Origin of the sequence: Hymenobacter sp. BT559, from assembly GCF_017571525.1 — a bacterium.
In the GTDB taxonomy this organism is placed as follows: domain Bacteria; phylum Bacteroidota; class Bacteroidia; order Cytophagales; family Hymenobacteraceae; genus Hymenobacter; species Hymenobacter ginsengisoli.
The window spans coordinates 57,672-115,342 of sequence record NZ_JAGETY010000007.1 but is presented as its reverse complement, the minus strand read 5'-3'; the positions used below and the strand labels follow the sequence as shown (position 1 = coordinate 115,342).

At 61.7% G+C, this 57,671-nt stretch carries 44 protein-coding genes and 3 tRNA genes (2 of these 47 cut by a window edge); 23 read left to right on the top strand and 24 right to left on the bottom strand.

From position 1 onward, the window contains the following. Positions 1–727: the final stretch of a glycoside hydrolase family 32 protein gene (locus J4D99_RS11490; RefSeq protein WP_208131854.1), read on the top strand. It extends 815 nt beyond the left edge of the window; the window shows 727 of its 1,542 coding nt (coding positions 816–1,542); its start codon lies beyond the left edge, outside the window; the stop codon is at positions 725–727. 48 nt (positions 728–775) lie between these two features. Here the strand turns inward: J4D99_RS11490 and J4D99_RS11485 are convergent. Then, positions 776–859, bottom strand: a tRNA-Leu gene (locus J4D99_RS11485). Positions 860–943: 84 nt separating this feature from the next. Further along, positions 944–1,019: transfer RNA gene (locus J4D99_RS11480), tRNA-Gly, on the bottom strand. A 247-nt stretch (positions 1,020–1,266) separates the two neighbouring features. Between J4D99_RS11480 and J4D99_RS11475 the strand changes: the two genes are divergently transcribed. The 5 genes from J4D99_RS11475 to J4D99_RS11455 all read left to right on the top strand — a co-directional run bounded on the left by J4D99_RS11475 (position 1,267) and on the right by J4D99_RS11455 (position 4,446). After that, on the top strand, positions 1,267–1,827 hold the full coding sequence (locus J4D99_RS11475) for a fasciclin domain-containing protein (protein WP_208131853.1): 561 nt from the start codon (positions 1,267–1,269) through the stop codon (positions 1,825–1,827). A gap of 145 nt (positions 1,828–1,972) precedes the next feature. Then, positions 1,973–2,569 carry an energy transducer TonB gene (locus tag J4D99_RS11470; RefSeq protein ID WP_208131852.1) on the top strand — a complete coding sequence of 199 codons (597 nt, stop codon included), beginning with the start codon at positions 1,973–1,975 and terminating at the stop codon, positions 2,567–2,569. A 25-nt stretch (positions 2,570–2,594) separates the two neighbouring features. Further along, a complete protein-coding gene (locus J4D99_RS11465; RefSeq protein ID WP_208131851.1) occupies positions 2,595–3,134 on the top strand; it encodes a hypothetical protein in 540 nt (179 codons plus the stop codon). A 91-nt stretch (positions 3,135–3,225) separates the two neighbouring features. Further along, complete coding sequence (locus tag J4D99_RS11460) at positions 3,226–3,678, top strand: putative signal transducing protein (protein WP_208131850.1); 453 nt, start codon at positions 3,226–3,228, stop codon at positions 3,676–3,678. Positions 3,679–3,729: 51 nt separating this feature from the next. Then, complete coding sequence (locus tag J4D99_RS11455) at positions 3,730–4,446, top strand: SDR family oxidoreductase (protein WP_208131849.1); 717 nt, start codon at positions 3,730–3,732, stop codon at positions 4,444–4,446. A 7-nt stretch (positions 4,447–4,453) separates the two neighbouring features. Here J4D99_RS11455 and J4D99_RS11450 read toward each other — a convergent pair whose 3' ends face one another. Then, positions 4,454–5,905, bottom strand: a complete 1,452-nt coding sequence (locus J4D99_RS11450) for an alpha/beta hydrolase family protein (protein WP_208131848.1) — start codon at positions 5,903–5,905, stop codon at positions 4,454–4,456. 313 nt (positions 5,906–6,218) lie between these two features. Between J4D99_RS11450 and J4D99_RS11445 the strand changes: the two genes are divergently transcribed. The 5 genes from J4D99_RS11445 to J4D99_RS11425 all read left to right on the top strand — a co-directional run bounded on the left by J4D99_RS11445 (position 6,219) and on the right by J4D99_RS11425 (position 13,824). Continuing rightward, entirely contained in the window at positions 6,219–7,121 is a 903-nt protein-coding gene (locus J4D99_RS11445; protein ID WP_208131847.1) for an SDR family oxidoreductase, read from the top strand. A gap of 105 nt (positions 7,122–7,226) precedes the next feature. Beyond that, entirely contained in the window at positions 7,227–7,796 is a 570-nt protein-coding gene (locus tag J4D99_RS11440; RefSeq protein ID WP_208131846.1) for a gluconate 2-dehydrogenase subunit 3 family protein, read from the top strand. Positions 7,797–7,882: 86 nt separating this feature from the next. Further along, positions 7,883–9,574 (top strand): GMC family oxidoreductase, encoded by a 1,692-nt coding sequence (locus tag J4D99_RS11435; protein ID WP_208131845.1) that lies wholly within the window; start codon positions 7,883–7,885, stop codon positions 9,572–9,574. Positions 9,575–9,663: 89 nt separating this feature from the next. Next, positions 9,664–10,998 (top strand): family 1 glycosylhydrolase, encoded by a 1,335-nt coding sequence (locus J4D99_RS11430; protein WP_208131844.1) that lies wholly within the window; start codon positions 9,664–9,666, stop codon positions 10,996–10,998. A gap of 237 nt (positions 10,999–11,235) precedes the next feature. Then, a complete protein-coding gene (locus J4D99_RS11425; protein WP_208131843.1) occupies positions 11,236–13,824 on the top strand; it encodes a DUF5686 and carboxypeptidase-like regulatory domain-containing protein in 2,589 nt (862 codons plus the stop codon). Positions 13,825–13,901: 77 nt separating this feature from the next. Here the strand turns inward: J4D99_RS11425 and J4D99_RS11420 are convergent, their stop codons facing one another. From J4D99_RS11420 to J4D99_RS11410, 3 genes are all read right to left on the bottom strand, one after another. After that, positions 13,902–15,347 (bottom strand): hydrolase, encoded by a 1,446-nt coding sequence (locus J4D99_RS11420; RefSeq protein WP_208131842.1) that lies wholly within the window; start codon positions 15,345–15,347, stop codon positions 13,902–13,904. 189 nt (positions 15,348–15,536) lie between these two features. After that, positions 15,537–15,608 (bottom strand) — tRNA-Arg (locus tag J4D99_RS11415). A 32-nt stretch (positions 15,609–15,640) separates the two neighbouring features. Next, positions 15,641–16,951, bottom strand: coding sequence for a Pycsar system effector family protein (locus J4D99_RS11410; RefSeq protein ID WP_208131841.1), 1,311 nt, complete (start codon positions 16,949–16,951; stop codon positions 15,641–15,643). A gap of 289 nt (positions 16,952–17,240) precedes the next feature. Between J4D99_RS11410 and J4D99_RS21825 the strand changes: the two genes are divergently transcribed. Next, on the top strand, positions 17,241–21,338 hold the full coding sequence (locus tag J4D99_RS21825) for a metallophosphoesterase (RefSeq protein WP_236018628.1): 4,098 nt from the start codon (positions 17,241–17,243) through the stop codon (positions 21,336–21,338). A 107-nt stretch (positions 21,339–21,445) separates the two neighbouring features. Here the strand turns inward: J4D99_RS21825 and ppk1 are convergent, their stop codons facing one another. Both ppk1 and J4D99_RS11395 read right to left on the bottom strand, forming a co-directional pair. Continuing rightward, positions 21,446–23,563, bottom strand: a complete 2,118-nt coding sequence (ppk1, locus tag J4D99_RS11400) for a polyphosphate kinase 1 (RefSeq protein WP_208131840.1) — start codon at positions 23,561–23,563, stop codon at positions 21,446–21,448. A gap of 97 nt (positions 23,564–23,660) precedes the next feature. Next, positions 23,661–24,158 carry a SixA phosphatase family protein gene (locus J4D99_RS11395; RefSeq protein ID WP_208131839.1) on the bottom strand — a complete coding sequence of 166 codons (498 nt, stop codon included), beginning with the start codon at positions 24,156–24,158 and terminating at the stop codon, positions 23,661–23,663. Between the two features lie 70 nt (positions 24,159–24,228). On the opposite strand from J4D99_RS11395, the gene J4D99_RS22090 reads away from it, so the two are divergent. Beyond that, entirely contained in the window at positions 24,229–25,449 is a 1,221-nt protein-coding gene (locus tag J4D99_RS22090) for a redoxin domain-containing protein (RefSeq protein WP_208131838.1), read from the top strand. A 96-nt stretch (positions 25,450–25,545) separates the two neighbouring features. On the opposite strand, the gene hflX is transcribed toward J4D99_RS22090, so the two are convergent. From hflX to J4D99_RS11375, 3 genes are all read right to left on the bottom strand, one after another. Further along, complete coding sequence (gene hflX, locus J4D99_RS11385) at positions 25,546–26,892, bottom strand: GTPase HflX (RefSeq protein ID WP_208131837.1); 1,347 nt, start codon at positions 26,890–26,892, stop codon at positions 25,546–25,548. 72 nt (positions 26,893–26,964) lie between these two features. Further along, entirely contained in the window at positions 26,965–28,071 is a 1,107-nt protein-coding gene (locus tag J4D99_RS11380; RefSeq protein ID WP_208131836.1) for a glycoside hydrolase family 18 protein, read from the bottom strand. A 124-nt stretch (positions 28,072–28,195) separates the two neighbouring features. Beyond that, a complete protein-coding gene (locus J4D99_RS11375; RefSeq protein WP_208131835.1) occupies positions 28,196–28,495 on the bottom strand; it encodes a c-type cytochrome in 300 nt (99 codons plus the stop codon). 127 nt (positions 28,496–28,622) lie between these two features. Here J4D99_RS11375 and J4D99_RS22190 point away from each other — a divergent pair, with 127 nt between their 5' ends. Beyond that, on the top strand, positions 28,623–29,774 hold the full coding sequence (locus J4D99_RS22190; protein WP_208131834.1) for a glycosyltransferase: 1,152 nt from the start codon (positions 28,623–28,625) through the stop codon (positions 29,772–29,774). A gap of 14 nt (positions 29,775–29,788) precedes the next feature. Next, complete coding sequence (gene rfbC, locus J4D99_RS11365) at positions 29,789–30,337, top strand: dTDP-4-dehydrorhamnose 3,5-epimerase (RefSeq protein WP_208131833.1); 549 nt, start codon at positions 29,789–29,791, stop codon at positions 30,335–30,337. Positions 30,338–30,438: 101 nt separating this feature from the next. Here rfbC and J4D99_RS11360 read toward each other — a convergent pair whose 3' ends face one another. Next, positions 30,439–31,752 (bottom strand): UDP-N-acetylmuramoyl-tripeptide--D-alanyl-D-alanine ligase, encoded by a 1,314-nt coding sequence (locus J4D99_RS11360; RefSeq protein WP_345229226.1) that lies wholly within the window; start codon positions 31,750–31,752, stop codon positions 30,439–30,441. 84 nt (positions 31,753–31,836) lie between these two features. Here J4D99_RS11360 and J4D99_RS11355 point away from each other — a divergent pair, with 84 nt between their 5' ends. After that, entirely contained in the window at positions 31,837–34,176 is a 2,340-nt protein-coding gene (locus J4D99_RS11355; RefSeq protein ID WP_208131832.1) for a T9SS type A sorting domain-containing protein, read from the top strand. Between the two features lie 108 nt (positions 34,177–34,284). Here the strand turns inward: J4D99_RS11355 and J4D99_RS11350 are convergent, their stop codons facing one another. Then, positions 34,285–35,079, bottom strand: coding sequence for an amidohydrolase (locus tag J4D99_RS11350; RefSeq protein ID WP_208131831.1), 795 nt, complete (start codon positions 35,077–35,079; stop codon positions 34,285–34,287). A gap of 83 nt (positions 35,080–35,162) precedes the next feature. Continuing rightward, on the bottom strand, positions 35,163–36,338 hold the full coding sequence (locus tag J4D99_RS11345; RefSeq protein WP_208131830.1) for a methionine aminotransferase: 1,176 nt from the start codon (positions 36,336–36,338) through the stop codon (positions 35,163–35,165). Positions 36,339–36,482: 144 nt separating this feature from the next. Between J4D99_RS11345 and J4D99_RS11340 the strand changes: the two genes are divergently transcribed. Further along, complete coding sequence (locus J4D99_RS11340) at positions 36,483–36,908, top strand: hypothetical protein (protein WP_208131829.1); 426 nt, start codon at positions 36,483–36,485, stop codon at positions 36,906–36,908. An 81-nt stretch (positions 36,909–36,989) separates the two neighbouring features. Here the strand turns inward: J4D99_RS11340 and msrA are convergent, their stop codons facing one another. The 3 genes from msrA to mutS all read right to left on the bottom strand — a co-directional run bounded on the left by msrA (position 36,990) and on the right by mutS (position 40,781). Then, positions 36,990–37,685: a peptide-methionine (S)-S-oxide reductase MsrA gene (msrA, locus tag J4D99_RS11335; RefSeq protein ID WP_208131828.1), complete on the bottom strand. Its 696-nt coding sequence runs from the start codon at positions 37,683–37,685 to the stop codon at positions 36,990–36,992. 96 nt (positions 37,686–37,781) lie between these two features. Further along, positions 37,782–38,096, bottom strand: coding sequence for a hypothetical protein (locus J4D99_RS11330; protein ID WP_208131827.1), 315 nt, complete (start codon positions 38,094–38,096; stop codon positions 37,782–37,784). A gap of 18 nt (positions 38,097–38,114) precedes the next feature. Next, entirely contained in the window at positions 38,115–40,781 is a 2,667-nt protein-coding gene (mutS, locus tag J4D99_RS11325) for a DNA mismatch repair protein MutS (protein ID WP_208131988.1), read from the bottom strand. A 214-nt stretch (positions 40,782–40,995) separates the two neighbouring features. Here mutS and J4D99_RS11320 point away from each other — a divergent pair, with 214 nt between their 5' ends. From J4D99_RS11320 to J4D99_RS11310, 3 genes are all read left to right on the top strand, one after another. Beyond that, on the top strand, positions 40,996–41,535 hold the full coding sequence (locus J4D99_RS11320) for an RNA methyltransferase (RefSeq protein WP_208131826.1): 540 nt from the start codon (positions 40,996–40,998) through the stop codon (positions 41,533–41,535). 137 nt (positions 41,536–41,672) lie between these two features. After that, complete coding sequence (locus J4D99_RS11315; RefSeq protein WP_208131825.1) at positions 41,673–44,474, top strand: M36 family metallopeptidase; 2,802 nt, start codon at positions 41,673–41,675, stop codon at positions 44,472–44,474. Positions 44,475–44,567: 93 nt separating this feature from the next. Next, positions 44,568–44,993 (top strand): hypothetical protein, encoded by a 426-nt coding sequence (locus tag J4D99_RS11310; RefSeq protein ID WP_208131824.1) that lies wholly within the window; start codon positions 44,568–44,570, stop codon positions 44,991–44,993. 59 nt (positions 44,994–45,052) lie between these two features. Here the strand turns inward: J4D99_RS11310 and J4D99_RS11305 are convergent, their stop codons facing one another. Beyond that, entirely contained in the window at positions 45,053–45,850 is a 798-nt protein-coding gene (locus J4D99_RS11305; protein ID WP_255555080.1) for a TerC family protein, read from the bottom strand. 100 nt (positions 45,851–45,950) lie between these two features. Next, a complete protein-coding gene (locus J4D99_RS11300; RefSeq protein WP_208131823.1) occupies positions 45,951–46,442 on the bottom strand; it encodes a YajQ family cyclic di-GMP-binding protein in 492 nt (163 codons plus the stop codon). A 151-nt stretch (positions 46,443–46,593) separates the two neighbouring features. Between J4D99_RS11300 and J4D99_RS11295 the strand changes: the two genes are divergently transcribed. After that, positions 46,594–47,046, top strand: a complete 453-nt coding sequence (locus tag J4D99_RS11295; RefSeq protein WP_208131822.1) for a PaaI family thioesterase — start codon at positions 46,594–46,596, stop codon at positions 47,044–47,046. Between the two features lie 67 nt (positions 47,047–47,113). Here J4D99_RS11295 and J4D99_RS11290 read toward each other — a convergent pair whose 3' ends face one another. From J4D99_RS11290 to J4D99_RS11280, 3 genes are all read right to left on the bottom strand, one after another. Then, on the bottom strand, positions 47,114–48,202 hold the full coding sequence (locus J4D99_RS11290) for an NYN domain-containing protein (RefSeq protein WP_208131821.1): 1,089 nt from the start codon (positions 48,200–48,202) through the stop codon (positions 47,114–47,116). 233 nt (positions 48,203–48,435) lie between these two features. Further along, positions 48,436–49,176, bottom strand: coding sequence for a metal-dependent hydrolase (locus tag J4D99_RS11285; RefSeq protein ID WP_208131820.1), 741 nt, complete (start codon positions 49,174–49,176; stop codon positions 48,436–48,438). Then, positions 49,177–49,485, bottom strand: coding sequence for a hypothetical protein (locus J4D99_RS11280; protein WP_208131819.1), 309 nt, complete (start codon positions 49,483–49,485; stop codon positions 49,177–49,179). A 139-nt stretch (positions 49,486–49,624) separates the two neighbouring features. Here J4D99_RS11280 and mfd point away from each other — a divergent pair, with 139 nt between their 5' ends. After that, positions 49,625–53,101, top strand: coding sequence for a transcription-repair coupling factor (mfd, locus tag J4D99_RS11275; RefSeq protein ID WP_208131818.1), 3,477 nt, complete (start codon positions 49,625–49,627; stop codon positions 53,099–53,101). 76 nt (positions 53,102–53,177) lie between these two features. Here the strand turns inward: mfd and J4D99_RS11270 are convergent, their stop codons facing one another. Further along, the gene (locus tag J4D99_RS11270; RefSeq protein WP_208131817.1) at positions 53,178–55,733 is read right to left on the bottom strand and encodes a TonB-dependent receptor; all 2,556 of its coding nucleotides are present in this window, start codon (positions 55,731–55,733) and stop codon (positions 53,178–53,180) included. 159 nt (positions 55,734–55,892) lie between these two features. Then, entirely contained in the window at positions 55,893–56,594 is a 702-nt protein-coding gene (locus tag J4D99_RS11265) for a DsbA family oxidoreductase (protein WP_208131816.1), read from the bottom strand. A 188-nt stretch (positions 56,595–56,782) separates the two neighbouring features. On the opposite strand from J4D99_RS11265, the gene J4D99_RS11260 reads away from it, so the two are divergent. Continuing rightward, positions 56,783–57,671 carry the 5' portion of an aldo/keto reductase gene (locus J4D99_RS11260; RefSeq protein ID WP_208131815.1) on the top strand. 104 nt of this gene lie beyond the right edge of the window, so the window shows 889 of its 993 coding nt (coding positions 1–889); it begins with the start codon at positions 56,783–56,785; its stop codon lies off the right edge, out of view.

The window sequence follows — 57,671 nt, the reverse complement described above, 5'->3', positions numbered from 1 at the left end:
ACCTATGAACGATAAGACGAAGTGGGCCGACTTCGGGCCCGATGAGTACGCCGGCGTCACGTTTGCCAATACCGGGCCGCGCCGCCTGTTTCTGGGCTGGATGAGCAACTGGGAATACGCCAACCAGGTGCCCACCTCGCCCTGGCGCAGCGCCATGACCCTGCCGCGCGAGCTGGGCCTGCGCCAGGAAGGCAGCGAAATCTACCTCACCTCAACCCCCGCCCGCGAGCTGAACAAGCTGGCCGCTGCGCCTACCACGCTCCAGAAGGTGGCCGTGAAAGCGCCGGTAGACCTGGCCCGTCTGCGCGTGCCCAGCGGCAAGTACCGCCTGAATCTGAGCACCAGCCAGCTCGCCAGCTTCGAGCTGGTACTGAGCAACACGGCCGGCGAAGAGCTGGTGCTGGGCTACGACAAGGCCAGGAACGAGTACTTTATCGACCGCACCAAGGCGGGCAACACCAGCTTCAGCCCCAAGTTTGCGGGCCGCCACGTGGCCCCGCGCCTGACTACGGCGGCCGGCGCCGACCTCACGCTGTTTTTCGACGCGGCCTCGGTCGAGCTCTTTGCTGACCACGGCCTGACGGCCATGACGGAGATATTTTTCCCTTTCAAGCCGCTGACTAGCATGCGCCTGCGTTCGGCCACGGGTATCACGTTTCAGCAGGTCAGCAGTGCCGCGCTAGCCCCTAGGCCGACCGGTAAGACGTCGGTAATAGGGCGGCGGTAGCTTTAGTAAAAAGCCCCGTTTCTATCTAAGAAACGGGGCTTTTCAATGTACCAGAGACGGGAATCGAACCCGTACGCTCGCAAAAGCAAGGGATTTTAAGTCCCTCGTGTCTACCTATTCCACCACTCCGGCATTAGCTGGCAGCAAACAAAGTACGCTACTGACAGCGGAATCTACTAAAACAAAAAAGACGGTGCATGCACCGTCTTTTTTGTTTGGAGCGGGAGACGAGGTTCGAACTCGCGACCTCGACCTTGGCAAGGTCGCGCTCTACCAACTGAGCTACTCTCGCTTGAGGTTTGTTCGCCGTGGTGGCGAATGGTGGTACAAAGGTAGGCAAAAGCTGATAGCACGCAAGTAGCGGGCACTATTTTTTTGGCTAGCGGGGGCTTGTAGCTTCATTTTCAAGCGGAAAATTTTTCAAAGCCAGCTGCAAGCGCTTCCGGAATATTTTTTCAGGCTGGCAAAATCCAGTGTGCGTTGCGCCGCCGTAGGTGAGGCAAGTTTAAACCTCAACCATTTCCCTATTCCTTTTACCCATGAAATTCTCTTTTGCAACCCTCGCTATTGTAGCGCTACTCGGCACAGCCGGTGTTCAATCGGCTTCGGCTCAGAAAGCCAAAACAGTGATGGTAGGCGGTGCCCCGATGTATCCTACCAAGAACATTGTAGAAAACGCCGTTAACTCGAAAGACCACACCACGCTGGTAGCTGCCGTGAAGGCTGCTGGCCTGGTAGAAACCCTCTCGGGTCCGGGTCCCTTTACCGTGTTTGCGCCTACCAATGAGGCTTTTAACGCGCTGCCCGCCGGCACTGTCGAGACGCTGGTGAAGCCGGAGAACAAGGCTACGCTGACTAAAATCCTGACCTACCACGTGGTAGCGAGCAAAATGACTTCGGCTGACCTGGCCAAAGCTATTAAAGCAGGCGGTGGCATGGCCAAGCTCACCACAGTCCAGGGCGAAACCCTGACGGCCATGATGAAAGGCAAAAACATCGAGCTGAAGGACGAGAAAGGTGGCGTGGCCACCGTAACCATTGCCGACGTGATGCAGAGCAATGGCGTGATTCACGTAATCAACAAAGTGCTGATGCCCTAGTGCTACCGGTGCTTAAGCACGAAAAAAGCCGACTGCCCTATCCGGGCAGTCGGCTTTTTTGTGGCCAATACCGAGTTGTGAATACGGGCGCAGATACCTAATTTGGTCACCCCAAATTTACACTCTCTCTTTTCCCATCCATTCCATGTTTATTTCTACTCGCCATTGTTTTTGTACTCTTTTCTTACTGATAGTCTGTCTTTTATTCATCAACGAAGTGCAGGCTCAGAAGCTGCGTGATACAAAATACGAAAAAGGCTTTCTTGCTAAAGGCCAAAAAACCGGTGTCTGGGAATATTATGGCTATACCCCTTCGGGCGAAAAAGTAGTGTTGCAGCGCTACGACTACGACCAGCACCGGCTGCTCTATTTCCGGCCCGGGCCCGACATCACATGCCACACAGAAGTAAGCCCCGGCAAGTGGAGCTACGTGCGCCCCGACCAGCCGCCACTCTTTATCGGAAGTGAGGTGGCCCTAGCCGAGTACACCAGCCGCATGGTGTACCCGCCGGCGGCGCAGGCGCAGAATATTCAGGGCAAAGTAGTTGTGTCATTTATGATTGATACGCTAGGCCACCTCAGCAACTACCGGCTGGTGCAGCGCATCGGGGGCGGCTGCGATGAGGAGGCCTTGCGCGTGGCGCGCACCCTGCCCGAGCAGTGGGTGCCCGCCCGCATGGGGCGCCGCGCGGTGGCCGTGGAGTATGAGCTGCCCCTCAATTTCCGGCTGGCGCAGCCCTAGGCGCTCAAGGGCCGTATGAGGCCGCATGAAAGCAATTGTTCTCTCTTCAGTAGCTAGCCTAGGCCTGGGGCTGGCTTTGAGCGCCTGCGACTCGACCCCGCGCGAGCGCCAGGAAATAGTGCGCCAGGAAATGACTAAGCTCGATACGGCGGCCCGCAATACCGGCCGCACGCTGAGCCGGCTAGGCCGCCAAACCGTCCGCTTCGACTCGGCCAACCACGCCCGCCGGGCCGAGCCGCTAGCCCCTGCCAAACAGCTGCGCATGGACCACGAGCTCCTCGGCAGCTATGCCGAGCAGATAGGCAGCCTCACGCCGGCCACTATTGCGGGGGCTTATGGGGAGCTGCTGCGCGCTACCCGTGTGCGCCAGACCAGCTGGCAGGCCCGCGACTGGGATTACGCCCAGGACACTTACCGCCGCCTCAATGCCCAGCTGGCCCGCATTCGCCTCGACCTGCCGGCGCACGACGAGCTGCGCATCCGGGCGTGGCAGGCCGAGTTTACGGCCCTGCGCGCCAAGCGCACCGCCAAAGACCTGCACGCCGCCACTGCCACCAAAAGGTAGCCCGGTTTGTTTAGCTACTGTCTGCTTCCTCTTCGTGGCTAATACCTTCGTAGCAAGCGGCCTTTTAGTAAATTTGAACGCCGCGCTAGCCATGACTACTGATTTTACGCCGCCGAAATCGGAGAATATTGTTGTCTTCGACTCGTACTACGAGCCGCTGGCGGCGCACCTAGCGCGCACGCAGCTGGAGGCGGCGGGTATTCCGTGCTTTCTGACCAACGAAAACTTGGTGTCGCTCAACCGCATGTATAGCCCCGTGGCAGGCGGGGTGCGGCTGCACATCTACCAGCGCGATGCGGCGCGGGCGGCCGAAGTGCTGCGCCCCCCGGCCGTGATGCAGGCCGTGCGCGGGGGGCTAGCCGAGCCCGAAGCAGCCGAAGCCAGTGCCTATACCTGCCCGCGCTGCGGCTCGCACGATGTGGTGTTTGATGCGGCAGCCAAGCCAGGAGCGGCCCATTGGTTTGTGGCGCTGCTGTCGCGGCTGCGGCGCTACCCGCTGCAGGGCCGGGCACATCACTGCTTTCACTGTGGGCTGAATTTCTGAGGCTAGCGGGCCAGGTCCAACATTTTGCGGGCCAGCGGGCTTTAAACGAGCATGGAAAAACACCCGCAGCAAGTAGCCCTCATCACGGGGGCCAACAAAGGCCTCGGCCTTGAAATAGCGCGCCAGCTCGGCCAGCAGGGCCTTACGGTGGTGCTAGGGGCCCGCCAGGGCAAAGCGGCCGCGCCCGCCGCCGCACTGCGTGCCGAGGGCCTCGATGCCCACGATGTAGAGCTCGATGTCACGAGCGCCCAGGACATTGCCACGCTACCTACCTTTTTCGAAACCCAGTTTGGCCGGCTTGATGTGCTGGTAAACAATGCCGGCGTGCAGCTCGACAACGGCCCCGACGTGAGCCCCGACACCCTGCGCCAGACGTACGAGGCCAATGTCATTGGGCCCTACGCCATTACGCAGGCGCTGCTGCCCCTGCTGCGGCAGGCCCCAGCAGGGCGCATCGTCAACCAAAGCAGTATCCTGGGCTCGCTCACGGCCATCAGCCAGGGGCAGGGCGGCAGCTGGGCCACGCCGGGCTATACCTCCTCCAAGGCGGCGCTGAATATGCTGACCGTAGTGCTGGCCCAGCACTTGGCCGACACGCCTATCAAGGTAAATGCCGCCCACCCCGGCTGGGTTAAAACCGACCTGGGCGGCGACAACGCGCCGCTAGACGTGGCGGAGGGTGCCCAGACCGCCGTGCGGCTAGCCCTGCTCCCAGCCGACGGCCCCACGGGCGGCTACTTTCACGACACCGAGCGCCTGCCGTGGTAGCCTGGGGCTAGCGGGCGGCTGTGGCCCGGCGCACCCGCGGCCGCATGGGCGTAATAGCCCTGGGGCGCGGGGCGGGGCGGCGCACCGTCACGGGCACGGGGGTTTTGGCTAGGCGGGCGCGCTCCAGCAGCCAGGCTTGCAGGTAGGTGAGGCCTTCGGTGGAGAAGGCCGCCTGCCGCTCGCCGGCCACGATGGGCCACTTGGCGGGGTCATCCTGAAACAAGTGGTTGACGCCCCCTAGCCGGTGGGCCTGCACCGGCTGGTCCGACTGCCGCAAGCCCTTCTGCAGCAAAGACATATTACGGCCGGCAGCCACTTGCAAATCGGCGGTACCGTTGAGCAGCAGCACCGGGCAGCGCACCAGGGCCAGGCGGTTGGCCGGGTCGAAGTCGAAGAAATACCGCGACCAGGGCGAAGTCAATTGCACGGCGCGGGCACGGGCCATCGGTTCGTCGAGGGCCGAGTTGCTGCTGCGCAAAAGGGTAATGATTTTGGCGCGGGCCACGGTTGTATTGGGCGTTTGGCGCACGGTTTCGACCAGTCGGTCAAACAAGCCCTGGGCGGCTTTCACCTGCGCGCCATCGGCCCCGATGAGGCGCATAATCTCGCCCTGCTGGCGGCGCAGCACATCGCGCCCCGGCTGCCCATAGGCGGCCAGCGAGGCCACAAAGTTGGGCGCTTCCAAGGGCTCGGCGGCGGCTAGCAGCGCCACATTGCCGCCCTCGCCAAGCCCGAGCAGGCCTACCTGCTGCGGCGCAATGAGCGGCCGGTCGCGCAAGAAGGCGAGTGCCGCGCGGGCATCGGTCACAAAATCGGCAGTAGTGGCGCGGCTGAAGTCGCCGCCCGACTTGCCCACGCCGCGGTCGTCGTAGCGCAGCACGGCCACGCCGTGCCGGGTGAGGTAGTCAGCCAGCATCCCGAAGGGGCGGTAGCCCGGCACATCGGCGTCGCGCTCCTGCGGCCCCGAATCGGACACCAGCGCCACGGCCGCGAAAGGCCCCTCGCCGCTCGGAATGGTGAGCGTACCACTGAGCTTAATCTTGGCAACGGGGTTATAGACCGTAACTTCTGACTCGCGGTAGGGCGGCGTAAGGCGCAGCTTTTTAGCGGCTTGCGCGGCGGCTGGCGCAGTGCCTCGGGCTAGCACGAGCTCCGTTTTGAGGCCCGGCTGCTGCCAGGAGCCCACCAGCCTGTCGCCCCCGGCCTGCACATTGCCTTCAAAGCGACTACCTGCCTGCTCGATGCTCAGCTTGATGTTATCGTCCTTCAGCTCTACCTCTACCGGCATGCGGCTGATGCGCTGCTGCGGCACATCGAGGGCCGCGTAGTAAGTGCCATTGCTGAGGGGCACAATCGTGATGATGAGCGTCAGCGTGCCGCCGGGCACTTTTAGCGGCCCCTGCCATTGGCCATTCAGGCGGGGCGGCTCGCCCGTGGCAGGCCGGGAGCGGGCTGCCAAGCTACTGAAGCTACTACCAGCAAACAGGACAAGGAAAAGTAATAATTTTTGCATAAAGTTTAATTCTTCCAGGAGTCGAAGCTCCTGCCTACAAATACTATTGCAAACTACCCATAAAGCGGCATTTTACTGAGCCGGGGCACTAATTTTCACGGTAGTCACTAGCCGGTATTGTACAATATCATCCGGGCTGCGGGTACTGCTATCCATCCTAGCTAGGCCTCTTAGGCAGACTGGAATTGCCCCCGGCTCAGGCCAGCCGCTCCTTTGGGTTTTACGTAAGACCAGGCACCGTTACCTACCTTTTCCAGTTATGCCGACCCGTAAAGCTGCCACCCCTGCCCCCCCCAAGCGCCCCACTGCCAAGGACATGAAGGAGCACGCGCAGAAGCTCCCCTACCCCGCCAAGCAGGCCGATATGAAGTTTCAGCCGCAAAGCAGCCTGGCTGCCTACCGCGCGGCTGGCAAGCTCGAAGGCAAGCTGGCGCTCATTACTGGGGCCGACTCGGGTATTGGCCGGGCCGTGGCCGTGGCCTTTGCCAAAGAGGGGGCTGATGTAGCCATCTTGTTCAATGAAAACCAAGTAGACGCGCAGGAAACCAAGCGCCTGGTAGAGCTGGAAAACCGCAAGTGCCAGGTGCTGCAGCTCGATGTGCGCGACCGTGAGCAGGCATTTCAAGCGGTGCGCCTGGTGCGCCAGGAGCTGGGCGGCCTCAACATTCTGGTCAACAATGCGGCCTTCCAGATGGCGCAGGAAAAGTTTGAGGATATTCCGGAAGCCCAGATTCGGCGCACGTTTGACACCAATATTCTGGGGTATATGTGGATGGCGCAGGCTGCCATTCCGCACCTGCAGGCCGGCGACTGCATCATCAATACGGGTAGCATTGTGGGCTTGGTGGGCATCCCGCTGCTCGTAGACTACGCCTGCACCAAGGCCGGCATTCACGCCCTCACCAAGTCGCTGGCTCTCTACCTGGGCGAGCGCAACATCCGGGTGAACTGCGTGGTACCCGGCCCGGTCTGGACGCCCAATATCCCCGGTACCATGCCCATGAATGAAATTGAGAAATTTGGCCATGAGGTGGCGCTCAAGCGCCCCGGCCAGCCCGAAGAGCTAGCCCCCGCCTACGTGCTGCTGGCCTCGCAAGATGGCTCGTTTATGACCGGCGCGCTGGTGCACGTCACGGGGGGCAAGCTGAGTAGCGACGAATAGCGAAAGTTGCTGAAACGGCTAACCATACAGCCGCATTTACCGTTCAGGTTGAAGAGAAACTGTCGTGCTTGGTGCCACGGTTTTTCTTCAACCTGTTTTTTTGGCATGACCTCTCAGGAGTTGCTTTCGTCGGCCCACGTGTCGGCGGCTACGCGCGCGGCCCTTACGCAGCGCCTCGCCGATACCGGCGCGGCTTACACCCCGCAGTTTTTGGCCCCCGAAGCCTATGGGCTGCTGGAGGCCGTGGCGGCGCGGCTGTTTCCGCAGCCCGAGCGGCCGGTGCCGATTCCGCTAGCCCCTGCCATTGACCAGCGCCTGGCCGAAGGCCGCGCCGATGGCTGGCGCTATGATGCCCTACCCCCCGACCGCGAGGCCTACCGCCTGGGCCTGGGCGGCGTGCAGGAAATTGCGCGGGCACTGTTCAACGCTGACTTCGAGCGGCTTACTACAAGCCAGCAAGACGAGGTGGTGCAGGCCCTGGCTGGCCCCAACCCACCCGGCACCACTTGGCAAACGCTAAACGCAGGCCGTTTTTTCGAAGAGCTGCTGGCCGAACTCACCGAAACCTACTATGCCCATCCCTGGGCCCAGGACGAAATCGGCTATACCGGCTACGCCGACCTGCCCGCCTGGACCCGCATCGGGCTCAATGAAAAAGAGCCGCGCGAAGCGTAGCGGCGCAACGGCTTAGCAACAACATACTTTATACCAAGCATATAGCGCCTTCGCCCTAAGCAAGGTGTTTCTATCTTACCTAGTTTATGCCCGACGAAGAAATCGCCGAGGAAGGCATTATCAGCCCTACCGAGCCCATTATCCAAGACCCCTTGCTGCGCGAGCTACTGGCCGAAAACGAGCCCCTAGCCGCCCCTGCCGATACGCCGCAGGAAAAGATGCAGCCTCTACCGGCCCCCACCGAAACCGTCGATTGCCTCGTGATTGGGCTGGGGGCGGGCGGCGCACCGCTACTGGCGCGGCTGGCCCAGGCCGGCCTGAACGTGGTAGCCCTGGAAGCTGGCCCCTGGCACAACCCCGAGAAAGCTTTTGCTACGGATGAAAAGGCGCAGGACTTCCTGTTTTGGAACGACGAGCGCCTCGCCGCCGGCCAGGACCCCTTAGCCATGGGAAAGAACAACTCGGGCACCGGCGTAGGCGGCTCTACGCTCCATTACACTGCTTACACGCCGCGCCCCCTGCCCGACGACCTGCACCTGAAGCGCGACTTTGGCCAGGGCGAAGACTGGCCGCTGACTTACGACGACCTCGCGCCTTATTACGAAGAGATTGAGCAGTTTCTGGGTATCTCGGGGCCCACGCCCTACCCCTGGGGGCCTAGCCGGCCCAAGGGCTACCCGCTAGCCCCGCTGCCGCTCAATAGCGCCGCCCAGCTCATGGTGCGCGGCGCCGAAAAACTGGGCATCAACACCTCGCCGGCGGCCAACGCAGCCCTCTCGGGGCGCTACTACCAGGAGGGCGTGGGCTGGCGCGAGGCCTGCACCAACCGGGGCTTTTGCCAGGCCGGGTGCTCCAATGGTGCCAAGGCCAGCATGGATGTCACGTTTATTCCGCTAGCGGTGAAATACGGGGCGGATATTCGGCCCAATAGCTTCGTAACGGAGATTGAGCGTGATGCCCGCGGCCACGTGGCCGCCGTGGTATACACCCAAAACGGGCAGAACCACCGGCTAGCCTGCCGCCACCTTTTCTTGTGCGGCGGCTCGGTCGAAACGCCGCGCCTGCTGCTGCTCAATGAGCTAGCCCTCACTAGTGGCCAGGTGGGCCGCAACCTCATGGCGCACCCCGGCCTGCAGGTGTGGGGCACCTTTCCAGACGAAGTGCGACCAACCAAGGGTATTCCGGGTGGCCTTATCTCGCAGGATACGCACAGGCCCAAAGACGCCGACTTTGCGGGCGGCTACCTGCTGCAAAGCATTGGCGTAATGCCCGTTACGTTTTCGGGCCAGGTGGCGCGTGGGCGCAAGCTGTGGGGCCAGCCGCTGCGCGACTATATGCGGCAGTTTAACCACATTGCGGGCATCAATATTCTGGGCGACTGCCTGCCGCACGCCGATAACTTCCTGGAATTGAGCGATGAAAAGGACGCGCGCCAGCTTCCTAAGCCGCGCCTGCACTTCACGGCCCAGGAAAACGAGCTGCGCATGAACGCGCACGCCGAGCGCGTTATGCGCGGCATTTGGGAAGCGGCGGGGGCTAGCGACATCTGGGCCTTTCAGCGCTATGCGCACGTCATTGGCACGGCGCGCATGGGCCTGAGCGGCGATGATGCCGTGGTAGACCGCGACGGCCGCGCCTTCGATGTGCCCAACCTCTACATCTGCGACAACTCGGTGTTTCCGAGCGCGCTCAGCGTCAATCCGGCCCTCACCATTATGGCGCTCAGCCTGCGCACAGCCGATAAGTTTCTGGAAAGAGCGCAACGGCGCGACCAGTAGCCCACTTAGCAATGAGTAGTGCATGGCGCAGTTGTCGCGCTTTGCTCCTCGCTGCTCACTGTTCCCTGCTCATTGTTAACTGCTTATTTATGAAATCCTTTCTCACCGAAATCAAGGAGCATTTCGGTAGCGGCAACTACGACGGCGACGAGTTTGGCGGGGCGCGCGGGCACAACGGCAGCGGGCTGCCCACGGGGCTGCCCAACAACTTTATGTTTGCTACCGGCATCGAGTGCAGCTACCCCACCATCGACCACGGCAAAACCCGCCGCGACCTGCTGGCTGAGTGCGACCACTACAACCGCTACAAAGAAGACCTGGGCCTGGTGAAGGAGCTGGGTTTGAAAGTGCTGCGCTACGGCCTGCCCTACTATAGCATTCAGCAGAGCCCCGATAAATACGACTGGGAGTTTGCCGACCTGGCTATGGCCGAGATGCAGCGGCTCGGCATCACGCCCATCCTCGATTTGATGCATTTTGGGGTACCCGACTGGCTGGGCAATTTTCAGAACCCCGAGCTGCCCGTGCACTTCGCCGCCTATTGCGAAGAGGTAGCCAAGCGCTACCCCTGGGTGCGCTACTACACCCCCGTCAACGAGATTTACGTCACCGCCAAGTCGAGCGCCAAAGACGGCATCTGGAACGAGCAGCTGAAGTCCGACAAAGGCTTTGTCACGGCCCTCAAGCACACGGTGGCGGCGAGCATCATGGGCACGCAAAAGATTGCCAAGCACCGCCCCGACTGCGTGATTGTGCAAAGCGAGTCGGCCGAGTTTACGCACGAGCTGCGGGCCGAGCACACCCCCACCGTGCAGCTCGAAAACAAGCTGCGCTTTACCTCGCTCGACCTGCTATACGCGCACCAGCCCGAGGGCGAAGTCCTCAACTACTTGTACGACAATGGCATGACCCGGCAGGAGTACGATTGGTTTATGGCCGGCGAGCCGCCCGGCTACCAGGTAATGGGCAACGACTACTACGGCCGCAACGAGAAGATTATGTTGCCCAACGGCGAAATCTGCACCAGCATGGACGTGCTGGGCTGGTACACTATCACCCACGACTACTACCAGCGCTATAAGAAGCCGGTGATGCACACCGAAACCAACGTGTTTGATGCCCAGGAGGCGCCCACCTGGCTCTGGAAGCAGTGGGTCAACGTCTTGCGCATCCGCAAGGAAGGCGTGCCGGTGCTGGGCTTTACGTGGTATTCGCTTATCGACCAGGTAGACTGGGAAACGGGGCTAGCCCAGAAAAAAGGCACCGTGAATGCCTGCGGCCTCTACGACCTCGACCGCAAGCCCCGGCCCGTGGCCGAGGCGTATAAGATGCTGCTGCAGGAGTATGGCCAGATTACTATCGTGCCCCACGGCGAGCTGTTTGAGGTGACCGAGCGGCCCGCGACGCTGAAAGTCGAAGTGTAAAACCAGCCATTGGCATAGAAAAATGATGTTTTCAGGAAGCGGCTCAAACCAGATTTTGAGCCGCTTTTTTTGTAGTTAATCAAGGTAAAATATTCATTATTAGCGCCAACTTCGACCTAAATACGCTCTGTAGCGTATGCCTAGGTGGTCATCTGGAACTAGTTGGCACCTGCGGCACCTTGCGTAACTTGCAAGCGTGTCTCTCTAACCCAAGGCCTTGCGTATCGCTCTACTTATATGAAATTTACCGTTTCGCTACTGCTGCTAGGCCTGCTGTTGACCGGCCGGCTTGCAGTGGCCCAACGCATTACCCTTAGCGGGCAGGTGGTGGAAGCGGCTACGGGCGAGCCGGTGCCGTTTGCGTCGATTTTTGTGCCGCGCACCAGCACTGGCGTCACGGCCGACCAGGAGGGTAAGTTCCGCCTAAGCGTGGAGGGTGCGCCCGACTCGCTGGCGGCTTCGTCGCTCGGCTTTATTACGCTGCGCAAAAAGCTCACGGCCGAGCCCGCGCAAACCTTGCTGTTTCGCCTCAAAAAAGGCGGAGGTGTGGCCCTGGGCGAAGTATTTGTGAGCTCGCGCAAGCCCGAGAACCCGGCATTTCGCATTTTGCGCGAAGTGCAGAAGCACAAGCCCGAAAACGAGCGCACTGCCCTCACCTCGGCCGAGTTCGACTCGTATAACCGCATTGAGGTGAGCCTGGCCGACATTCCGAAGGCCCTGGCCAACCGCAAGGTGGTGAAAGACATGCGGGCCCTGGCTGCCCGCCACGGGGCCACTGCCGCCGCCGACCCCGACGCTCCGCTGCCGCTGTTTGCCTCGGAGGTCGGCTCAAAGGTGTACGTGAAATATGGCCCGCCGCTGCACCGCCGCGAAGATATCCTGCACAAGCAGATGCGCGGCGCCGGCCCGCGCGAGGGCTCGGTGCTGAGCCAGATGCTAGGGTCGAATTTTCAGAATTTCGACTTCTACCCAAATTGGCAAAATATTCTGGGTAAGGACTTTATCTCGCCCATTTCGGCGGGCGGGCGCCTCACCTACGACTACACTCTGCAAGATTCGCTGCTGGTGGGCCAGGATATGTGCTACAAGATAGCGGTGGCGCCTAAGCGCGACCACGACCTGGCTTTTACGGGCACTATCTGGATTACGAAGGACAAGTACGCGCTGCGCCGCATCGACGTAGTAGCCAGCGAGCACGCCAACCTCAACTTCGTGAGCGACTTGCGCATTATGCAAGAGCTGACGCCGCCCGACCAGGGACCGGGGCTAGCAGCCCGCACCCGCCTGGTGGTGGCCGTGCAGCCCGGCGACAAGCAGGCTGCCATGCGCGTGCGCTTTACAACAGTTAATTCTGGCTTTCAACGCAATACGGAGCATCCCGGCAACTTCTACGACCAGCCTATCGTGTCGACGGTGATGGAGCCCGGCACCGACAGCGAAACCAGCGGCCTCGTGAGCGGCCTGCTGCCACGCGGCGCTACCGAGGGCTACTTCGACAAAAACCGCCCCGATACGCTGAGCCTGAACGAGCGCCAGACCTTTGCGGTGCTTGACTCGGCGCGCGAGCTGCCTGCCGTGCGCAGCACCCTCGACTGGATAGATTTGTTTATCAACGGCTACCGCCGGTTGGGCCAGCATGGCCTGGTTGAGCTAGGGCCAATAATCAACACCTTCGCCTACAACAACTTCGAGGGTGCTCGCTTCCGCCTGGGCTTCCGCACCACACCGGCCTTTAGCCGCAATTGGGTGTTGCAGCCCTACGTGGCCTACGGCACCATGGACAACCGCTTTAAGTACGGCCTGCGGGCTAGCTACATTGCCGAGCGGCGGCACTGGACCGTACTAGGCGGCGAGTACCGGCACGATGTGGAGCAGTACGCGCTGCTCGACAACGACTTTCTGCCCGATAATAACCTCTTTGTAGCGGCCTCACGCTGGGGGCGCTTCAAGGAAGGACTACCCATTATGCGCGACTTGTCGCTGCTGAGCGTGCAGCGCGACCTGTTTCACGGCTTCACGCAGACTGTCATTCTGCGCTATCAAAACAGCGTGCCGCAGTTTATGGTGCGCACCCAGCCGCGGCCGGGAAGCGTGGACCCTACCGAACTGACGCCCGATAAGCTGCACCAAACGGAGCTGGTGCTGGAGTCGCGCTACGCCCCCGATGAAAACCTGGTGCAAGCCGAAAACCGCCGCCGGGCCATCGGGCTCAAGCACTGGCCGGTGTTCACGTTCCGCTACACCTTCGGCACCATTGACTGGTTTCGGGGCAATAACACGTACCACAAGTACAACCTGCTGGTCACGCATAGCCTGTCGGCCGGCCACTTTGGGCGCCTCAACTACCGCGTGGAGGGTAGCTACATTCCCTCAGAGGTATCGTACCTGCTGCTGAAGGCGCCACTCGGCAACCAGACGCCGTTCTACAACATCAACTCGTTTAACCTGCTCAATTACTTTGAGTTCGTAACCGACCGCTCGGTATCGCTGCGCCTCGACCACCACTTCGAGGGCATCATTCTAAACGCCATTCCGGGCATCCGGCGCTTGAACTGGCGCCTGGTAGCCACCGCCAATTTCCTCTACGGCGGCCTCACCGCTGCTAATAAGCTCTCGCCGGTAGATGGGCGTGGCAACCAGTTTTTGCTGCCCTCGCTCGGCCAGGCTCCTTATATCGAGGCCGGCTACGGCGTCGAGAATATCTTCAAATTTCTGCGGGTCGATTTCATTCACCGCGTCACCTACCGCAACGAGTCGCCCACTACGCGCGGCGGCAATGCCCCGCCCAACTTTGGGGTGAAAGTGGGCGCACAGTTTCGGCTCTAGCTCTACCGGGCGGTTACCTGAAAAAAAGACCCTGGCCGCGCGGCCAGGGTCTTTTTTTCAGGTAACCGCCCGGTAGCTTACTGCTGATTGGCCAGCCAGAGCGAAGCGTTCAGGTGCAGCGGCGCGTGGCTCGAAATCTCGGTCCAGCCAGGATACACGGTGTTGCCGGGGCTGCCAGTGCCGTCATCAGCCGGCGACGAATCGGTGATGCAGAAGACGCGGCCCGTGCCGAAGGTGCTGGTGGCGCACATAATGTTGCTGAGGCCCTGCGCCGAGCTGCCCTGCCAGATAAGCGGCTGGGCCTGCGAGCCGCTGGTCTTGGTGATGGTAGCGCCATTCGAGAACTTGAGTTGCGTCACATTGCCCTGCGAGCCGTGCAGGATAACGTTGGTACTGCTAGCCAGCACGTTGGAAGTCGTTTCGGAGATATTGGTGAGCGCGATGCTGTAGCCGAAGGGGTTGGCCTGCACCGAGTTGTTGCTCATCAGGTCGTTCCAGATGGCTGGCGAGTCGTAGCCGTCGTTATCGCGGTCCGACACGGTATGGTCGGAAATCATAAACAGGCCGCCGCCGTGTTGAACGAAGTTGAGAATAGCCGTTTTCTCGCTGGCCGTGAATAGGTTATTGGGCTCGTCTACCACAAATACGTTGTAGTTGGCCAGGTCCTGGGGGTTCGAGGTATTGCCGTAGGTGATGGCCGTGCCGCTAGGCAGGTTCTCGACCGAGTTGCCGAGCTTCACCAAGGCCACACCCCATGAGGAAAGAGCGGCCGTCCAGTAGCTCTCGGAAGTGCTGGCCGTGATGCCCGAGGCAGCGGGCGTGGGGAAACGCGGTACTACGCCGGCATCTACATCGAGCGCCCAGTCGGCGTTGCCGGCCAGCTCGCCGTGGCTAGCGTCAAACAAAAATTTCTTGCCGCCGCTGGTGGTGCCCCCGCCGCCCGTGCCGGTGCCGCCGTAGCTCTGCACCGTAATGTTGTCGAAGTTGAGGCGGTTGGTGCTGCCGTCGGTTTTGCGCACTTGCAGGCGCACGGGGCCCGCTAGGTTTACCGTGAAGCTGGCCGTGCTCAGGGCTGTGCTGCTGCTGGTGATAGTACTGCCCACTTTGGCGTACGATGCGCCGCTGTTGGCGCTGGCCCAGAGCTCCCAGGTGCCGCTGGCGTCGGTGCCGTAGCGGGCGTGGTCTACCGTTACCACGCCGGCGCCGTCCGTCAGGTCGAAGTTCATGCTCAGCATGCCGCTGTTGCGCACGCGGGCCGACTGGGTGCCGGTTTTAGGGTCAGCCGTGGTGTTGCCGAGCAGGGCATCGTTGAGCGTCCAGGAGCCCGAGCCGAGCGTGACGCTGGCGCTGGCATAGGCGGTTTTGGTACCGGTTTCAAACCCTTCGGGGAAACCCGGCGCCGAGGCATTCTGGCTTACCGCCGTAGCGGCCGGTACTTGGGGGCTAGCGTCCTGGCGGGCGCAGGCGGCTAATAGGGCGGCGCCCAGCAGCGGCGCTGCCAGGTAACGAAATACTTGCTTCATGGAAAAGGAGTAAGAGGTAGAGAATGAGAGGCTTAGGCCAAGGCAAAGCTACTACCTGTTATTCTTTCCAATTATGAAGATTTTATGAGGTAAGCCTAATTAACAATATATTAATCAAGGCTCCCTCCGGGCCTCAAAACAAAATTCTCCGCTACGGCTCGAAGCGGAGAATTTAAAAAATAATACATGTAGCCACGAGCAGATTCGAACTGCTATCAAGCGTTTAGGAAACGCCTATTCTATCCCTTGAACTACGCAGCCAGGCCACAAAGTTACGCCGCTAGGCGGCACGGCTACATCTTATACGCCAATACTATTCCAAACGAGAGCGCCGTGAGGATGAGGCCGACCATAAAAATGGAATAGCTCACGCGCAGCAGCTTGTACTTGCGGTCGAGCACTTCGCCGAGGTAGTACACGTCGGTTACCATGTTGGTATACAAGGTATCTTTCTGACGCATCAGCTCGCGCATGCCTTCCTGAAAGTGCTGGAGGCTGAGCTTGGTGAACTGCCCGAAGAATAGCAGGTTGACGCGCCGATTGGTGGCAATCTCCGGGTTTTTCTTCAGCCAGTTGAAGCTCGTGACATCGGGCTGGGCCGAAAGGATGGCCGACGTAACCGACCCTAGCGCCGTGATGAGCAGCACGCCCATGGGCACGGCCAGAATGGGGTTGCGGATAAAGCTAGCGTTGCCGGTGGGGCTGTGTCCCGTCGACTTGGCCCCGAAGTAGGTAATTATGACGGAGAGAATTACCGCATTGAGCTGAATCATCATGCTGGCCTTTTTGTCGGCCATGTCCGAGAGCTTCATGTGGTTGGAGTACATGGTGCGAAACATCGTTTCGATGCCCCGCTTGGGCTCGGCGAAGGTTTCGGTGGCTTCCTTTTCCTTTTTCTTGGCCTTTTTGGCGGCCTTCTTGAGGTGGTCGCGCTGGTCCTCGATATTATTCTTAAGGCACTTCTTATAGCGCGCCTTGCCTGCTTCCGACTGGTACTTGTGGGCTAGCATGAAATTGAGCTGCAGCTCGGCCCAGTCGGGGGTGGTGTACGACTTGTCGAGAGCCAGCTCCCACTCGTTGCGAATGAGCTCGGCGCGCGCCCGGAAGTCATCGGCCGCCAGGTTGCTCATGTCGGCATCGACAAGCATTTTTTCCAGCTCGGTTTTGGCTCCTTCGTTGCGGTGGGTAGCCCGGATGAGATTTTTAACGACCTCCATGCGGGCCGGGTCATAGCCTTTTTCCTGGAGCCAGGCGGCGGCCCGGGCCATGCTCTTGTACTCGTGGCCGTCGTAGGTATCGAGGTAGCCGGTGTCGTGAAACCAGGCCGCCAGCAGCAACTCCTCGGTTTGCTCAGGCGAAAGCTTGGCATCGTCGGCTAGGTTGCGCGCCTGTTTTACCACGTAGGCCGTGTGGGCCAGCGTGTGGTAGGTAAGGCGCGGGTCGAGCTCTTTTTCGAGCAGCGGCTCAAGGTAGGCCTGGGCCTGCTGCACCAGCGCCGAGGGCTCGGGCTTGGGTGCTTTGGCAGGCTTGGCATGCGCCTCTTCGTGAGATTCGGCAGCGGAAGCCTGGGCCTCGGCTTCGGCGGGGAGAGTGGTAGTAGCCATAATGCAACGCAAGAAACAACAGCCGGCCGGCGTTGGGTTCGGCCCGGTGGCGAGCTTTCAACGGGGGCTAGCCAGCGCGGGTTAGTGCCTAACCTCAACCGTGCCTGCCTGCTTTGCGTAGCTGCGGCTAGCCTCGGGGCCAAAGCGGGTTCATTCGTACTTCATTGGCCGGGGCGGTTACCCCGTCATCGGTCAGCCCGTCGATACCGTATAAGGGGCCCGCTACCCGCCTACTTCTTTCTTCTGCACCTACCCGCTGCCTCCCTCAGCAGGTTGTATCTCAGTTTCTATGACGCTTTTTTTCCGCCTCTTTTTCTGCTTAAGCCTGCTAGCCGCCCTGCCGTTTACGGCCGCCGCCCAGCTCGAAGAATTAGGCGAAGCCGGCGAGTCCGACTTCAACCCCGTCAACCCCAAGCCCAACTACCGGGGCAAAGCCCTGGGCTGGGAAAAAAATGTGCCGCCCGATTCGGCCCGCATCCGCTACTCGGTGTTTTTGATTGGCGACGTGGGCAATCCCATTCCGGCCGAAAAAGGCGGCGAGCCCTCGCTCAACTTCATGCGCCAGCAAATGCTGCAGGCTGGCAGCAAGAGCGCGGTAGTATTTCTAGGCGATAATATCTATAACCAGGGGATGCCGCCCGAGGGCGCCTACGACCGCAGGATTGCCGAGGGCCGCCTCAACACCCAGCTCAATACGCTGAAGGGCTACAAGGGTGAGAAATACATGGTGCCCGGCAACCACGACTGGATTCAGGGCTACAAGGGCGGGCTAGCCCAGGTAAACCGCGAGCAGGCTTATGCTGAGCACTACCTGGCCCAGGACTCGGCCGAGTTTTCCTATACCGGCGACTTTCTGGTGCCGCGCGATGGCTGCCCCGGCCCGTACGAGATACGACTGCGCGACGACCTGGTGATGATTGCCATTAACTCGCAGTGGTTTATCACCGACCAGGCCAACCGGCCCTACGGCAATGCCTGCGGGGCCGATACCGAGGAGGAAGTGTATGCCCAGTTGGAGGAAGTTATCAAGCGCAACCAGAACAAGCACATTCTGATTGTGACCCACCACCCACTGTTTTCGGACGGCATTCACGGCGGCTACTTCACCTTGGCCGACCACTTGTTTCCGCTGAGCATTGTGCAGAAATACGCCTTCCTGCCGCTGCCTGTTATCGGCTCGGTATACCCTCTGGCGCGCATGTACGGCGGCATTGCGCAGGATATCTCTTACCCGGCTTATCAGGATTATAAGAAAAACCTGCGCGACCTGTTCAGCAAGTACCCGAACGTAATTTATGCCAACGGGCACGAGCACAACCTGCAGTACTACGACGACCCCTTCAGCAAGGCGCATTTTATCACGAGCGGCTCGGGCTGCAAAACCCAGCACGTGAAACCCGGCAACGGGGGCGCCGCCTTGTTTTCGGACAAGGAAAAGGGCTTTGCCCGGCTCAACTATTACGACGACGGCCAGGTGTGGGTCGAGTACTTCATTCCACGCGATGCCGACAAGGGCCAGACCGCCCGGCGCGTGTATCGCCAGCAGGTGTATGCCGACCTCGGCCGTGGCACCCTGGCCAGTGCGCAGAAGGGCCCCGGCGGCGCGGCTAGCCCCACCAAGGCCGACGCGGGCAAGGTGCAGGGCAAAAGCGCCCCCGCCGGCACCGCCCAAACGGTGAAGGGCAACCAGAGCCGCGACGACCTCGAAAACGCCGCCTCCACGGGCACGCCCCACCAGCCCACCGGCGCGCCGGTGGTGACCTCGACTGCTAAGCGCCCCAACTATAAAGACAGCACCGTGACCGTGGCCGTGAACCCGGCCTACAACCAGCACGGCAAGTTTCATAACTGGCTGCTGGGCGAGCACTACCGCAAGGAATGGGCGACGCCGGTGAAATTTCCGGTGCTCGACATCAAGACCGCTGAAGGGGGCCTAGTACCCTACAGAACGGGCGGCGGCAAGCAAACTGCCTCGCTGAAAGTGCGCAACGAAGATGGCTACTACTTCACGGTGCGCGGTATAGATAAGGACCCCGCCGCCGTGCTGCCCGAAAACTTCCGCACCGGGCTGGCCAAGGCTGTGCTGCAAGACCAGATATCGGCCCAGCACCCGTATGCCTCGTTTGTGCTGCCCCCCCTAGCCACGGCGGCGGGCATTTTGCACACCAACCCGCGCTACGTTTACATCCCCAACGACCCCGCGCTAGGGCAGTACCAGCAAAAATTTGCCAACACGCCCGCCGCGCTCGAAGAAGACGCCAAGGGCAGCCAGGATGCCGATGCCTCGCTAGGCTATGCCAAGAAGCTGGTGAGCACCGACAAGATGCTCGAAAACCTGCTCGAAGACAACGACAACCAGGTCGACGAGCCGGCCTTTGCCCGCTCGCGCTTGTTTGATATGTGGATAGGCGACTGGGACCGCCACGAGGACCAGTGGCGCTGGGCCCAGCACAAAACCGACGACGGCGACAAGATATACACCGCCGTGCCGGAGGACCGCGACATTGCTTTTTTCAAGGGCGATGGCGTGCTGCCCACGCTGATTTCCAAGAAATTTGCGGTGCGTAACTTCCAGAACTTCGGCTACGACTACGGCGATTATGCCGGCCTCAACCAGACTGGCCTCAGCAACGACCGCCTGTATTTGAGCGGGGTGAGCCGCGAGGAGTGGGTGAAGCAGGCCAATATCATGAAGGCCCAGCTCACCGATGAGGTAATTGAGAAAGCTTTCCGCGACAAGTGGCCGGCCCAGATTTATGCCGAGCACGGCGCCGAAATCGTGGCCAAGCTCAAGAGCCGCCGCGACCTGCTGCCCGACGTGGCCCGCAAGTACTCGGACCTGATGAGCGACATCGTGGAGGTGCGCGGCTCGCAGAAGCGCGAGAAGTTTACGGTGACGCGCCTGCCCGACCACAAAACGCACGTGGTGATGCAGAAAATCAGCAAGAAAGGCAAACTATCGAAAGTGCTCTACGACCGCACCTTCGACCGCGTGACGGACGAGATTCGCCTCTACGGCATCAGCGGCAGGGACGTGTATGACCTGAGCGGCGACGAACGCCAGGGCCACAAAATCCGCATCATTGCCGGCACCGGGCGCGACTCCATCGTCGATAACTCGCGGGTGGCGGGTATCCGGCACCGCACCCAGATTTACGACGCCGACACCGGCAACGTCATCCTCAACCAGCGTGGCGAGGCCCGCCTGCGCCTGGAGCCCGGCGTGGAGGTGAGCCGCTACGACCACCCCCACCGCTTCGACCTGAAGGACTACCGCCTCAACTACACCGGCCCGGCGCTGTTTTTTGGGTATAATATCGACGATGGCTTTCTGCTGGGGGGCGGTGTCACGCACCGCCGCTACGCCTTCCGGCGCGAGCCCTTCGGCTCGGAGCAGAGCCTGACGGCCAATATTGCGCCGGCCCGCAGCGGGGCGTTCAACCTGCGCTATATCGGGCAGTTTACGAGCGTATTTGGGGGCAAAACTGACCTGCACGTTGTTGCCCAATACTACGGCCCGCAGCTGCTCTACAACTTCTTCGGCATCGGCAACAACACCCAGAACTACGCCAAAAATGCTGACGAGCACGCCACCAATCGCTCGGTAAACAGCGCTTATCGTGTTCGGTTCGACCGCCTTTACATTGCGCCTACGTTCGAGCGCAAGCTCTTCAGCTTCGGTACGCTGGGCATCGGGCCGCAGTATGAGCGCTTCCAGGTGATGGACGACCAGATTGGCACCGTTATCCGCGACAGCATCGGGACGGGGCTCGAAAACCGGCACTTTGGCGTGCGTAAGTCTGACTTCCAGGCCAACAGCTACCTCGGCGGCCTGCTCTACGTCAACTTCGGCGCGCAGTCGACGCCAAAAGACCCGCGCATCGGCATTCAGTGGCACAACGAGTTTCAGTACAACACCCAGCTCAACGGCGAGCACCTTACCTACGGCCGCTACGCCACCGAGCTTAAGGCCTACCTCACGCCCAACTTTCCGTTCCGCATCACCTACGCCGGGCGCGTGGGCTGGCAGCACAACATCGGCGACTACCGCTTTTACCAGGCCAATACGCTGGGCGGCACCACCAACCTGCGCGGCTACCGCCGCACCCGCTTTGCGGGCCGCGACGCGCTCTACGGCAACTTTGAGGCGCGCCTGCACCTGTTCAAGTTCAACGCCTACCTCTTCCCCGGCACCTTCGGTATCATGGGCCTAGCCGATGCGGGCCGCGTGTACTCGGGGGTTGATACCCGCCAGGGCCTGCAGGCTTTCCACACCGGCTTCGGCGGCGGCGCCTTCGTCAACATCCTCGACGCCACGGTTATCAACGTGACGTATTCGGTGGGCGAGGAAAACCTGGTGTATGTCGGATTCGACTTCTTATTTTAGGGGCTAGCCCCACCCTGCATACAAAAGCCCCGACTGCGTGAGTAGTCGGGGCTTTTGTATGCAGGGTGGAGTCTGCTCGCTAGGGCCACTTTATCGCCCTCAACTAGCTAATCCTGTTTAGTCTTCACCGCCCGCTTGCGTCCCGCCAGCTTTTTCAGGTACTGCCGCTCGGCTTCCTGGGCGCGCACCAGGGGCTGGCCCTCGGCGGGCAAAATGTAATGGTTGTCGAAGTCGCGGGCCTTCACGTTGTCCTGGCGCTCGAGGTCGAGCAGGTGGCGGATTTCGGCGCGCAGCGTATCGTCGAGCAGCGGGAAAGCCGCTTCGACGCGCCGGTCGAGGTTGCGGGTCATCCAGTCGGCCGACGAAACGAAGACCTTTTCGTCGCCGCCATTGGCAAACACATAGATGCGGGCGTGCTCCAGATACCTATCGAGCAGGCCGCGCTGGCTGATGGTTTCGCTCAGCCCGGGCTCGCCCGGCACCAGGCAGCCGATGCCCCGGATGAGCAGCTCGATGCGTACCCCGGCCTGGCTGGCCGCGTAGAGCGCGGCTATCATGCCGGGGTCTTCAAGCGAGTTGACTTTCAACAGGATGTACGCCTCTTCGCCGTGCTTGGCGCGGCTGGCCTCGGCGGCGATGAGCTTGAGCAGCTGCTTGCGCAGGGTGAAGGGCGCCACCAGCAGGTGCTGCAGGTGGCTAGGCTCCTCGCCGGTGATGAAGTAGCGAAAAACCTGGTCTACCTCGGCCGTGATTTCCGGATTGGCCGTGAACAGGCCGTGGTCGGCGTAGAGGTGGGCGGTGGCCTCGTTGAAGTTGCCCGAGCTCAGGTAGGCATAGCGCTGCGGCGGGCGCACGCCCACCGCGGGCTCGTCGTCGGCCTCGTCGCGGCGCGTGATGAGCAGCAGTTTGGCGTGGCACTTGAGCTCGGGGGGCGTGAAGATGACGTGCGCCCCGGCGCGCTGCAATTTCTCGGCCCAATACATATTGCTTTCCTCGTCGAAGCGCGCCTTCAACTCTACCACCACGGTCACCTGCTTGCCGTTTTTCACGGCTTTGAGCAAGGCCTTGGCCACGGCGCTTTTGGGCGCTACGCGGTAGAGCGTGAGGCTGATGGCGCTCACGCGCGGGTCGTGGGCAGCCTCGCGCAGCAGGCGCGGCACCACGTCGAAGCTCTGAAAGGGCGGGTGCAGTAGGTGGTCGCGCCGGGCTATGGCAGGCAGCAGCGGGCCGGTGCGCGGCAGGCTGGGGTGCGGCAGCTCGGGCCACTCGGGGTTAAGCAAATCCTGGCGCCCAAAGTTGGGGAAGCCAAAAAAATCGCGGAAGTTGTGGTAGCGGCTGCCTTCTACCAGTTCCTCGTCCTCGATGCCCGTCTTCTGCTTGATGGCCTTGAGCACGCTTTTGGGCGTGGCGGGGTCAAAAAGCAGCCTAGCGGGGTAGCCAGTGGCGCGCTTGGCCAGGCTGCTCTTTATTTTGGCCATCAGGTCGCCCGATACTTCCTCGGCAATGTCGAGCTCGGCATCGCGGCTCAGCTTGATGGCATTTACCTGCACCCGCCCGTAGGCCGGGAAGAGACTGGCCGCGCCGGCCCGCACCACGTCGTCGAGAAACAGCACCAGGTGCGGGTCTTCGGCGGTGCCCGCAGCGCCGGGCAGCGCCACAAAGCGCCCACCGTGCCGCTTGGTAGGCAGCTCCATAATGACGACGCGCTCGGCATCGGCCTTCTTGGTCTTGGCTAGGGGCTCAGTCAGGTCGAAGGTGAGGTAAACGGCCTGGTCTTTCAGAAAAAGCTGGTGCAGGGTGTCGTCGAGCACCACGGGCGAGAGCAGGTTGCGCACGTTGGCCTCGAAGTAGGCTTTCACCCAGTCGCACTGCGCCTCGGTGAGCTCTTCGGAGGTAAGCAGCCGGATGCCGGCAGCCTGCAGCGCGGGCAGCAGCACGTCGCGAAAGGTGTGGCCAAACTCTTCCTGCTGGCGGTGCACCTCGGCCAGCACCTCGGCCAGTATCCGCTTGGGGCTGCCACCAGGCAGCTGCGCGCGGGTCTTCTTTTTGAGCTTGACCAGCCGCCGCAGCGTGGCTACCCGCACCTTAAAAAACTCATCGAGATTGGCCGAGAAGATGGCCAAAAACTTGAGGCGCTCGAGCAGCGGCACGGTCGGGCACTGTGCTTCTTGCAGCACACGGGCGTTAAAGCGCAGCCAGCTTAGGTCGCGGGGGAGGGTTTTCAAGGGTGCGAAAGATTGGTAATGCGCACTGCATACGCAAAAACGTCATGCTCAGCCAAGCTCAGCATGACGTTCGCCTTAGCTATTTACTACCTTATGGTTAGGTATTCTTCGGGTAGTCGTAGAAGTAAAATTCGGCATTGGCAGGCCCGGCCTCGGCCCAGTGCTCTACCTGAAAGCGCACGCACACCACGGCCGCCGTGGGCATTTCGTGGGTGAGGCTGTTGTTGGGCAGCAGGTAGTTAGCGGTGTCGGTCATGGTGGGGTTGTGGCCCGTGAGCATGACCGCCTCGGCCGCATCGGGCAGGTCGCGGATAACGGCGAGCTGGGTATCGAGGTCGGCCTCGTACAGGCAGGGCTCTACCCGAATTTTATCGTGCGGGTAGCCTAGCTCGCGGGCCACGAGCACGGCCGTGGTCATGGCCCGCACGGCGGGCGAGCTCACGAGCAAGTCGAGGGCAATCTGGCGCTTGGCTAGGGCCTGGCCCATGGCGGGGGCATCGGTGCGGCCCCGGTCGTTGAGCGGGCGCTCCTGGTCGGTGAGCTCATCGAAGCTCCAGCTCGACTTGGCGTGGCGCATCAGATACAGTGTTTTCATGGCACGAAGCTAGGCGATAGGGCCGTTATCAGGGACGTTATAAATTAAGAATATGTTGTACTTTGCCCGCATGAAAACAACTTTTCTCCAGGCAGGGGCTACCCTGGCCCTGCTAGGCCCAGCGCTGGCCTGGGGCCAGATGGCCCCTCCTCCCCCGCCCGCGCCCACTACTATGGCCGCTAGCCCCAAGAGCGAAGCAGCCCAGCCCTTCACCATCCACGGCAAGCTGGCCAGCCCCGCCACGGGCATGGCCTACCTGCGCCACGGCGGCCCCACGGGCAAGCTCGATTCGGCCCAGGTGAACAAGGGTATTTTTAGCATTCGCAGCACGGCTCCGGCCGGCACGCTGGGCATGCTGTATGTGCAGAAGAAAGCTCCCTTTAAGCGGATGTATAGCAAAGGGGAGCGCATTGCGTACAGCTTGCCGGTGTACCTGGAGCCAGGCACCATTAAGGTGAGCAGCGCCGACTCGCTGGCCAATGCCACGGCGCTCGGCACCCCGCTCAACGCTGATAACGCCCGCCTGACGGCGGCCCTGCGCCCCACCACCGCCCAGATTACGCAAATCATGACCCGCTACCAGGCTGCCACGCCCGGGCAGCGCAACGACAAAGCCTTTGGCGAGGCGCTTGATAAACAGTACGAAGCCATCGAAGCTGCCCAGAAAGTGGTGCTGGCCAGCTTCATAAAAGCCACGCCGCAAAGCGTGGTGAGCCTGAATGCCCTCAACCGCTACGCCGGCTACGCCATGGACCCGGTCACGGCCGAGCCGCTGTTTAATAGCCTGGCGCCGGCCGTGCGCAGCAGCCAGGGCGGGCAGGATTTTGCCACCCGGCTGGCCGCCGCCAAAACCACAGCCGTGGGCGCGCTAGCCCCCGATTTTACCCAAAATGACGTAAATGGCAAGCCCGTGAAGCTGAGCGACTTCCGGGGCAAGTACGTGCTCGTCGATTTTTGGGCAAGCTGGTGCGGCCCCTGCCGCGCCGAAAACCCCAACGTGGTAGCCAACTACAACCAGTATAAAACCCGCAACTTTACCGTGCTGGGCGTGTCGCTCGACCGCGCCAGCGGCCGCGACGCCTGGCTTAAAGCCATCGAAACCGATGGGCTAGCCTGGACGCAGGTATCAGACCTCAACTTCTGGAAAAACCAGGTAGCGCAGCTCTACGGCATTCAGGCCATTCCGCAGAACTTCCTTATTGGCCCCGATGGCCGCATTGTGGCCAAGAACGTGCGCGGCGAAGAGCTGGGCAAAACCCTGGCCGCCAAGCTGCCCACCGCGGCGCAGTAAGCGCTAGCCCCCTCCTGCAACAAAAAAGCCGGTCATTGCTGACCGGCTTTTTTGTTGTGCCCTAGGGTGTTTTGCCAGGGCCGCTCTGGGGTGGGGCTAGTCGGCGTACTCGCTGTAGCCGGCGGCGAAGTGCGGGAAGCGCTGGGCCGCCAGCTCGCCCACGCGGCGGGCTAGCAGCTCACGCAGGGCCTCAATGTTCTCCTTGTTTTGGGCCGAGATGAACACCACCGGGTCGTGCAGGCGGGCCATGTAAGTTTCCTGCAGCTGCTCGAGCGGCGGGCGCGGCGCGGCCTCCTCAAAGTCGGTCGGAAACTCCTGGTCGGGGTCATCGTCGGCAAAGTTCGGGGCCGGGTTTTCCTCGGGCTTGTACTGGTCTATCTTATTGAAAACGAGCAGCGCCGGTTTGTCGGCCGCGCCGATTTCACGGAGCGTTTCGTTCACCACTTCGATATGCTCCTCAAAGGCTGGGTGCGAAATATCGACTACGTGAATGAGCAGGTCGGCCTCCCGAATCTCATCGAGGGTGCTCTTAAAGCTCTCGATAAGCCTGGTAGGCAGCTTGCGAATAAACCCTACCGTGTCGCTCAGCAGAAAGGGCACGTGGTTGTCGAGCACCACCTTGCGCGTGGTGGCATCGACGGTGGCGAAGAGCTTATTTTCGGCAAAGACTTCGGCCTTGCCCAGCAGGTTCATTATCGTGCTTTTGCCCACGTTGGTATAGCCCACCAGGGCCACCCGAATGGTTTGGGTGCGGGTTTTGCGCTGGGTCACGGCCTGCTTGTCGAGGTCTTCGAGCTTCTCTTTCAGGAAGGCAATGCGGTCGCGCACGATACGGCGGTCGGTTTCGATTTCGGTTTCGCCGGGGCCCTTCATGCCCACGCCACCGCGCTGCTTGTCCAAGTGAGTCCAGAGGCCGGTGAGGCGCGGCAGCAGGTACTGGTACTGCGCCAGCTCGACCTGGGTGCGCGAGGTGGCCGACTTGGCGCGCAGGGCAAAGATGTCGAGAATGAGCAGCGACCTGTCCACAATTTTCACCTTCAGCTCGGCCTCCAGGTTGCGCAGCTGCGAGGGCGACAGGTCGTCGTCGAACACCACCATGCTGGTGTTTTCGTGCTGGGTCCAGGCCTTTATTTCGGCCAGCTTGCCTTCGCCTACGTAGGTGCGGATGTCGGGCTTTTCGAGCTTTTGCACGAAGCGCTTGGTGGCCTCGGCGCCGGCCGTTTCAATCAGAAAAGCCAGCTCATCAAGGTATTCGGTAGTTTGGGCATCGGTTTGGCGGCGCGGGGGCACGCTCACCAGCACGGCAGTTTCGACCTCCTTGGCCGTGGCGTGGGTCTTGACTTTAAGTAGGTGCTTGGGCGTTTTGGCATCGCGCCGGGCCGGCGTACTATCGGTAGCGCCGACGTGGCGGGTGCCGCTGCGGTTGCCGTTTGATTTTGTCATAGAAAAAGAGCGGCGGGAATGGCCGCGATAGGATAAAAGAACACCTACTACGCAGGAAACGTTGACAAAGGCCTAGCGCGCGGCCATATATAATGCGTCGAGCAAACCGTGGCGGGGCACGTCGCCGGTCAGCTCCCAGAACATGATGCCCCCTAGCTTTTTAGCGCGCACGTAGCGGGTTTTCAGGGCAATAGATTTTTCGTTGTCGAAGGTGGCGAGCTCCTGCCGGCGGGCGTTGTAGGCATATGGCGCCTTGGCCACGTCATCCCAGTAGGTGACGAAGCCCCGCGCCGTCGACAAGCTATCGGCGAAGTACTTGTAATCAAACGCTTTCTTGAACTTGCCAGGCTGATACAATCCTTGGTTGGCGGGCCCGACGCCGCCAAAAATGCGGGCATAGAAGGCCGCGCCAATCACAATTTTGCTAGGCGCTACGCCTATTGAGTCGAGGTAGTGTACGCCATCATCCACCGAGGCGCGCTGGCGCGGGGTGGAGTACAGCGGCGTATGGTGGCCCGTGACGGTGCTATAGCCATTCACTAGGTCGTAGCTCATCAGGTTTACGCGGTTCACGAGGGGCATCACAGCCTTCCACTCCACCGAGTTTTGCAGGTACTCGCGGTAACCCCCGGCGGCAAAGCTTATCTCATATTTGGGGCCTAGCGTGGCGCGCAGCCCTTGTATGAGCAGGGTAAAATTGTGGCGGTCTTCGGGCGTGTAGCGGTGGCCGGGCGGGCCCGGAATGGCCGGATACTCCCAGTCGAGGTCAATGCCGTCGGTGTGCGAAGCCACCAGCACCTGCTTCACCGAGGCCACAAACTCGGCGCGGCCCTGCGCGGTCGAGAATACCTGCGAGCAGGTTTCGCAGCCGCCCCAGCCGCCCAGCGACAGCATCACTTTCAGCTTGGGGTTTTGCGCCTTTAGAGCTACCAGCGCTGCCACCGTGGCCTCCGACTGGGGCTTGTCGAAGGTGAACGCATTGCCCTTCAAGTGCAAGAAGCTGTAGATAATGTGCGTCAGCCCCTGGGTTTGGTACTGCTTAAAGGTAGTAGGGTCGCCGGCATAGTAGGCAATAATGTCCATACCGGGCGGTGCGGCCGCCGGGGCTCGGCGCGTAGTGAGGGCGACAGCACCGCTGGCCACAGTCAGCAGCAGGCCCAGGTAAAGAAGCTTTTTCATAAGAAGGCAGTAAGTGTTCAAGCCAGCCCGAAGGTAGGCTTTTTACGCATGCCACCCTCTTCCTGGAAATAGCTTGCCGCAGCTTCTGGCCGTGAGCTATCTAGTCCCTACCTGCCTGGCGGCCCTAGCGCAGCGTGAGCGAGTAGGCCACCACTTGCTCGACCTGGGCCGGGCTGAGGGTTTTGCCAAAAGCAGGCATTTTGCCCATGCCATTAGTCACCAGGTAGGTGCGCCCGAAGGCGTTGAGGTTGCTTTTGGTGAGGTCGTGGGCACCATTGCGGCCTAGCCGGCCATCTTTGCCGTGGCAGCGCTGGCAGTTTTTTTGGAAGATGAGTTGGCCGGGGCTAGCGGGCGGGGCAGCCTGGGCGGCACTGGCGACGGCAAGGCTAGTCAGCAGCCAGCCGACAAAAGAAAAACGCTTCATTAGGAAGGATAACACAAAAACCGCCCCGAAAGTAGCCGACCCAGCTACTTTATGCGGGTTCGGGCGGCATCCGGCCCGACCTTTGCGCCGTTGTAGTACTTTTTCTGTTTTCTGTCCCCGCTAGCCCGTGCGCGTTGCCCTCGTTATTAACACCTCCTGGAACATCTGGAATTTTCGTCGTGGCCTGGTGAAGGCCCTGCAGGCAGCCGGCCACGAAGTGCTGGCTATTGCGCCGCCCGACGCCTATTCCAGCCGGCTGGAAACAGAGCTAGGCTGCCGCTACGTGCCCATCCAGATGGAAAACAAGGGTACCAACCCTATCAAGGACGCCCAGCTCACGCGGCGCTTTGTGGCGGTGTATAAGCGTGAGCGGCCCGATGTGGTGCTGCACTTCACTATCAAGCCCAACATCTACGGCACCCTGGCGGCGCGCATCGCGGGCGTGCCCAGCATCAACAACGTGAGCGGGCTAGGCACGGCCTTCATCGTCGAAAACCTGGTGAGCAAGGTGGTAAAAGGCCTCTACCGGCTGGCCTTCCGCTTTCCGGAGAAGGTGTTTTTTCAGAATAACGACGACCGCGAGCTCTTCATCCGCGGCGGGCTAATAAAGCCGGCGCTCACGGGCCTGGTGCCCGGCTCGGGCGTCGATTTGGCTCGCTTTAAGCCTGACCTCACAGCCGAAAAGGCGCCGGGTGAGCCCTTTACTTTCCTGATGGTGGCGCGGGTGCTCTACGAAAAAGGCATTGTCGAATACTTCGAAGCGGCCAAGCAGGTGCGGGCCGCGCTAGGCCCCGATAAGGTGCGCCTGCAGCTGCTGGGGGCCATCGACGAGGCCGGCGGCGTGGGCGTGACGCGCGCTACCTTCGAGCAGTGGCTAGCCGAGGGCAACATCGACTACCTGGGCACCAGCGACAACGTGGCCGCCCACCTGCACCGCGCCGATTGCGTAGTGCTGCCCAGCTACCGTGAGGGCACCCCCAAAACCTTGCTCGAAGCCGCCGCCTGCGGCAAGCCCCTGGTAACCACCGACGTGCCCGGCTGCCGCGAAACCGTACAAAACGGCCGCAACGGCTACCTCTGCCAAGTGCGCGACGCCGCCGACCTTGCCGACAAACTCCTGCTGGTAGCCCAGCTGCCACCGGCCCGGCTAGCCGCCCTGGGCGCCGCCAGCCGGCAACTGGCCGAAGAAAAGTTTGACGAGCAGCTCGTGCTGCGCCAATATTTGGATGCTGTGGCTGAAGCTGGTCGCAAAGGCCATCCTAGCGCCCTTCAGGCTTAATTTCGCCCCTACCTATGGAAGTTATTACCCACGCACTGCCGGGCCTGCTCGAATTTCGCCCCCGGATTTTTGGCGACCCCCGCGGCGCTTTTTTTGAGTCGTTCAGCGCCCGCACTATGGAAGGCCTGGGCCTGCCCCGCCATCACTGGGTGCAAGACAACCAGAGCAGCTCGAAGGCGGGTACCCTGCGCGGGCTGCACTTTCAGCGTCCGCCCCACGCCCAGGCCAAGCTGGTGCGGGTGGCCCAGGGCCGCGCCCTCGACGTGGTGGTGGATCTCCGCCATCGCTCGCCCACGTTCGGCCAGCACGTTAAGGTGCTGCTAACGGCCGGGCTGGGCAACGTGCTATACGTACCCGAGGGCTTTGCCCACGGCTTTGTAGCCGAAGAAGACAACACGTTATTTCTCTACAAGTGCTCGGACTACTATACTCCCACCACCGAGGGCGGCTTGCGTTGGGATGACCCCGGGCTAGGCATCGATTGGGGCCTGACGGGTGAGGCGCTGGTATCACCTAAAGACGCCATTTTGCCGACCCTAGCTGAGCTGGAAAACCCTTTTTAAGTTATTCATCATTTAGCATTGAGCATTTAACAAACGTTCTATCGGCACTTTTCACGCAAGCAGAACGCCTGTTAAATGCTCATTGCTAAATGATGAATAACTCACAGCAGGGGCAGCAGCGTTTCCAGGCCCATGCCGCGCGAGCCTTTAAGCAGCACGAGCTGGCTGGCGACCGGGTGGCCGGCCAGCCACACGGCGGCGGCATTTTTATCGGTGAAGTGCCGGGCAGCAGGCTGGGCCTGTGCTGCAGCCTGCATCAGCGGGCCGATGAGCACTACGTTGTCCAGCTTCAGCTCGGCTAGCAGCTGGCCTAGCGCCCGGTGCTCAGCCTCAGCGCTTTCGCCCAGCTCAAACATATCGCCCAGGATGGCTAGCCGGCCCTGCCCTTCGGCCAAGGGGCGCTGCGCGAAGCTGCGCAGCGCGGCCGCCATGCTGCTAGGGTTGGCATTGTAAGCGTCGAGGATGAGGTCGTTGCCGCCGGCCGTGCGAACCAGCTGCGAGCGGTTATTTTGGGGGTTGTAGCTGGCCAGCGCGGCGGCTACCTGCGCGGCCGGCACCTCAAAATAGGCGGCCACGGCCGCCGCCGCCGCCATGTTCGGAAAGTTGTACTCGCCGGTAAGTTGGGCGGCTACCTCGGTGCCGTCCCAGAGGCGCAGGCGCAGGGCGGGGCTAGCGCCGAGCAGGGTGGCTGGGTAGGTATCGGCGGGGCTGGGGTAGCTGATGCGCTGCGGCACCGGACTGGCCAGCGCGGGCAGCTTGGCATCGAGGGTATTGACGAAGGCCGTGCCGCCGTGGCTAGCCAGGTACTGAAACAGCTCGCCCTTGCCTTTGGCAATCCCTTCTTCGCCCCCAAAGCCTTCGAGGTGGGCCTTGCCGATGTTGGTGATGAGGCCGTGGGTGGGCTCGGCCCACTGGCAGTAGCTGCCAATTTCGCCCTGGTGGTTGGCGCCCATCTCAATGATGGCCACCTCGTGCTCCTCGGGACACAGGCGCAGCAGCGTGAGCGGCACACCGATGTGGTTGTTCAAGTTGCCGATGGTAGCCAGCACGTTATATTTCTGAGCCAGCACTACGGTCAGCAGTTCTTTGGTGGTGGTTTTGCCATTGGAGCCCGTCACGGCCAGCACGGGGCCCCGGAAGTGGCGGCGGTGCTCGCGGGCCAGGCTTTGCAGCGCGGCCAGCGGGTCGGGGGCGTAGGTATAGTGGGCCGGGTCGCGCTCGGCCAGGGCCGGGTCATCAACTACGGCGTGGCTAGCCCCCTGCGCTAGCGCCCCGGCTGCAAAGTCGGCCCCGCGAAAGCTTGGGCCATTGAGGGCAAAAAACAACGTGCCGGGCTGGGGCTGGCGCGAATCGGTGCTGACCTGGCCTTGGGCGGCGAGGTAACGGTCGTAGAGGGTCATCTGCTTAGTGTCCACTGTTCACTGCTCACTAATAATTATCGGTGCAACTTACAGCCCGGCCGGCGTTGTTAGCCGGTACCGGCTTTTTGCCCTTTGCTTATGCGGCGTCCTTTCCTCTTGACTATGTTGGCGTTAGGCGCCGCTACTGGCGTGGTGCGGGCACAGGCGCCGAGCACCCAGTTTGGCTTTGTGTTTGGGAGCGTGGCCAAGGTGGTGCAGGGGACCGACACGCTGGCGCAGGCCTGGACGGGCGGCCTCAATACGCCGCAGTTTAGCACCATCGACCTCGATGGCGACGGCCAGCTCGACCTCTTTGCCTTCGACCGCGAAACGGCGCGCTGCTACACCTTCCTGAGCGTGGCCGGGGCTAGCGGCCGCCGCTGGCAGTACGCCCCCGACTATGAGTCGCTGTTTCCGAGCGACCTCTCGGGCTGGGCGCTGCTGCGCGACTACGACTGCGATGGCCGCGCCGACTTATTTACCTACGCCAGCGGGGGCGACATCCGGGTGTTTCGCAACGTGGTGGGGGCTAGCGGCCGGCCCAGCTTCGTCTTGGCTAATAGCCAATTGACGTTTCCGGTAGCCAATGGCTACATCAGCAACCTCAACATTGGCGCCTACAACACACCTTCTATCCAGGATGTGAACGGCGATGGCCGGCTCGATATCCTGACCTATGATTTTGTGGGCTCGACGGTACTGGAGCTGTACCTCAACGCCAGCACCGGCGCCTGCGGCGGCGTCAGCTCGTTCACCCAGAGTACCAACTACTGGGGCCAGCTCCAAGTCTGCGCCGGCACCTGCGCTGGGTATCAGCCGGCGGGCAGCGCGGCTTGCGCGGTGTATAAAGTGCAGCACAGCCCTGGCCACAGCGTGCTGTTTATCGACCTCAACGGCGACGGCAAGCTCGACGTGCTCGATGGCCGCGACAACTGCCCGCAGCTTACGCGGCTGCTCAACTCGGGCACGTCGACTGTAGAGGGGCTAGTGACGGCCAGCGGGGTCAGCAGCGCGTTTCCGACCAGCGCGGCCCCGGTGAACCTACCGGTGTTTCCGGCGCCCTATTCCTTCGATGCCAACTTCGACGGTGTACCCGACCTGGTGGTGGCGTCTAACATGCCAGACAATACGCTCGACTTCGTGAGTATGCGCCACAACGTCAAGCTGTACCAAAACACGGCGGCCAGCGCCACGGCTGTGCCCAGCTTCAGCCTGGCCAGCGATGGTTTTTTGCAGAACGACATGCTCGACGCCAGCGAGGGCAGCGTACCAGCCTTCGGCGACATCGACGGCGATGGGCTCACAGATATGCTGGTCGGCAACCAGGCAGACCTCGTGAACGGCTACTACCGCGGTAGCCTCTACTACTACCGCAACGTGGGCACGGCCAAGCGGCCGGTGTTTCGGCTCGTGAGCGACGACTACCTGGGCCTAGCGGCCACTGCGGCGCTCACGCCCAGCGTCAAGTTTCAGAGCTTGCGCCCGGCCCTGGCCGATGTGAACCACGACGGTGCCCTCGACCTTGTGTACTCGGTGTATAATGGCACTACCAACCAGCTGCGCTACATCCTGAACACGGCCAAAGCCGGCCAGGCGGCGGTTTTCACCCCATCGCAGGGCAGCATTTTCCAGCTCGCGGGCCTTACGGGCACCACGGTGGCCAGCAGCCAGGGCAACGATACGCCGTGCTTTTTCGACGTGGATGGCGATGGGTACGTGGACCTGCTATTGGGCACCAACAACCCGCAGGCCAATACCGGCAGCCTGCGCTACTACCGCAACCAGGGCGCGGCGGCCGGCGGCAACATTGACAACCTCTTTGTGCTGGCCAACAACGACTACGGCCAGCTGCTCGACGCGGGCAGCCGCCCGCCCTACCTGGCTCCAGCCGTGGCCGACTTCGACGGCGACGGCCGGGCCGACCTGCTCACCCTCGATGGCCGGGGCACCGCCACGCTCTACCCGGCTTTTCAAAACCAGAGCGGCGCTTTCTCGGGCACCACTAATCTGTTTTACAACAGCTTCACCAGCCAGTATGAGCCTGCCCGCCTGGGCAAGGGCTACGTGCTGCGCTTTGCCGCCGCTGCCGCCGACCTCAACCACGATGGCGCACCCGAGCTCTACGTGGGCACCGAAACCGGCGGCATCGTGAGCTACCTGCCCCGCAACCGCACGGTGCTGGCCGCTCGCGGTGTCTCGGCCGCCGCGCTAGCCCTCAACCTCTACCCCAACCCCGCCACTGAGGCGGTTACCGTCGAAACCGCCCAGCCTACCAGCCTGCGCCTCTACGACCTGGCTGGCCGCCTCGTGCGCACCGAGCCCGCCCTGGCGCGCACGCGCCGCCTCGCCCTGCGCGGCCTCGCGCCGGGCGTCTACGTGGTGCAGGCCACCGCCGCCGACGGTACCAGCACCAGCCAGCGGCTGGCCGTAGGGCTATGAGTAGTGCGCAGCCCCCTACGGCCCAGACCTTGAACCGGTCGGACGGCTCTCAGCCGTCCGACCGGTTCAAGGCTGCCTCACAAGCAACGCTAGCCTTTCATACCAGCGCTAGCCACCTATTAAATCGAAGTCGTCGGCGTCGAGCAAGAAGGGGGCTTTTTCTCGAAATTCGAGCAGCGGCGCAGCCTTAATCGTGTGCGTGAGTACCGTTTGCATGTTGCCGGCCTGGGCCAGGTACTCGCCGTGGATGTCGAGCAACGCCGACTGGCCCGAGTATTCCTGGGCGGCGCCGTCAGTACCCAGGCGGTTCACACCCACCGTGTAAGCAAGGTTTTCGATGGCCCTGGCGCGCAGTAGCGTGCGCCAGATTTCGGCGCGGGGCTGGGGCCAGTTGGCCACATACAGTAGCAGGTCGTAGGGCGCCCGCGAGCTGTTGCGGCTCCATACCGGAAAGCGCAGGTCGTAGCAGATGAGGGGCCGGATGCGCCAGCCGCGCCACTCTTCGAGCAGGCGCCCGGTGCCGGGCGTATACACCTCGTGCTCGCCGGCCAGCCGAAACAGGTGGCGCTTGTCGTAGGTGGTGTGCGAGCCATCGGGGCGCACCCACAACAGGCGGTTGTAGTAGGCATCGCCATCCTGGGTGAGCACGCTGCCCGTTACCACGGCATCGTAGCGGGCCGCCTGCTGCCGCATCCAGTCGAGGGTGGGGCCCGGGTAGGGCTCTGCCTGGCTGGCGGCTTCCATGCTAAACCCGGTGGTGAACATCTCGGGCAACACTATCAGGTCGGTGATGCCCGGGCCGGGCAGCACATTGGCCAGCAAGGCGGCCAGGCCCGCGCGGTTGGCCGCCGGGTCGTGCCAGTGTAGGGTAGTTTGGACGAGAGATACAGTTAAATCATTCATTATAATGGTAAATATCCAGACCCGACTCGTGCGGAGCCAAGCCTGGCAGGCGAACTAGAATAATACAATAAGACTGCTTCCCGCTAGCTAGCGTCCCGGCCGGCCGGCCGGTTCAGGCGCTGGGCAGCTGCTTTCAAAGTGGCTGATTCTTTGGCAAAACAAAAGCGTACCAGCCCAGCGTCAAAGCCATCATGGTAAAATGCAGAAACCGGCACCACGGCCACGCCCCAGCTGCGAGCCAATTCTTCGGCGAAGGCCAGGTCGCCCTTCGTTGAGAATTGCTCATAGCTCGCCAGCTGAAAATAGCCGCCGGGCACCGGCCGCAGCTGCCAGCCTCCACCGGCCAGCAAGCCAGCAAATTCGTCGCGTTTGGCCTGGTAAAAGCTGGCCAGGCTGCGGGCGTGGGCATCGCCAGGGTCAGCTTCGAGCACATCGGCTAGGGCATGCTGCGTGGGCGTGCTCACGGCAAAGGTCACGAACTGATGCACTCGCCGCAGCTCGGCCGTGAGGGCAGGCGGGGCCAGGCAGTAGCCCACCTTCCAGCCCGTGGCGTGGTAGGTTTTGCCAAACGACGATACCACGAAGCTGCGGGCCCGCAATGCCGGGTGCTGGCGAGCGCTAAGCGGCGCTACTCCATCAAACACCAGGTGCTCATACACCTCATCGGAGAGCACGAGCAGGCCGGTGTCTTCGACGAGGCTAGCGAGTGCGTCCCAGTCTTCCGCCCCAAACACGGCCCCGCTGGGGTTATGCGGCGAGTTGACCATGATGAGGCGGGTGCGCTCGGTCACGGCGGCGCGCACGGCGTCCCAGTCGGGCCGAAAGTCGGTAGTGGGCAGGCGCACGTAGCGCGGCACGCCGCCCTGCAGGCGCACGGTCGGCCCATACAGGTCGTAGGCCGGCTCCAGGATGATGACCTCATCGCCGGGCCGCACCACGGCCGCCAGCACGCTGTACAGTGCCTCGGTGGCCCCGGCCGTGAGGGTGATTTCCGTGTCGGGGTCGGGTGCGGGCGCCTCGGGCTGCAAGCGGCCCACCTGCGCCGCGATGGCCTGGCGCAGGCGTGGCAGGCCGGGCATGGGCGCATACTGGTGGCTACCGCGGGCCAGCGCGTGCCGGGCCAACGCTTCGCGCAAGGCTAGCGGCGGGTCGTAGTCGGGAAAGCCCTGGGCCAGGTTAATGGCCCCCGTTTGCTGGGCCAGTAAAGTCATTTGCGAAAAAATGCTGACGCCGACATCGGGCAGCTTGGATTCCAACATTACAAAAGGCGAAAGCGCGCGGGAAAAGGAAATGATACTCAGGGCACCAGGGGCTCGCCGCATCATGGTGATTTCACGGCTAGCCCCGTATTTTTGGGGAAAGTAGCTATTAGCCCGGTTTCGGGCACTGTTTTATCCTATACTATGTCGATTATTTACCGCACTTCTTTTGTACAGCTACACCACGACCCAGTCGGCGCTACCCTCGAAACCGAGTGGCTCGACTTCGTCAACTCCGAGCAATTGCGCTCGTCACTTCTGGAAGCGCTGCGCCTGGGGCGCCAGTACCGGGTGCGCGGCTGGGTGGCCAACAACACGTTGCTGCGCACCATTCGGCCGGCCGACCAAGACTGGATAATCCAGGAATGGTTTCCGGAATTTGCCAAGCTGGCCGTGCAGCGCCTGGCCATTGTCGAGTCGCAGGATGCGCTCAACCGTATGGCCATCGCCACCATTATGCAGCGCGCTACGGAGTACATGCCCTTCGAAACACACTACTTTGCCGAAGCCGCGCAGGCCCGGCGCTGGGCGGCTAGCCCCGGTATGCCTACTCCGGCCGCCGCTAAGTAAGAATTTGTCGCCCAGCGCAAAGCCCCACGCCACCGGCTGCTACATCGGTGGCGTGGGGCTTTGCGCTGGGTGGCTAGCCGGCTAGAGGACGGGCAGCGCAGCCTTCAGGTCTTGCGGAAACCGCTGGCGCACGTGCTCCACTTTGTGCGCCGATACGTTGGTAATGTAGGGGTTGTCGGGGTTCAGCCGGAAGTAGCCCTGGTGATAGCCTTCGGCATCCCAAAACTGCGTAAAGGGCACCACCTGGGTCACGATTTTGCTGCCGTACTGCTTCGAGGCGTTGACCCTGGCAATAGTTTCCTCGATGATTTTCTTTTCTTCGGGCGTGCGGTAAAACACGGCCGAACGGTACTCAGGGCCGGTGTCGGGGCCCTGGCGGTTGAGCTGCGTGGGGTCGTGGCTAGCGGTGAAGAAGATATTGGCCAGCTCCTGGTAGCTAATCACCTTGGGGTCGTAGTAGATATTCACCGTTTCAGTGTGGCCGGTTTGTTGGCCGGCCACCTGCTCGTAGCTCGGGTGGGGCACCGTGCCGCCGGCATAGCCGCTCACCACCTGCTTCACGCCTTTTATTTCCTCAAACGCTTCTTCCTGCGCCCAGAAGCAGCCGCCCGCGAAGGTGGCCTGGGCTAGCCCGGCGAGGTTTTTGGGTGCGAAGCCGGCCGTGGAGGCCACCTGCGCGGCCGGTGTTTGGGCCTGCGCCTGGGCAGGCTGCTGCGCGCCGCAGGCCGCGAGGGTCAGCAGGCCAAGGCCAGAAGCGGCCGACAAAAGCTTGGTCATGGGAGTCATGAAGAGTGGTGGGGTTTATACGTTAGACGTGCTTCCACCGGATTCTTTACAACAGTACGGCTCAACTGCTGGTTCGATACCCAGGCCCTAACATTGAAGACGTTGCTCGGCCATAAACTCCAGCCACGACCCATCGACGCGCACGGCCGGCGAGCGGGGGTCGGGCTCAGGCTGGCCCCGGTATGTGAGGTGCACTACTGTGAAGCGCACCGGGTCGTTGCAGTGCCGAAACAGCACGTCGTCATCGGCTACCGCCTCGGCCACGGCGTGCACCGGCACCCCGTGCAGCACATGCCCGGCCCTAAGCTCGGCACGCAGCTCGGCTAGCAGTAGTTGGGCGCGGGCAGTGGTGAGCGGCCGCCAGGATGGCGGCAGTGGCAATTTGTCAGGAGCTTGAATCATAGCGACTAGTGCGGAAGGTTACGCCCCTACTACGCCCTTTAGCTCTTGCAGTTTCAGCAGCGCCTCAATCGGCGTGAGCGTGTTAATGTCCAGAGTTTGCAGCAGTTCGCGCAGGCGCTCCAGGGCTGGGTCGCTGGGCTCAAACATGCTGAGCTGCACCTTGGGCGCCGAGGCTACGGCCGTGGTGGCGCGGGGCTTGGGCTGGGCGCTGGCTTTGGGCTGCTCATCGAGGCCGGCCAGCACTTCGTCAAACTCGGTAGGCGCGCTAGGGTCCACGGCTTCGGCTAGGCCGGTTTGGGTGCGCTCCTGCTCCAAGTGGTGCATTATCTCATTGGCGCGCAGCACCACGGCGGGCGGCATGCCGGCCATGCGCGCCACATGGATGCCAAAGCTGTGCTCGGAGCCGCCCGGCCGCAGCTTGCGCAGGAACAACACCCGGCCGTCGGCCTCCTGCACGGCCACGTGGTAGTTGCGCACCCGCGGGCAGTCGTCGGCCAGCTGGTTGAGCTCGTGGTAGTGGGTGGCAAACAGCGTTTTGGCCCGTGCCTTGGGGTTGTTGTGCAGGTGCTCCACAATGGCCCAGGCAATGCTGATGCCGTCGTAGGTGCTGGTGCCGCGCCCGATTTCGTCCATCAGCACGAGGCTGCGGCTCGAGAGATTGTTCAGGATGGACGCGGTTTCGGTCATCTCCACCATGAAGGTGCTTTCGCCCTTGCTCAGGTTATCGCTAGCCCCCACCCGGGTGAAAATCTTGTCGATAATGCCCACCGTAGCTTCCTCGGCCGGCACGAATGAGCCAATCTGGGCCAGCAGCACGATAAGCGCGGTCTGGCGCAGCAGCGCCGACTTGCCGGCCATGTTGGGGCCGGTAATGACCACTATTTGCTGGTCGTCCTGGCTCAGGCACAGGTCGTTGGGAATGTAGCTTTCGCCGGGCGGCAGCTGGCGCTCAATCACGGGGTGGCGCCCGCCCTTGATGTCGAGCATCGGGCCGTCGTTCACCACCGGCCTAGCGTAGCGGTACTGCCGCGCCGTGGCTGCAAATGAGGCCAGGCAGTCGAGCACGCCAATGGCGCGGGCGTTCTGCTGCACCTGGCTCACGAAGTCGAGCGCCGCCAACACAACCTCCTGGTAAATACGGCTTTCAATGATGAACAGCTGCTCCTCGGCGTTGAGAATCTTCTCCTCGTAGGTCTTCAGCTCCTCGGTTACGTAGCGCTCAGCGTTCACCAGGGTTTGCTTGCGAATCCACTCGGCGGGCACCTTGTTTTTGTGCGCGTTGCTGACTTCGAGGTAGTAGCCAAACACCTTATTATAAGCCACTTTTAAGGACGATATGCCGGTAGCAGCCTGCTCGCGCTGCTGCATTTTCAGCAAAAAGTCCTTGCCCGAGAAGGCTAGCCCCCGCAGCTCATCCAGCTCCGCATCGATGCCATCCATGATGACGTGGCCCTGGTTGGTGAGCAGCGGCGCGTCGGGCCTGATTTTACTCTGAATTTCCTTGCGTAGCGAGGCGCAGGGATTGAGCTGGTCAGCCAGCTTTTCGAGGGCGCGCACGCCCGAGGCGGCCAGCTTTTCGCGCAGCGGCGCAATGCTTTCGAGGGCCCTGGCCAGCTGCAGCAGCTCGCGCGGGTTTACGCGGCGCACGGCCACCTTGGAGATAAGGCGCTCCAGGTCATTGATGGGGCGCAGGTGGGTTTGCACTTCCTCCAGCAGTTCAGGGTCGGCTACTAGGGCGGCCACGGTATCGAGGCGGCGCTGAATCTGGCTTACTTCCTTGAGGGGCAGCACTACCCACTTGCGCAGCAGGCGCGCGCCCATCGGCGTCAGGGTCTGGTCGAGAATGTCAATGAGCGGCACGCCGCCGGGGTGCTGGGCCTGCACCAGCTCCAGGTTGCGCACCGTAAAGCGGTCGAGCCACACGTACTTATCCTCTTCGAGGCGGCCTAGCGAGGCTACGTGCTGAATATCGGTGTGCTTGGTTTCGGCCAGGTAGTGCAGAATGCAGCCGGCGGCAATCACGCCTTCTTTCAGGTTATCGACCCCAAAGCCCTTGAGCGAGGTGGTGCGGAAGTGCCGCGTGAGGGTATCGTGGGCGTAATCCTGGCCAAATACCCACTCGTCGAGCGCGTAGGTGCAGAAGTCGGGGCCAAAACTGCCCTCGAAGTCGGCGCGGCTGCGCTTACAAAACAGCACCTCGGCGGGCCGGAAGTTTTGCAGCAGCTTGCCCAGGTAGTCGATGGTGCCCTGGGCCACCAGAAACTCGCCGGTACTGATATCCAGAAACGAGATGCCACCCTCCGTTTTGCCGAAATGCACAGCGGCGAGGTAGTTGTTTTGGCGGCGCTCCAGGGTGTTGTCGTGCAGGCTCACGCCGGGCGTCACGAGCTCCGTTATACCTCTCTTTACTAGACCCTTAGCTTGCTTAGGGTCTTCGAGTTGGTCGCAGATGGCCACGCGCTGGCCGGCGCGCACCAGCTTGGGCAGATAGGTATCGAGGGCGTGGTGCGGAAAGCCCGCTAGGGCCACTTCACTGGCCGTGCCGGCGCCGCGCTTGGTGAGCGTGATGTCGAGAATGCGCGCTGAAGTCACAGCATCTTCGCCGAAGGTTTCGTAGAAGTCGCCCACTCGGAACAAGAGCAGCGCGCCGGGGTGCTGCTGCTTGAGCTGGTAGTACTGGCGCATGAGCGGCGTGTCGGCCACCGACTCAGGCTTGATGTGGTCGGGCCCCAACTGCTTGATGGCAAACTTGGACTTGGCGGCGGGAGCGGGCGTGGTAGACAAGGCGGGGACGCGACCTTTGCGGGCCGCGTGTAGGATAGCAGAAAAACGAAACGAGCGCGGCTAGTAAAGCCTTTTTCAAACCAACGCCGCGAACGACAAAGTTCGCCCTATTTACATGCGCAAACTCACGATGCAGGAGCTGAACCGCCTGCCGGTGGCCGATTTTAAAGCTACTGCCAAAAGCCCAGTGGTGCTGGTGCTCGACAATGTGCGCTCGCTCCACAACGTGGGTGCCGTGTTTCGCACCGCCGATGCCTTCGCGCTAGCCCACATTTACCTATGCGGCGTCACGGGCCGGCCGCCGCACCGCGAAATAACCAAGACCGCCCTGGGCAGCACCGAATCGGTGGCCTGGACGCACACCGCCACTACCCTCGAAGCGGCGCAACAGCTGCAAGCAGCTGGCTACCAGCTCGTAGCTGTAGAGCAAACCACCGGCTCGGTGCCGCTGCCGCAGTTTCGGCCCGCGGCTGGCCGGCCGCTAGCCCTGGTGCTGGGCAATGAAGTATTTGGGGTTGATGATGAGGTGCTGGCGCTGTGCGAGGCAGCTGTAGAGATACCGCAGCTCGGCACCAAGCACTCGCTGAACGTGAGCGTGGCCGCCGGCGTAGTGCTGTGGGATGTGCTCAGCAAGCTGGGCGTATTTCAGGCCTAGCGGCGGGCGCGAAAGAGGGACGCGCAACCTATTGCGATTCTGAGTTTTTTTATAGTAAACGCGGGCAGAACGTTTGCCAGATGTGGTTATCTTTGAATCCTTTCGATACCGACTCTTCTATTTCTCCCCCATCTTTTATGGCGTTATATTTTACCCGCTTGGGCTACCGCACCCTCGCCCTGGCTGCCGCCCTGGCATTGCCCGGCCTGGCCATGGCTCAGCAGGCTAGCCCGGCCCTGACGGCCTTTGCCGCCAGCGCCCGGGCTCAGGGCCTGGCAGCCAGCGATGTAGCCGATGTGCTCGTCACCAACAGCTACACCGATGCCAGCACGGGCCTCACCCATATCTACGTGCAGCAGCGCGTCAACGGCCTCGTGATTTTCAACGCCACCGGGGCGGTGCATACCGATAAGACTGGCAAGGTGGTATTTGCCACGCAAGACTTTGTGGCCAATGCGGCCGCCAAAGCCGCGGCCGCCAGCCCCGCCCTCACGCCCGAGCAGGCCGTGGTGGCGGCTTCGGTAGGCCTGGGCCTGCCCCGGCCGGTGGGCCTGCGCACGCTGGTAGAGGCCCGCGTGGCCGACGGGCTGGTGTTCAACAACGGCGGTATTTCGGAGGAGAATATTCCGGTGCGCCTCGTGTACACGCGCCAGGATGACAAGCTGGTGCTGACCTGGAACGTCACCATTACGCAGCTCAACCGGCAGCACGCCTGGAATGCCCGCGTAGATGCCCAAACCGGCCACCTGCTCGAGCACAACGACTACGTGGTGAGCGAGGCAGCTACCTTCAGCGAGGCCGTGCTGCGGCACCAAAACCGGCAGCCGCTGGCGGCCTTCGCACCGGCCGCCTCGCCCGCCGGTGTGCGCAGCGTATTGAGCCCTAGCGCGGCGGGCAGCCTCACGGTATATCCCGTGCCAGTCGAGTCGCCCAACACGGGTACCCGGCAGGTGGTGCCGCTGGCCAGCGCCAACCCCACGTACTCGCCCTACGGCTGGCAGGTGAGCCAGGCGCCCGCCGGCACGTTTCCGGACTCCTACTCGCTGGCCTCCAGCGGGAAGTTCTTGACCCGCGGCAACAACGTGGCGGCCTACGACGACAACAGCAACACCGTCACTGGCCCGGGCGATACCAACTATAAATCGGCTACCAGCTCGCCCGATGGCGGCTCAACCCTGAATTTTGACTTCCCCTTCGTGCAAACCGATGGGGCCCGCGCTAACCTGAATGCGTCCATCACCAATTTATTCTACTGGAATAATATGGTGCACGACGTGATGATGGCCCACGGCTTCAACGAAGTATCGGGCAATTATCAGTATAAAAATGCCACTGGCGCCGGCGCTGGCACCGACCCCGTGCGCGCCGAGGCCCAGGATGGCAGCGGCCGCGACAATGCCAACTTCTACATCACCCCAGATGGCAGCAGCGGCACGATGCAGATGTACCTGTTCGATAATATCGCCGGTAATAAACTGGTTATCACCGGCTCCAGCGCCGGGGCAGGCACCTACCGGTTTGTGTCGGTGGCCTACGGCCCCAGCATCACCAAGAAGCCCCTTGCCGGCAACCTGGTGCTGGTAAACGACGGGGTATCGGCCGATGGCGGCGACCACGCCTGCGCGACGCCCTTTGCTAACGCGGCCGCCGTGAATGGCAGCATTGCCCTCATTCAGCGCGGCGGCTGCCCACAGCTGCAGCTTAATCCTAAAACCAACAGTAATTTTTCAGATAAAATACGCCGGGCGCAGGCCAACGGGGCTGTGGGCGTGATACTGTTTGACTCGGTTGCCTCCACCAACTACCTTTCTATTGGTAGCACCGACACGGCCGGCATTCGCATTCCGTCCATCTATATCACTGGCGTTGATGGGTTTAAGCTGCGGAGCGTTTTGCAAAGTGGCGGCAGCCTGACCTTGGCCTCGGCCACACCGGGCGCCGACTTTGATGGCGCTTTCGATAATGCCGTGGTGAGCCACGAGTATGGGCACGGGGTAACCAACCGCCTGACGGGGGGCCCTTCGAGCGCCAACTGCCTGATTCAGTCTTACACCTCGAACGGCACTACGCTCTACACGCAGGTGATGGGCGAAGGCTGGAGCGATTTTATCGGGCTCTGGATGACGACGCAGCCCGGCAGCCTGGGGAACACCCCGCGCTACGTGGGCAGCTACTTGCTAGGGGGCACGGCAGCGGCCGGACCCGGCTTCCGCACCTACCCCTACTCTATCAATACCAGCGTCAACCCCTTGACCTATGGCCGGGTAGGCAGCAACGCCACCTACAGCGAGTCGCACGCCCTGGGCGAAGTGTGGGCCGAAACGCTCTGGGACCTGAACTGGCAGTTTATCGGGCGCTATGGCTACAATGCCGACATGTTTGGCACCACCGGCGGCAATAACCAGATGCTAAAGCTTGTGCTCGATGGCTGCCGGCTGCAAGTCTGCAACCCGGGCTTTCTGGATGGGCGCGACGCGCTGCTGCGCGCCGACACTCTCACCAACCGCGCCGCCAACGCCGACCTTATCTGGAATGTGTTTGCCCGGCGCGGCATGGGTTACGGCGCCAAGCAGGGCGACCGTGTAAACGGCACGCCCCGCCTCACCAATATCAAAGAAGCCTTCGACCTGCCCCCCAATGTGCGGTCGGTGACGCTAGCCACCCAAAACGGGGCGACGGTCAGCAGCAGCCTCGAAGCCTTCCCCAACCCCGCCCAGGACCGCCTCACCGTGCGCACGCAGCTAGCCAGCACGGCGCCCATGCGCGTGGTCGTGCTCGATTTGCTGGGTAAAACGGTGCTCTCGGCCACCGTGCCCACCGCCCAGATGCAGCAAACCGGCATAGAGCTGAACACCGGCGGCCTGGCCACCGGCCTCTACATAGTGCGCGTCACGACGTCGGAAGGCAACTTCACGACTAAGGTGACCATCCAGCACTAGGGCCAATACTGGCTGGCTAACCGTCAAGGCTAACTAGTTACTAAAAAGCCCGGCTTCGGCCGGGCTTTTTTTGTGTGCGTACTAGGCTGGCTTATGTCCGACTCTTCTACCCGCCCCGATGCGGCGCTGCTAGCCCTACGTCCGGCCATTGCCGGCCAGCCAGCCGCCATCCCGACGCCTACTACGGTGGCCGATTTTCAGCAGCAGGTGTTGCGGCCGCTGCTCAAGCTGCAGCACCCGGTGCTGCTGGCTACCGTGGCCGATTTTGCCCGCGATTACCGCCTGCCGCTAGCCCCCGCCGAGCCCACCGAGGCCACCCGCCTGCTCACCGAGCTGCTGGGCCGCAACGTCCGCCTGCGGGCCACCCTGGCGGGGCTAGCCGTGGGGCTGTTTACCGCCCCGGAGCTGGCCTTCTTCCGCCAGCACCGGGGGGAGCTCACGCGCCGTCTGCTTGACCTGGCCGAGCAGCGCGTGCTGAGTAGCCTGCCCGAATTGCTTACTTACCTGCCGGCCGCCTGAAAAACCAAACGCCGCCCGGTACCGGGCGGCATTTGGTTGGGTCCTATCACGAGGGCTAGCTAGTCGCTGGGCGAATCGCGCAGGTGCACCGGGCCGGTTTTGCTTTTGCGGCGCAGGCGCATGTTCAGCATCTCTACCACCAGCGAAAAGGCCATGGCGAAGTACAGGTAGCCCTTCTCAACCTCCTTGTGCGCGGCTTCCATCACCAGCATAAAGCCAATCATGATGAGGAACGACAGCGCCAGCATCTTGATGGTGGGGTTGCGATTCACAAAGTCGGCCACTGCGCCGCTAAAGGCCAGCATAATGCCCATGGCGCAGATAACGGCCGCTATCATCACCAGCACATTGTCGACCAGGCCCACCGCCGTCAGAATAGAGTCGAAGCTGAAAACGATATCGATAACAATGATTTGCAAGATGATAGCCCCCAGTTTGGCGTGCGTTTTGGGCGCATTTTCGTCTTCCTCTTCGCCTTGCAGCTTGGTATGAATTTCGGTCGTGCTCTTATAAATCAGGAATAAACCGCCCGTCATCAAGATAAGGTCGCGCCCGCTCACACCGAAGTTCTCAATCAGCGGCGGAATGTTAAGCGTAAACAGCGCCGAGCGCAGGCTCACAATCCAGGAGATGCTGAGCAGCAGCCCGATGCGAAACAGCAGCGCCAGCAGCAACCCGATGGTGCGGCCCCGTGCCTGCTCGCCAGGGGCTAGCCGATTGACGGTGATGGAGATAAAGATGATGTTGTCTATCCCCAGCACGATTTCCATCAGTGTGAGGGTAAGCAGGCTAACCCAGGTTTGCACGTGCGAAAAGGCCGCAAAGTGCTCGGGCGAAAAGGCAGCGAATGGTGACAAGCAGAAGCTCGTGAAAAGTAAAGAAATGAATTCAGGGTGAAAAGTACGGCAGCCGCGCCCAATGGCATGGGGCTAGCCCCATGCCAGACGCACTAATCAGTTACGACTTCATATTGACAAATTGCAGCGGCTGGCCATTATCGGTGCGGCGCAGCAGCGCGATAACAGCTTGCAAGTCATCGATTTTCTTGGCCGACACGCGAATCTGGTCGTCCTGCATCTGGGCTTCTACCTTGATTTTGCTGTCCTTGATGGTCTTAATGATTTTGCGGCCGGCCTCCTTGTCCACGCCGGCGCGCACCTTAATGGTTTTCTTCACGAGCGTACCGCTAGCCTGCTCCTCAGCCGTAAAGTCGAGAGCCGTGCCATCGATACCCTGCTTCACGATGCGCGTGAGCAGAATATCTTCCAGCGCCTTGATGCGCATCGAGTTTTCGGAGCTGAGCTGAATGGTATTGGCTTTTTTATCGAGCTCAATGCCGCCCTTGGTATCGCGCAGGTCGTAGCGCGTGGCGAGTTCTTTCTTGGCGGTGTTGATGGCGTTTTCCAGCGTTTGCGGGTCTACTTTGCTGACGATGTCGAAGGATGGCATGGGAAGGCGATGGTTACTAAAAAATGGGCCGTGGGCCGGCCCCAGCTAGGGCAGTAAAGGTACGGATTGGCCGGAAGCGTGTTTGGCTTGCATCTTCGCCGCCCCACCAAGCTAGCAGACTGCCGCTGGCCTTTACGCAACTCCGTCCTTCATGTCTTCGCCTCTCACCGACTGGCCCGCCCTAGTGGCCCACTACAATCGCATCAATCGCTACGGCCAGGCCAATGGTATGACACTCACGGTGCCCGAGCCCGGGCTGGCCGAGTACCGCATGGTTATTCAGGAAGCGCACTTGTCGTCGCCGGGCACGGCGCATGGCGGCGTGCTGGCTGGCCTCATGGATGCCGTGCTGGGTGCGGCCGCCCTCACGCTAGCCTTCACGGGCGGCGATTTAGTATCGACGGTCGAGTTCAAAATCAATTTTCTGCGGCCCGTGCACCTCGGCGATGAGCTACGCGCAGTGGCCAAAGTAGAGCACACCGGCAAGTCCATTATCGTGGCCAGCGGCACCATCTACCGCCAGGCCGACGATGCCGACGACCCCGCCGTGGCCCAGGGCCTGGGCACCTTCAACCGTTACCCGGTGGCCAAAAAGCAACTCTAGCCTGGGCACAAAAAAGCCCCGCTGCCGGGTAGCAGCGGGGCTTTTCAGCCTAATTTCCCAGGGCTGCTTACAGCACAGCGCCCATCGAGTGGGCTACGGTGCTGGGCTCGTAGTCGCCCTCTTCGTCGCCGGTCATGGCGGGGGCAGCTACTTTGCGCACGTTACGGGCGCAGTCTTCGTCGCGGTGGTTGCGGCCCACCGTAAATTCTACCCAATCGCCTTCGCGCAGGTCGTTGAAGTCACCCTCCGACAAGTCGGCGTAGCTGAAAAACAAGTTGTTAGGCGGCATCACTACGAAGCCAAAGCCGTTTTTCAGGTTCTTAATGGTGCTGATGCCGACCGTGCCAACCGGACCCGCGGCCGTGGGGCCAGTGGGGCGCACGGCCGCGCGGCTTGCTGCAGTAGCGGGGCTAGCGGCGGCGGGGGCATAGCTCTGGCCATTCGTAGCATGGCCGTTGGTAGCGGTCGGGGCGGGCATGGTGGCAAACGCGGCGGGCTCGCTCTGCGTCACAAACATGTTTTCCACTACCTCGTCCTGCTCCTGCAGGCCGCGGTCGATAACGGCGTGCATGGCCACCGGGTAGGTAGCCTGCTCGAGCAGGTGCTGCGAGGCGCGCGTCACGCGGGTTTCGCCCTTAAAGTCTTCGTATTTAAAGTCCCAGTTGAGGAGCATCACGCGGGTACCCACCGTGTTGAGCTTGCGGATAAGCGGCACGTAGTCCGAGTCGCCCGCGATGAGCACCACCACGTCGAGGGTTTTGTGCAGCGCCATTTCGAGGGCTTCGAGGCTGAGCCACACGTCGATACCTTTCTCTTGCAGGCGACCGTCGCGGGTTTTGAGGGGCATGTAGTGCGTGCACACGCCCAGGTTCATCAGAATATCGTCGAGCAGGCGGTCATGGAACAAGCGGTCCTTATCGCGGGCTTCGGTGGCCGAAAGGCGGCCCCGGAAAAAGTGGGAGGTCGTAATCTGCGCCAAGCGCACGTCTACGTCTTCTTCTTCGGCTACCTGGTGGCGGATAAACTCGTGCAGGCCTTCGAGGCTAATGCGGGCTTTGCGCTCGTGCTGGAAATAGTAATAATCACTAATCTTAAGAAAATAATTGCCGTCGTAGAAAACGCCGACCCGGATGAGCGGACTATTCATCTGGTTCATAAAATACTGAACGTTGGTGTGGGTAAAAATTTGTGAATTGGGTAGCAGTCGGAATAAAGCCCGCCGGCTAACGGCGCTGCGGGCTAACACATTAAAAATAAGCGAATGACGGGGTGCACAGACCTAAGTGGGCCATGCTGTTAAACTATACACTTGGATACTTTTACCGCCGCCGTGCCACTCGCTCAACTGCGAAGCTAAGACACGACCGGTACATACACAAGTAATTCATTTTAAAACCCTATCCGCCCGATAGCCAGCCCCAGCACCAGTAGTCCGTAGCCCAGGCAGATGGCCGCTTCTAGGACATTCCCAGTTTTGGAGCCCGTGCTGAGTACCGGTATTTTGAAGCTGAAATCGGTGAGCGGCAGCAGCCAGCGCACCCCCGATTTGGTGAGGGTATCGGCCAGCAGGTGCGAGGCGTAGCCGGCCCCCGCATACTGCGCTATGCCGCGCCAGCCCAGCGAGTGGTCGGCCAGGTAGCCGATGTAGGTCCAGAGCGCCGTGGCCCAGATGGTATGCGTCCAGCTGCGGTGCGCTGTGAAGGGGGCTAGCGCGATAAACGTACCCAGCAAGCTCAGCCACAGAAACTGCGCATACAGCCCCGCCAGCACCGTGGCTAGGCCCGTAAACAGCAATGCCAGCTTGCGGGCCGAGCCGCCTTGCAACGCCACACCCAGCAGGCCAAAGGCCAAGGCCGCGGTGTAGCTCAGGCGCTGGTCGGGGCCAGGCTTAAGCTGGAAATACGCATAAGCCGCCAGGCCCAGCGCGGCCGCGCCAAACGCCCAGCGCACGTAGCCATGCGTGAAGCCCAGCCGGTGGCTGAGCTTGCTCTCGGGATGGTCGAGGTCGGGGGCCAGGGCCGAGAAGCCCGCTAGGGCAATGCCGGCCGGCGAAAAGGGAATACCCTTGACGAGGCTAGCCACGGCTACGCCCGTAATGAGGCCAATGGCCAGGTGTGCAGAACCGCGCAACTATTTCTCGGGCTGAGGATTTTCGAGATTACGGAGCCGGCCGGCGTGGTTGCGCAGCTGGTCGTCGTGCTCCAGCAGGCGATTGAGGAAGGGCTCAAAACCGCGCGTAATGCCTTCTACTATACTGCGGCTGTTCTCTTTAAGCTCGTGGCGAAGCTCTATACGCAGCAGTTTTATTTCAGATTCAACACCTTCCATGCGGCTCTCTAGGCGGTCGAGTCGCCCGTTGATAGCCTTTAGCTCCGAGCGCACCTCGTGCATCTCAATAATTAGCTCCGACACCACTTCGGGCAGGTCACGCGGATTCATATTATAAATCTACTAAAATTCTTGGCCGAAGTTACACCGGAAACTTTCGGGGGCTAGCCGTAGTATTGTCTGAGCGCCTAGCCCGACCGGAATTTTGCCCGGCCGGGCTGCCTGCTTTTAGCCCACTAAGCCAAATTCTGTGCAAGTAGCTGACTTTCTTCGCCTTTATCGCCTCGATGCCGAGCTTCAGACCCTGAGCGCCCGCCTGCTGGCAGCCTACAAACCTGCCGATGCGGAGCGCCCGGCCGACGACGCGGCCCGCGGCGGCGAGCTGCGCGTACAGCTGCGCGGCCTGGTAGGCTCGCAAGATGCTGTAGTGGCTGCCGCGAGCGCGCACCATGCGCACCCCAACGTATTTGTGCTACACGATAAGGACGAGGCCGCCCTCTTTATGGCTGACCTGCGCCACCTGCTGCCCGAGGGGCCCGAGGCGCTGCTGTTTCCGAGCTCCTACAAGCGACCTTACGAGTTTGATGAGACCGAAAACGCCAACGTACTGATGCGCGCGGAGGTACTTAACCAGCTCAATGCCAGCCGGCAGGCTAGCGTAGCGGCGCTGGGCGCGGCCCCGCTCATCGTGACCTATCCCGAGGCGCTGAGCGAGAAAGTAATCAACCGCCAAAGCCTGGTGCAGAATACGTTTTCGGCTAAAGTGGGCGACAAGCTGGATGTCAATTTCTTGGGCGAGCTGCTAGGCCAGTACGACTTCGAGAAATCGGATTTTGTGTACGAGGCCGGCCAGTATGCGGTGCGCGGCGGCATCGTGGACGTGTTTAGCTATGCAAATGAGCTGCCCTACCGCCTGGAGCTGTTTGGCGATGAGATTGAGAGCATTCGCACGTTCAACCCCGAGACGCAGCTTTCGGTAGAGCCGCGCACCTCGGTGAGCATTATCCCGAACGTGCAAACCAAGCTCTTGCAGGAGCGGCGCGAGTCGTTTCTGGAGTTTTTGCCGCGCACCAGCTGCCTGTGGATGAAAGACGTGCGCCAGACGCTGGATGTGGTAACCGAGCTGTTTGACAAGGCCGAGGCCAACTTCAAGAAGGTACTCGACGAGGCTAGCGGCATGCAAATCGTGTCGAAGCCCAGCGACTTGTTTGAGCAGGGCAAGAGCCTGAAGAAGTGCTTGGATGAATTTGCCATCGTGGAGTTCGGTAAGCGCTTTTATTTCAAGAACTCGCAGGAGTTTCAATTCACGGCCAAGCCGCAGCCCAGCTTCAATAAGGATTTTGAGCGCCTGCTGAAGAACATTCGGGAGAACAAGGTGCGCGATTTCACGACCGTTATCGCGGCCGACTCGGTGCGCCAAGCCGACCGGCTCCGCACGATTTTCGACGAGCTCGACCCCAATGTGCAGTTTCAGCACCTGCTCATTGCCCTGCGCGAAGGCTACGTGGACGAACAGCTAGGGCTAGCAGTGTATACTGACCATCAGTTGTTTGAGCGCTACTACCGAGCGCAGGAAACGAAGAAGTTTTCCAAGAAAAAAGCCCTGACGCTGCGCGAACTGAAGACGCTACAGCCCGGCGACTACGTAACGCACCAGGACTACGGCATTGCCCGCTTTGCCGGCCTCACGCAGGTTGATATCAACGGCCACATTCAGGAGGCCATTCGTCTGGTGTACCGCGACGACGACGTGCTGACGGTGAGCATTCACGCGCTGCATAAAATCGCGAAGTACAGCGGCGCCGAGGGCACGCCGCCCACCATGAGTAAGCTAGGGTCGCCGGAGTGGGAGAATAAAAAGAAGTCGGTCAAAAAGAAGGTCAAGGACATTGCGGCCGACCTTATCCGGCTGTATGCCAAGCGCAAGAGCGCGCCGGGCTTCGCGTTTCCGAAAGACGACTTTTTGCAGGCCGAGCTGGAGTCGAGCTTTATCTACGAGGACACGCCTGACCAGGCCAAGGCCACCGAGGACGTGAAGCAGGACATGCAGCAACCCCACCCCATGGACCGGCTCGTGTGCGGCGACGTGGGCTTTGGCAAGACCGAAGTAGCCATTCGGGCGGCGTTTAAGGCGGCGGCGGGCGGCAAGCAGGTGGCGGTACTCGTGCCCACGACCATTCTGGCGATGCAGCACTACAAGACCTTCCGCGACCGCCTAGCCAACCTGCCGGTGACGGTGGAGTACATCAACCGTTTCAAGACGCCGAAGCAGGTGAAGGAAACGATGGAGCGCGTGTCGGCTGGCAAGACGGATATTCTCATTGGCACGCACGCGCTGACCAACAAGAAGCTGCAGTTCAAGGACCTGGGCCTGCTGATTATTGACGAAGAACAGAAATTCGGCGTCAAAACCAAGGACAAGCTCAAGGAAATAAAGGTGAACGTGGATACGCTCACGCTCTCGGCCACGCCCATACCGCGCACGCTGCACTTCTCGCTGATGGGCGCCCGCGACCTGAGCGTGATTGCCACGCCACCACCCAACCGCCAGCCGGTGCAAACCGAGCTTCACGTATTCGACGAAACCATTGTACGCGACGCCATTGCGCGCGAGCTGAAGCGCGGCGGGCAGGCATTTTTCGTGCACAACCGCATCTCCGACATCGTGGAGATGGCGGCCATGATAGTACGCCTCGTGCCCAACGCCCGCGTAACCGTAGCCCACGGCCAGATGGAGGGCGAAGAGCTCGAAAAGCGCATGATGAAGTTTGTAGAAGGTGAATTCGACGTGTTGGTTTCGACCAACATCATCGAGAGTGGCCTCGACATTCCGAATGCCAACACCATCATTATCAACCGGGCGCACCTAACCGGCCTCTCCGACTTGCACCAGATGCGCGGCCGCGTGGGCCGCTCGAACCGCAAAGCCTATTGCTACTTGCTGACCCCGCCCGTGGCCAACCTGCCCGCCGACGCCCGCAAGCGCCTCAATACCTTGGAGGAGTTTTCGGACCTGGGCGCGGGCTTCAACGTGGCCATGCGCGACCTCGACATTCGGGGCGCGGGCAATTTGCTAGGGGGCGAGCAGTCGGGCTTTATCAACGACCTCGGCTACGAGGCCTACCACCAGGTGCTCGACGAGGCCGTACAGGAATTGAAGGAAACGGAATTCCGCGACCTTTTCCTGGGCGAAGGCACGGCCGGCACCAGCCAGCAGCGCCTGCAAGTGGCGGCCGGTGCCCTCAACAGCGGCCCCCGGGAAACCCAGATTGAAACCGACCTGCCGGTGCTCATCCCCGACACCTACGTCAACAACGTGTCGGAGCGCCTGCAGCTCTACGCCAAGCTCGACCGGGCCCAGAAGCCCGAGGAGCTTTCCAAGCTCGTGGCTAGCATGACCGACCGCTTCGGGCCGCTGCCCGAGCAGGTGCAGCAGCTCGTGGATATTGTGAAGCTGCGCTGGCAGGCTAGCCGCCTGGGCTTCGACAAGCTGACTTTGAAGCGCGAAACGCTGCGCGCCTACGTGCCGGCCGGCGCCGGGCACGAAGCGTATTTTCAGGGCGAGCAGTTTGGGCAGATTCTAAATTTTGTACAGACGCACCCCCGCACGGCCCGCATGAAGGACCAGAAAGACAAGCTGCAAATCACTATCGACGGTATTAAGAATGTGGGCATGGCCCAGCGCTTGCTCGTGGAGCTAGGCGCCGCCGAAATGATTTTGGCTTAAAAGCCTGATAGACTAGGTACCCAAAAAATAGCCCTCAGTAGTACGTACTACTGAGGGCTATTTTTTGGGGTGCAGGCTAGCGCGATTTGGGCGCTACGTAGATGGTGGCTTTGCCCTGGCTAGGGTCGCCGGCCAGACTCACGCCTTCGGTGGCAATCTGGAAGTTGCCGCCGCCATCGGCGGTGTAGAACAGAAACTCGCCCTGGCCCTTGATGTCGGTGCTGAACTCGGGGTCCCAGTAGAGCGTCAGGCGGCGCGAGTCAGAAGCCGGAGCATTGAGCACGGGTGCGCCGTAGCGGGGCTGGTAAAACTCCTTGGCCTGGTAGTAGCCAGGCAGCCGCACCACCAAGATGCCGGGGCTAGGTCCTTTGTCGGCGCCCTTGTAGTTTTTGTCGCCGCGCTTGGTGTATACCGCAATGACGCCACCATTGGAGCCGGCGCCAAAAATGGCGGCTTCAGGCCCTTTGAACACCTCCACGCTTTCCACCTGATTAGCCGGAATGCTGCTGATGGCATCGTCATCGACCTTCATGCCATCCAGAATGAAGATGGGCGAGCCGGCGCCGCGTATCTGCACGCTCATGTTGGGCGGCGTGCCCGACACGGTGAGGCCCGCCACCCGGCCCTGCAACACCTGAAAGATGCTCAGGCCCGACTGCGCCGACATATCGTTAGCGAAGTCAATGACCGTGTTGGCCACCGCGCCGTAGAGACGTCGCGTATCATCACGCGGCACCAATACTTTTTTGCCGGTCACGGCCACGTTGCCGAGCTGCACGGTGCGGGCCACGTAGTCGCCGGGGTGGTTTTGGCGCTCCTGCACCTGCTGCTGGCGGCTGCGGCGCAGGTAGTCGGCCACGCCGGGCGGCGCGGCGGCTAGGGGGGGCAGCGGCGGTAAGGGGGCACCAAAGGTGGGCGGCCCCATATCGGGCCGAATCATAACGTTGGTGCCGCCCGTTTGGCGCCGGGCCTGCAGCGTTATCACAGCCGTGTCGCGGCCCGGAAAACCGGTGAAGTTAAAGCGTCCATCGGGCCCGGTAGTAGCGGTGAGGATACTACGGGTGGGCTTATTCTGGATAAACGTGAGCTGGCTGTTGGCGATGCCCTGCTGCCCCATGCCCGTGACCCGGCCCGAGAGCGCCAGGTCGCGCTCGGCTGGGTACGTGATGGGTGGCGGGGTGGGGCCTAGCACCTGCTTCCACACGTAGCGGCGCCAGCCCTGGGTGAGCAGCAGGTTGTCGAGGGCCTGGGTGGTTTCGGGAGTCTTATTCTGGAAGTAATAGCCGGGGTTTTCAACGTAGCCAGCCAGGTCTGACGTCAGTAGCAGGTTGGTAGCCACGTTGCCGGCCTCAGGGTCGAGGGCGGCGGCGCCTGCTTCGGCTACGGTCACGGAAAGGTGCGTAGCCACGGGCTGGCCGGTGGCATCCTGCACCTGCACTTTCACGTGCACCGGGTCGTGGGGTGCGTAGGCAGCGCGGTCGGGCGTAAGCACCACGTTCAGGGCGGGCGCCCCGTTCAGGATAAAGGCTAGCCGCTCGGCCTGCGGCGTGCTTTGCGCATCAAATAGCGTAAGGTGCAGAATGCCATTGGGGTAGCGCGACTTAGCTACTTTCCAGGTAGCGGGCGCGCCATCGTCGGTGATGGGGCGCGGCACCAGCCCGATGAGAAAGCCACGCACCTCGGTGAGCAGCATGACCGGGCCGGGCACCGGGGCGCCGGGCGTGCCCTTGTAGCGGGCCTCCACAGTATAGCTGTCGCCAGTATCGGCCACGTGCAGGCTGTAGCCGGTGGGCTGCACGGCGGGCAGCGGATAGTCGGCGCTGGTGCCGTCGGGCAGCTTCACGCGGGCGTGGTAGCGCTGGCCGGCGGCGGGCGTAAAGCTGAGCCGGCCCATGCCCGCGTGGGGCGTGGCAAACACCGCCACCACGGGCTGGTTTTTCTCGTCGAGCACCTGGCCGCTCACCACGGCGCTACGCCCATTGGCCGCCTGCGCCTTTATGCCCACTGTGGCTGGCAGGCCCGCTACTAGGGTACCACCTTCGGGGAAGAACTGCACATCGACCTTGCCGGTGGGCAGCACCGTACTCTTCACAGCCGCCTTGGTGGCGGGGCTAGCGATGCCGGGGTCGGCCGGAGTTTGGTCGGGCGAGGCGGGCCACACTTGCAGCCGCCGCTGGTACACGTAGTCGGGCCCGGCGTTGAGCATCCAGTTGGTGTAGGCGCGCAGCAGGTAAGTGCCAGCCAGCAGGCTGTCGTTCAGCTCAATATCGCCGGCAGCGCGGCCGCCCACCAGGCGCAGGGTGCGGCGCACCACCACGCGGCGCTCGGGCGAGAGCAGGTCGACGTGCAGCACCTTGCTCAGGGTATCGGGCCGGTGGCGCAGGGCATCGACCACGTAGGCGCTAAACCAGATGGTTTCGCCGGTGCCGTAGGCGGGGCGGTCGAGGTGCAGGTAGGCTTTTTCGGGCAGCGTGCGAGCGTAGTAGGCGCTCAGCTTCTCGGCGATGACCCGGATAGGGTTGTCGTCGGCCGGCAGGCGAAACGCCATCAGCGACAAAGTACCGGCCAGTGGCACCAGCCACGCGCCCAACCGCTTGATGGTGCGTGCGTTGGTTGAATTTTTAACAATCATAGGTATCAGCAAAAGCAGCGCTAGCCCCGCGCACGCCTAAACCTACGCCGGGCCGGATAGCGAAAGTATGAAGCAATGGCCCAGCTAGCCCCCTTTGCCGCAAAAAGCCCCGGCGCGTGGGCACCGGGGCTTTTCGGAAGCTACTTGAAAAATAACTGCTTAATCGCAGCCATCGGGGCCGCAGGCGGGACCGTCGGCTAGCATGGTGGGCTGGGCTTTGGTAGGGTGGCTTTCCTCCCACACTTTGTCGAGCACTTCGGCAAACACCTCGCTGGGCTGAGCGCCCGACACGGCGTATTTGTCGTCGAACACGAAGAAGGGCACGCCGCGCACGCCAATTTGCTGGGCTTCGTACTCGTCGCGGCGCACTTCGTTGGCGTAGGTGCCCGCCTCCAGCGCCTGGCGGGCAGCGGTGGCGTCGAGACCAATTTCGGCGGCTAAGTTAGCCAGCGTATCGAGCGAGTTCAGGTCCTGGCCTTCGAGGTAGTAGGCGGCGAAGAGGCGCTCTTTCATGGCGTCCTGCCTGCCCTGGTGGGCACCGAAGTGGATGAGCTGGTGGGCCAGAAAGGTATTGGCCGGAATGGCTTTGTCGAACTGATAGTCAAGGCCTACCTCCTTGGCTACTTGAGTCATGTAGTCGTTCATGCGGCGGCCTTCGGCTTCGGGCACGCCTTTTTTCTTGGCTAGCGAGGCGTGGATGTTCTCGCCGGGCGTGGGCACGAAGTCGGGGGTGAGCTGAAAGCTCTTCCACTCGATTTGTACGTCGCCCTGGTGGGCAAACTCGCCCAGGGCTTTCTCAAACTTGCGCTTGCCGACGTAGCAGAACGGGCACACCACGTCGGACCAGATTTCAACTTTCATAGGAATACAAGGCTAGATAACAATTGGAACCGCACGAAGCCGCGAGGGCGGCGAAATGTTTGGTTTCCACTTCCTCAACACTGCTGCGGCCCGCTGCGTTCGGCCCGCCGGGGCTAGCTGGGCCGTAACCTTAACCCCGCTGGCAAGGTTAAGCAAGACGGATTTTCAAGCAACCGCTTTCTTAACTTATGGAATATCAGAAATTAGGCTCGTCCGACGTCAGCGTTTCGCGCATCACGTTTGGCAGCTGGGCAGCCGGCGGCTGGATGTGGGGCGGCACCGAGCAAAACGATGCCGTGGGCGCCATTCACGCGGCCTACGAGCACGGCGTGACGAGCATCGACACGGCGCCCATCTACGGCATGGGCCTGAGCGAACAGATTGTGGGCGAGGCCATTAAGAGCCTGCCGCGCGACAAAGTACAGGTGCTGACCAAATTTGGCATGCGTTGGGACGAGGCCAAGGGCTATTTCGCCATGAAGACCAAGAACAACGACGGCCAGGACGTGGACGTGTACAAGTACGCTAGCCGCGACAGCATCATCAAAGAGTGCGAGGACAGCCTCAAGCGCCTGGGCACCGACTACATCGACCTCTACCAGCAGCACTGGCCAGACGTGACCACGCCCATCAATGAAACGATGGAGGCAGTGCAGCGCCTCATTGAGCAGGGCAAAGTGCGCGCCGCGGGCGTGAGCAACTACTCGGTGGCCCAGATGGAAGAAGCCGGGAAGACACTGACCCTAGCCAGCAACCAGGTGCCCTACAGCATGTTGCGCCGCGACATTGAGAAAGACGTGGTGCCGTATGCCCAGCAGCATAACCAAGGCATTCTGGTTTACAGCCCTTTGCAGCTCGGTTTGCTCACCGGCAAAATCAAGCCCGGCCAGCATTTCGATGCTAGCGACCTGCGCAGCACCAACCGCCTGTTCAAGCCCGAGGCAGTGACGAAAGTCAACGAGTTCCTGCAGAAAATCCGGCCCCTAGCCGAGACCAAAAACGCCACCCTCGGCCAGCTCGTGCTGCGCTGGACGCTGGCGCAGCCCGGCATCACGGTGGCGCTGGTGGGCGCTCGCA

Bases quoted from the DNA above. Each gene is read 5' to 3' on its own strand.
- J4D99_RS11475 (WP_208131853.1), top strand. From the start codon at position 1,267: ATGAAATTCTCTTTTGCAACCCTCGCTATTGTAGCGCTACTCGGCACA.
- J4D99_RS11470 (WP_208131852.1), top strand. From the start codon at position 1,973: ATGTTTATTTCTACTCGCCATTGTTTTTGTACTCTTTTCTTACTGATA.
- J4D99_RS11465 (WP_208131851.1), top strand. From the start codon at position 2,595: ATGAAAGCAATTGTTCTCTCTTCAGTAGCTAGCCTAGGCCTGGGGCTG.
- J4D99_RS11460 (WP_208131850.1), top strand. From the start codon at position 3,226: ATGACTACTGATTTTACGCCGCCGAAATCGGAGAATATTGTTGTCTTC.
- J4D99_RS11455 (WP_208131849.1), top strand. From the start codon at position 3,730: ATGGAAAAACACCCGCAGCAAGTAGCCCTCATCACGGGGGCCAACAAA.
- J4D99_RS11445 (WP_208131847.1), top strand. From the start codon at position 6,219: ATGCCGACCCGTAAAGCTGCCACCCCTGCCCCCCCCAAGCGCCCCACT.
- J4D99_RS11440 (WP_208131846.1), top strand. From the start codon at position 7,227: ATGACCTCTCAGGAGTTGCTTTCGTCGGCCCACGTGTCGGCGGCTACG.
- J4D99_RS11435 (WP_208131845.1), top strand. From the start codon at position 7,883: ATGCCCGACGAAGAAATCGCCGAGGAAGGCATTATCAGCCCTACCGAG.
- J4D99_RS11430 (WP_208131844.1), top strand. From the start codon at position 9,664: ATGAAATCCTTTCTCACCGAAATCAAGGAGCATTTCGGTAGCGGCAAC.
- J4D99_RS11425 (WP_208131843.1), top strand. From the start codon at position 11,236: ATGAAATTTACCGTTTCGCTACTGCTGCTAGGCCTGCTGTTGACCGGC.
- J4D99_RS11420 (WP_208131842.1), bottom strand. From the start codon at position 15,347: ATGAAGCAAGTATTTCGTTACCTGGCAGCGCCGCTGCTGGGCGCCGCC.
- J4D99_RS11410 (WP_208131841.1), bottom strand. From the start codon at position 16,951: ATGGCTACTACCACTCTCCCCGCCGAAGCCGAGGCCCAGGCTTCCGCT.
- J4D99_RS21825 (WP_236018628.1), top strand. From the start codon at position 17,241: ATGACGCTTTTTTTCCGCCTCTTTTTCTGCTTAAGCCTGCTAGCCGCC.
- J4D99_RS11395 (WP_208131839.1), bottom strand. From the start codon at position 24,158: ATGAAAACACTGTATCTGATGCGCCACGCCAAGTCGAGCTGGAGCTTC.
- J4D99_RS22090 (WP_208131838.1), top strand. From the start codon at position 24,229: ATGAAAACAACTTTTCTCCAGGCAGGGGCTACCCTGGCCCTGCTAGGC.
- hflX (WP_208131837.1), bottom strand. From the start codon at position 26,892: ATGACAAAATCAAACGGCAACCGCAGCGGCACCCGCCACGTCGGCGCT.
- J4D99_RS11380 (WP_208131836.1), bottom strand. From the start codon at position 28,071: ATGAAAAAGCTTCTTTACCTGGGCCTGCTGCTGACTGTGGCCAGCGGT.
- J4D99_RS11375 (WP_208131835.1), bottom strand. From the start codon at position 28,495: ATGAAGCGTTTTTCTTTTGTCGGCTGGCTGCTGACTAGCCTTGCCGTC.
- rfbC (WP_208131833.1), top strand. From the start codon at position 29,789: ATGGAAGTTATTACCCACGCACTGCCGGGCCTGCTCGAATTTCGCCCC.
- J4D99_RS11355 (WP_208131832.1), top strand. From the start codon at position 31,837: ATGCGGCGTCCTTTCCTCTTGACTATGTTGGCGTTAGGCGCCGCTACT.
- J4D99_RS11350 (WP_208131831.1), bottom strand. From the start codon at position 35,079: ATGAATGATTTAACTGTATCTCTCGTCCAAACTACCCTACACTGGCAC.
- J4D99_RS11345 (WP_208131830.1), bottom strand. From the start codon at position 36,338: ATGTTGGAATCCAAGCTGCCCGATGTCGGCGTCAGCATTTTTTCGCAA.
- J4D99_RS11340 (WP_208131829.1), top strand. From the start codon at position 36,483: ATGTCGATTATTTACCGCACTTCTTTTGTACAGCTACACCACGACCCA.
- msrA (WP_208131828.1), bottom strand. From the start codon at position 37,685: ATGACCAAGCTTTTGTCGGCCGCTTCTGGCCTTGGCCTGCTGACCCTC.
- J4D99_RS11330 (WP_208131827.1), bottom strand. From the start codon at position 38,096: ATGATTCAAGCTCCTGACAAATTGCCACTGCCGCCATCCTGGCGGCCG.
- mutS (WP_208131988.1), bottom strand. From the start codon at position 40,781: ATGCGCCAGTACTACCAGCTCAAGCAGCAGCACCCCGGCGCGCTGCTC.
- J4D99_RS11320 (WP_208131826.1), top strand. From the start codon at position 40,996: ATGCGCAAACTCACGATGCAGGAGCTGAACCGCCTGCCGGTGGCCGAT.
- J4D99_RS11315 (WP_208131825.1), top strand. From the start codon at position 41,673: ATGGCGTTATATTTTACCCGCTTGGGCTACCGCACCCTCGCCCTGGCT.
- J4D99_RS11310 (WP_208131824.1), top strand. From the start codon at position 44,568: ATGTCCGACTCTTCTACCCGCCCCGATGCGGCGCTGCTAGCCCTACGT.
- J4D99_RS11300 (WP_208131823.1), bottom strand. From the start codon at position 46,442: ATGCCATCCTTCGACATCGTCAGCAAAGTAGACCCGCAAACGCTGGAA.
- J4D99_RS11295 (WP_208131822.1), top strand. From the start codon at position 46,594: ATGTCTTCGCCTCTCACCGACTGGCCCGCCCTAGTGGCCCACTACAAT.
- J4D99_RS11290 (WP_208131821.1), bottom strand. From the start codon at position 48,202: ATGAACCAGATGAATAGTCCGCTCATCCGGGTCGGCGTTTTCTACGAC.
- J4D99_RS11280 (WP_208131819.1), bottom strand. From the start codon at position 49,485: ATGAATCCGCGTGACCTGCCCGAAGTGGTGTCGGAGCTAATTATTGAG.
- J4D99_RS11270 (WP_208131817.1), bottom strand. From the start codon at position 55,733: ATGATTGTTAAAAATTCAACCAACGCACGCACCATCAAGCGGTTGGGC.
- J4D99_RS11265 (WP_208131816.1), bottom strand. From the start codon at position 56,594: ATGAAAGTTGAAATCTGGTCCGACGTGGTGTGCCCGTTCTGCTACGTC.